This window comes from Bacillus sp. ATD (assembly GCF_050585765.1).
Lineage (GTDB): Bacteria > Bacillota > Bacilli > Bacillales > Bacillaceae > Bacillus > Bacillus stercoris.
Window position 1 is genome coordinate 1 of the sequence record NZ_JBOBQH010000013.1, and the last position, 57671, is coordinate 57671.

Below are 57671 nucleotides of genomic sequence, written 5' to 3' on the forward strand. Positions count from 1 at the left end.
AGTTGTAGAATATGTTGTTGCCATAATTGACCTCCATTTTTTTATTAGTCCTCATGAGGAAGAGTACATAAATTATCTTAAATCTTAGATGAGGTTTAGGAGTATTCATTATGTAAGCTAAAAATCCTGAAAAAATAAGCAAAAAAAAACAAAATGTATTTACATATAGGTCTTAGAGACAGGTTGAATAAAGCAGGATGCCTACTTATTAATGTGTTGTAATTGATTTTTCCTCCTTCTTATTCGTTTACTAATACAAATCTAATGGACTTACTCTCTATAGTAGTTTTGTCAAAAATGATGTACATTCATCCTACGAGCAAATTATAATAATCGGGAGAAACCAGTCTTTAAATTCTTAGCTTGTGATGTACTTCATTCCAAAGAAATAAAAAAACTCCCCTATTTAGGAGAGCTAAAGGTCCTATTATTTTTTTTTTGACTTTTAGTTAAATTCTTTTCCTCCAATAATTGTTTTTGTGAGTGCCCTTTTTTTGTAACATAATTATTTTTATACCACGCTATCACTGCAGCAATAGTGGTAAATATCATAGATACGAATTGTTCCGACTGTTCATTATCTAAAGGAAGAGGTGACTTATTATATATAGTAAGAAGTTGATTTATAAGTGCTATAATTAAGACAGACGTCCTGACAAATGTCCCTTTATCCATCATCAAATCTCCTTTACTGTAAATCTGTTGCTATTGGTTATCGAGCTTTCTTTTTAAAAGAAAAATAAGATTAATTTAAAGAAAAAGGTAGAAGTATTTTGTATATTTAGTTATACTTCTATCTTCAACTTCAAAGACTATATGTACAAAACTGGATTTTCAATCTATCAAGTTACATGTAAACAACACTTCCTAGGCTAATCAATAATTTATCCATTACCTGATTACGTATTACAAACAGAGCTTTATCACTGTAACCAATCTCTAGTGCACTTTTTTCTATAGTCCAATTCTTGAAATAACGGTATTGAACAAATTTATACTCTAGTTCAGTTAATTCTGATAATGATATATCGATTGAATCTTTAACAAGTTTGATATGCTGCAACTCGCTGGTGAGTTTATCTACAGATTCTTGAAACTCACAGTCATCATCGATGCTTTCTTTAAAGATTTCCCTGTTATCATTTGAAGCTATGAATTCAAGCTGTTTACTTAGATTAAGGATGGCAACTTTGTAATTATTGTAGTTCTTTAAATGCTTCTCAATATTTTTCACTAGTTTTTTTCTTTTAGGTTTACTAATTTCTTGAAGTGTATACATATGCAATCACCTTTCTTTTCCTAGAAAAAATCGAACTCGCGCTCCATATTTTAATTAATTGTCCCCAAAAACATTCGGTATAAAAAAACAAGGAATTTTTGTTAAAAGAAACCTTCATCCTTTCATTTGTTTTTAGATTTATCCCTATATACCTATTTTAATTGTAAAAAATTCTTTCATCTCTAATATTTGTAACCACATTCTGGCTGAAAACTCTAAAAATAATCCAAAAGTTTATTTTTTTATAAAAAAAAACCTTAAAGGCTTGTTTGAGTTAATCTATTCCATTAAGACTTTTTATAGATATCACATCTCAATGCCTACGTCACTCTCTTTAAAAACTGAAAACTCGGTTATTACCCGGGCATTCGACAAACCTTTGAAGAAAAAAAACAGTAATCAAACATACCGAACGTTTCAAGTTCCTTTTTTTTATGGGCTAGAAATCATGAATATATGCTCTTTCTAAAAGTCAATTCTGTCCGAATTGATTAAAATTTTTGATACAAGTGATCTCGTGGACTTTAATGACGGAAGGGCGAAAAGCTCACATAATGAGGAAACAACGGTGCATGTCTTTAGCTACTTGCAAAAACTGAGAAAAATTAGTTCTCATTCAGAATCGATATTTGACAAGGTAACAAAAGTCATCCTGTCAGCACAGGTAGGGCTAGGTATTAGAACCACAGGCGCTTAATGACATTTTGTTCTACGACGCGGAAGTGATTTTATAGAAAAGGGGCAAGAGCACCAATTGACCTGCTGACTTTCTAAAGAATTTAATCGGATTGCCTATAATTGGTGTTAGCGGTAAATGTGATGAACAACTAATATCTTAGCCTCCGTGGCAGCGTTCACAACAAATTTGAACATTCATCATAAAAACTTCCTCGGAAATTTGTTTCGATATACTTCTTTATCAGATGTTTAATTTTAAAATATGAGTTATAGCGACAGGTGAAATCAATGTACATAAGAGAATATTTTATGACCTCCTGTTTTCTTCTAACCACTGACAGAATTCGTTTAAAAAAATTCAGCTTAGATTTCAAAGCCCTGTTGAGTTGGAAAAATCCAGATGCCCGCCTAGCGTAATATAGCTACGTTGACATTAGTTGAGATGGGCACCACAAATTCTATTCATGGCTGATGGAAAAAGAAGCAGCCAATAAAGGTTAGCTTTTTTAAACAGCAACATCATACAAGAAATCCCCCAAAACCATGCTACACTTAATCCAAGACCACCATACCGACAGGAGGCATCCCATGCAAAACGAAACCCGCACACTGCAGCTTGACCCACATCTTCATATAGAAGCCTACCGCTTCAAGGGGATTATGCAAAAGTTCCCGAACCACTTTCACGATTATTATGTGATTGGATTTATTGAAAAAGGGCAACGGTATCTGGCCTGTCAGGATCAAGAATATATCATCAATCCAGGTGATCTTCTCCTCTTTAACCCCCGTGACACGCATAGCTGTGAACAGATTGACGGCCGGACGCTTGATTATCGGTGTATCAATGTCATGCCGGATGTCATGGAGAAGGCAGTGAAGGAAATTACCGGCGCCGGGCATCTCCCTTACTTCTCCCAGCATGTGTTATTCCGTCATGAGCTGACAGCCAGCCTGCAGGAATTGCATATTTTGATATCAGACGAAAAACAAGCTTTGCGTAAGGAGGAGCTGTTTCTTCATCTGCTGGAAGAGCTGATTCGCCACTATTCGGATGTTACGTTCCTTAATAGCGTTCCCGAACCATCCGACGAAGTCAAATTGGTTTGCGAATTTTTAGAAGAGCATTATGCCGAAAACGTCACGCTCAATGATTTGAGTGAATTAACAGGATGGAGCAAGTATCATTTATTGCGTTCGTTTACAAAACAAAAAGGAATTACGCCTAATAGCTATATGGAAACAATCCGGATTAATCAAGCGAAAAAACTTCTTGAACAAGGGGTAAGACCAATTGATGCCGCATTTCAGACAGGGTTCAGTGATCAGAGCCATATGACGAAGTTTTTTAAACGGCAGGTGGGGCTGACACCGAAGCAATACATGAAGATTTTTGAAAAGGAGCTTCACAGATGAACATACAAAGAGAAACTTCCGGGCATATCGCAGCCATTGTGACCATTCTGATTTGGGGGACGACCTTTATTTCGACAAAAGTTCTGCTGGCTGACTTCTCTCCAATGGAAATATTATTTTATCGGTTTTTGATGGGCTTTATCGCTCTGATCCTCGTTCGTCCCAACATGATTCCGTTCAGAAATTGGCGGCATGAGCTGTTGTTTGCCGGGGCTGGTTTATTTGGCGTAACCTTATACTTTCTATTAGAAAATATAGCTCTCACCTATACATACGCATCCAATGTCGGCATGATCGTGTCCATTATACCGATGATCACTGCGGTTTTGGCCCATTTTCTGCTCGAAGGCGAAAAACTGCGTCTGACTTTTTTCATTGGATTTGTCTCGGCACTGATCGGGCTTTTATTGATTACGTTTAACGGCAATGTGGTACTGCGTCTGAATCCGCTCGGAGACATCATGGCAGCCGGGGCCGCTCTCGTGTTTGGAGGCTACTCGATATTCATGAAAAAATTAAGTGCTTACGAATACCACATCATCGAGTTGACACAGAGAGTATTTTTGTATGGCTTATTGTTTATGGTTCCCGCCTTATTTTTGTTCGACTTCCATTTTGGCCTGAGCCGATTTTCATCTGCTTCGAATGCGCTTAACATGCTTTTCCTAGGCATTGGCGCTTCTGCCCTGTGCTTCGCCACTTGGAATTATTCAGTTGGCGTGCTCGGAGCCGTCAAATCCAGTGCGTATATTTACATGGTCCCGGTTATCACGATCGCCGCTTCTGTCCTGATTCTGCACGAAAACATGACATGGATCGCTCTTCTAGGAGGCGCGCTTACACTTTTAGGCCTCTACATTTCAGAGCTGAAACCGAAAGCGAAGCTGATGGAGAACGGATCTAGAATGGATGCTTAACGGCATCTATACACGGGGTGTATGGGCAGACACAAAAGGCGCTCACTGGGTTCCAAATCCACTTTATCAAAATCTATCTAACAGTCTTAGCTTACCGACTGAACTTTATGTCATTCAATAACTCAAACATTGAATACTTAATTTGTACCTTTTTGACGTTGCAATATGTAACAGCGCTACTTCTGGACTTAAGAATTGGATTACATTTAAAATAGGCCCTGAAGCAGGAGCAGTTGCAGGACTCTTCCGTACATTATTAATAGTCTTGATCTCCATGGATCCTTTTAGAGGATTCATGGAGATCTTCTTAAAAAAGGGGGAATACTGTATGAAAAGTAATATACATACATATCAGGAGATCACAAAAAAAATAGAAACCGATTTGTACCCTATCAGTCAAAGCGATAACGATTTACTTTCTTACCTAATGAAACAAGACTCTTTCACACTCAACCAAATGAAAGTGTGTTTAATTGAACCACAGCTCACATTCAAACACACTGTCAAAATCGTATTTACAGTGACACTAATAACCTTATATATTTATTTTTTCAGTTCTCATTACAATGATTTAATAGAAATGGGTGTACAAATGTTTTTTGTGTTAATTGGCCTAATATGGGTATTTGGTGTTTCCCCATTTTCAAGAAAAGTTCAAATCTCTGAGCGCTTCAAACAAAAATCCGAAAACGCCCGCACTGTCGGTATGATCGACTTCGTGTTAGAACAAAAATACAAAAAAAGCATCTCTGAATAATTCCGAAATCAGAGATGCTTCCCCTCTGCCCTTATCACTTCTCTATCACAGCCGCACTGTCACGCGTGACCGCCGCAGGCTCCCTCAGCATCACATTCATCACGCTCGCCAGCACTAGCATTCCAATCGACAAATAAAAAGCCAGTGTATACTCACCTGTTATCGTATAGATGACGCCAGGCACGTACGCGCCAAGTGCCGATCCGATCTGGTGGGCGAGTGAGAGCCAGCCAATCATGAGGCCGATCGAGTAGTTTTGAAAGTACTGGGTGGCGAGCATTTGAGTCGGTGCTACCGTTGCAAAGTCCACTAATCCAAACAGAATCGCAAAGGCTAAAAGCAAGTAGGGCTCGTGGCTGTATATGAGAATCACGATCGACATCGCGCGCACCGCATATAAAAAGCACAGGATTTTCCGGCTGCTCCACCGGTCCGCTATAATTCCCGACAGTAAGATGCCGGCAATATTAAAGCCTGCGAGCAGACTGACAGCGGCACTCGTGACCGTCGTGGAAAAGCCGTGATCGTGAGAAAAGGGAATCAAATGGGTATCCATCAGCCCCACGGTCGTAAATCCGCAGATCAAAAACGGCAAAATCAAAAACCAGAATTGCCTCATTCGAAACATCCCGGTCACTGAAAGAGCAGTTGTTTTAGGTGCTGTGTTTTTTTCTGAAGCAGCCAGTCCGCCTATCGGCTCTGTCTTCTTTTCTGAAGGATTGTTCCTCAGCATCAGCAGCGCAGCCGGAAAAACAATCACGATTAACAGCAGCCCCAACACCACAACCGTCAGCTTCCAGCTAAACCAATGGATCAGCATGAGTGAGCCAGGGACGAGAAGCATTTGCCCCGCGCCAAATCCTGCTTCCATGATCCCAAAGGCTAGCCCCCGCTTTTTGCTGAACCAATTGACGACCAATACACTTGCTGCCACATTCGATGCTCCGCCAACCCCAAGCGAGACACCCAGCCCATAAAGCAAAAACAGCTGCCAAGGCGAAGTCACAAGGTATGTTAAGAAAATGCTGACGCCTGTCAGTAACGCACTCCATGCCAAAACAGCCCGAGCACCCCACTTGTCCACAAGCCGGCCGATCACAGGCTGTGATATGCCGTAAACAATAAAGCTCATCGTCGAAATCAACGAGATGGTGCTTCTATCCATTGAAAATTGCCGTTCCCACGGCTCCACAAATGCACCAAACGACAGCCGCACCCCCTGAACCGCCAATAAGATCAAAAAGGTGACGGAGACGATGATCCAAGCATAGTGCAGTCTTTTCATGACAGCTCCAAATCCCACCGTTCTTCTGTCAGCTGCTGTCCCCATAATGGCGCTTCTTGTTTCACTTCACTTATCCTGAATCCAAATTTTTCGTAGAGCGGACGAGCCTCAGCCATGGTGCTCACCGTCCAAAGGAAAATGCGGTCAAACTTCATGTCTTGGCAGTATGCAACCAGATGCTCCAGCAATTGAGTGCCGAGCCCCCTGCCCCGAAAAGCCGCATCAACCAGAAACCATCTGAGCTGGACTGTCTTATCATCATGCTTGACCAGCCCGACAGAGCCGGCAAATTTCCCGCCGCTTTCCGCAATCCATATGTTTTCGATGTCAGCGTCAAATGTCCCCTGAAGGTAAGCTAAAAACGTGTCATCCCAGCCGTGAGCCTCCGCGTAAAATTGTCTTTGTTTCTCAATAAGGAGTTGAAGATCATCCGACAGAAAATAATCTCTAATCGATATCTCTGATGTTCTGGCAGAAAGCGACTGTGAAAGGATCGCTTCAATCTCTGCCATCGCCTCGGCAAGCTTGTGCTGCTCCTTTTGGTTGATTTCCTTCAGCATCAGTTCCACTTGTTCGTTGGCTTTCTCCTCCAGCTTTTTATAAATCGTTTTTCCTGTTTCTGTGACAAAAATATAATGGTGGCGGGCGTCATCTTTGCTCCTCTGTTTATAGATCAAACCTTCTTTTTCAAACTGCTTCACAATCCTGCTGACATATCCCCGGTCAAGCCCCAGCTTATCCTGAAGGGCTTTTGCCGTACAATTGGGCGTATTATAAACTTCAAATAATATCCGTGTTTCCGTTAAGGAAAACGGGCTGTCGTAAATGTGCTCATTAAGGAAACCAAGGACGTTTGTATAAAATCGATTGAACTTTCTGAATTTTAATCCGACAGATGATTCTCTTGTTTTCAAATCAAATCCCCACTTTCTAATATCGTTGACTAAGCCAATTATAATCACATATAGTTGCCTTAGTCAACAATCTGTTAGAAAGTGAGGATTTTTATTTTCCTGATTCTTTCTTTTTCCTTATCACAATCAATGTGATATAGGATAAAGCCAGGGAAATCAAGCTATAGACTACAACCCATCCCAAAAATGATTCATTAAAAATGGTAAAGGTGAGCACTAGAGAAATCACCAAACTAAGCATTGGCATCAGATACGCGTTTTTACAAATACAAGTCCCGACAATCGACAACAGCATAATTCCTAACGGTAAAATACCGAATGCGATATCTAATTCATCCACCTGCAACAGCCTCCCTCCAGATTTTTATGCTGCCAGTAAAAAAACATAACTCCATTTAGTAAAAGGATTATATTTACTTTCTCAATACCTAATTTGAAATTACCCGTTTACATTCACTCTAGACTATGATAACTTAAGAAAGCGCTATCATAATAAGTTAATAGCTTGGATGGAGATGAGGAGAGCCAGGAATCCACCCCCTTTTGACAAGGGGTGTTTTCTGGCTCTTTTTGTTTTTCAGAAAGGAGGCACGCATACATCCAGCACAAACAACAAAGGGGGATAATTTTTGATGCTTCATATATTTAAACCGGCTCCTCATATTGAGAGACTGGATGATTCAAAGATGGATGCGGCTTATAAACGGCTCAGGCTGCAAGTATTCATTGGTATTTTCATTGGCTACGCAGGCTACTACCTGCTGCGTAAAAACTTTGCCTTTGCCATTCCTTATCTGCAGGAACAGGGATTTTCCAAAACAGAACTAGGTTTGGTGCTGGCCGCTGTGTCCATTGCATACGGCTTCAGCAAATTCATCATGGGAATGGTGTCTGACCGCTGTAATCCGAGATATTTTCTGGCGACAGGCCTATTTTTATCAGCAATCGTCAATATTCTATTCGTTTCAATGCCGTGGGTGACTTCGAGCGTCACCATCATGTTTATTTTTATGTTTATCAACGGATGGTTTCAAGGAATGGGCTGGCCGCCATGCGGCAGGACAATGGCCCATTGGTTTTCTATAAGTGAACGCGGCACAAAAATGTCGATCTGGAATGTCGCACATAACATAGGCGGCGGTATTCTTGCTCCGCTTGTCACTCTTGGCATCGCGATGTTCGTCACTTGGAAAAGCGTGTTTTTCTTCCCTGCCATCATCGCCATTATCATTTCATTTTTAATTGTTTTATTGGTTCGTGATACGCCTCAATCCTGCGGGCTCCCGCCAATTGAAGAGTATCGGAATGACTATCCAAAACACGCTTTTAAAAATCAAGAAAAGGAATTAACAACAAAAGAAATCCTTTTTCAATATGTGCTGAATAACAAATTTCTTTGGTATATCGCGTTTGCCAATGTATTTGTTTATTTCGTGCGATACGGCGTGGTGGACTGGGCGCCTACTTACTTAACAGAAGCCAAAGGCTTTTCTCCTGAAGACTCGCGCTGGTCCTATTTTCTTTACGAATATGCCGGCATACCGGGAACCATTTTGTGCGGCTGGATCAGTGACCGATTCTTCAAAAGCCGCCGGGCACCGGCAGGCGTTTTGTTTATGGCGGGCGTTTTCATTGCCGTAATGGTGTACTGGCTGAATCCGGCCGGCAATCCGCTCGTAGACAATATCGCCTTGATCAGCATTGGCTTCTTAATCTACGGACCTGTTATGCTGATCGGCCTGCAAGCGATTGACCTAGCACCGAAAAAAGCAGCCGGAACTGCAGCCGGTTTGACCGGATTTTTCGGATACATCGGCGGATCTGCTTTCGCAAACGCCATTATGGGCTTTGTCGTTGACCGGTTTGATTGGAACGGCGGCTTTATCATGCTGATCTCTTCCTGCATTCTTGCTATCGTCTTCTTAGCTTTGACATGGAATACAGGCAAACGGGCAGAGCACGTTTAAAAAAGCCACATAAAAGATTAATCATTTTCCAACACGCCGTTTACATCCGTTTTTTAATATGAAAGACAGGTAGTCTTTATCAATAAGGAGGAGAAATCATGAGAAAAAATAGAATACTTGCCTTGGTTGTTCTGTCGCTAGGCTTACTCTCATTTATGGTAACACCAGTGTCGGCAGCGTCAAAAGGAAACCTGCTGTCGCCTGACCGTATCCTGACTGTTGCGCATAGAGGGGCTTCTGGATATGTGCCTGAGCACACGATTCTGTCTTACGAAACCGCTCAAAAAATGAAAGCAGATTATATTGAATTGGATCTGCAAATGACAAAAGACGGGAAATTAATTGTCATGCACGACGAAAAACTGGACCGTACCACAAACGGAACGGGCTGGGTGAAAGACCATACGCTCGCAGACATTAAGAAGCTGGACGCCGGTTCTTGGTTTAATGAAGCTTATCCGGAAAAAGCGAAGCCGCAGTACGCCGGCCTTAAAGTTCCTACATTAGAAGAAGTATTAGACCGTTTCGGAAAGCACGCGAACTACTACATTGAAACAAAATCGCCTGACACCTACCCTGGTATGGAAGAAAAACTGATCGCTTCCTTACAGAAACATAAATTACTAGGCAAACATTCTAAGCCCGGCCAGGTGATCATTCAATCGTTCAGCAAAGAAAGCCTGTTAAAAGTCCATCAATTACAGCCAAAACTGCCGACCGTTCAATTGCTGGAAGCCAAACAAATGGCGGCAATGACAGATGCTGAACTGGAAGAAATCAAAACATACGCTGTTGGTGCAGGCCCGGATTATAAAGCTTTGAATCAAGAAAACGTCCGTATGATCCGCAGCCACGGCCTCCTGCTGCACCCTTACACAGTCAATACAGAAGCAGATATGCGCCGCCTGCTTGATTGGGGCGTGACAGGAGTGTTCACAAATTACGCTGATGTCTTCCAGAAAGTGAAAAAAGACTACAAAAAAGCATAGAATCCTAGGATTCTATGCTTTTTCCTCATCGATTTTCACCAATAACAGCTTCAGCAATATTGACCGCATGATCGCCGATACGCTCCAGGTTGCTGATCATATCAACAAAGACGATGCCCGCTTGTCCAGTACACAGCCCTTCATTCAAACGGATAATATGCTTTTTGCGAAGCTTCCGTTCCATTTTGTCAATGTCATCTTCTTTTTCAATGACTTGTTCAGCTATCTTTGCATCATTGTGGTGCAAAGCTTCAATGGACGCCTTCACAGTAGAAATCGTCAAATCCATCATTTCAGTTAAATCCGTCATAGCAGATTCAGTTATAACCACACGATGCGCCTGCTGGTATTCTATCAATTCAATCACATTTTCGAAGTGATCTCCGATTCTTTCAATGTCTCTGACCGTATCCATCAACATATGATGCTCCTCAGACTCGTGCTCTGAGAGAGAACTTGAAGAAAGTTCGATCAAATAATCGGTAATTTTCCGGTCGAGATTGTTAACCGCATCCTCTATCTGATAAGCATTGGCCGCATATTTTGGCTGCTTTGTCACCAAAAACTGCTTTGTGACTTCCAGCCCCTGCACCGCAAAATTCCCCATTTGGATCACTTCTTCTTTTGCCTGTCCGAGAGCAATAGATGGTGATTGTTCAATAAAAATCGGATCAAGATGCGACTTGTATTCGACCATAGAATCCTTGCCCGGAATCAGTTTTGTAACGATCAAAGCCAATATCCCGACAAAAGGAAGCTGTATAATCGTATTGGTCGTATTAAAGATTCCATGTGCGAATGCAATTGTCATTTTCGGATCAAGCCCCATCGAAGCCTGAAGTGACAAAATCAATGCTGTAAACGGCTTAAGAAAAACCAGGAAAATTGCTGTCCCGATTAGGTTAAACAGCACATGAGTAGCAGCAGCACGCCTCGCCGCAACAGATGCACCTAAAGATGCAAGAACCGCGGTGATCGTCGTCCCGATATTATCACCGAATAACACTGGCAGCGCACCGTTAATATCAATCAGCCCATCTGAGAATAAACCTTGCAAGATGCCGATCGTGGCGCTGGAGCTTTGCACAAGAACCGTAAACAAAGTCCCAATGACAGCACCCAGTAACGGATTAGAGCTCATACTGACAGTTAAATCATGAAATGCCTCAAGTGAACGGAGCGGTTTCATGCCGCCGCTCATTAACTCCAGCCCATAAAACAGAGCCCCAAACCCAAACACAATCTGACCGGCATTTTGCACATGTTTATGCTTAAAGAAAAACAGTAAAAATCCGCCGACAGCAATAATCGGCAATGCATAAGCCCCTATGTCAATCCCGATAATAAACGCGGTAACCGTTGTTCCAATATTGGCTCCCATAATAACGCCAATGGCTTGACGAAGCGTCATAAAGCCCGCACTGACAAGCCCGACGGTAATTACCGTCGTTCCTGAGCTGCTTTGAATCAAAACCGTCACAATGATGCCCGCCAATACGCCCATCAGCGGATTGCTTGTAAAACGGTCTAATATATTTCTCAATCTATCCCCAGCCGATTTCTGAAGTCCCTCTCCCATGAACTTAATTCCAATTAGGAAAATACCGAGACCCCCAAAGAATTCGAACAGTAATGTTTGGATATCAATCGTCAACGCTTTCACCTCTGTCTCGACATATATCAGCAAAACTCCCTATGATTATGTTTCAAGTTCATATGAATGTAAATGAATCTTCTAACAAATTTACACTAACTTAACAATGGGCCTTTAAAACCCAAATTGAATTTACAATGGTGTAACATTTCGATATGAAGCAAATCAACAAAAAAACCTTGCGCCCTCCGCGCAAGGTTTTTCATTTATTCTTTTCCTGCAGCAGCTTCTGACTGTCCATTAAGCAGCTGAGAATTTATCTCTTTCGCATCCTTTAAGTATTCTGTCTGGTAGCCGCTCTTCAGCGCCCACACATAGAATACAAGTGATACCATCGCAATCAGAACCATATCCCAGCCATAATGAATGACATTCAGGCCACCGAATTTATCACTGCCCAAATAAGAAATGACCATCATGGCCAGCAGATAAAACACCATCCAGACGCCGGCTTTAAAGTTTCGGCCAAACCCTTTCCATTTCGCCTTCGCCTGATAATAGAAGTAAATCGGCAGACCGATCAGGATAATAAACAGCACCTGTCCTGTTAACGGCCAGCGGGCCCAATACAGCACCAGCGACGCAAAGATAAATCCAAGCGGCGCAATCACGTTTAAGCCTTTTAAACGAAGAGGCCTGTACAGGTCTTTCCCCGTCCGTCTCAATGTCATCACTGTAACCGGGCCGGTGATATAAGAAATTAACGTAGCAACAGAAATAATTTCCGCTAACACACCCCACCCTCTGAACAGGAACAAAAAGATGAACGAAACAATCAAGTTAAAGAACATGGCTTGTCTCGGCACACCGTAAATCGGGTGAAGCTTCCCGAATATACTCGGCATATATTTGTTTTTTTCCATTCCGTAAATCATTCGGGACGTTGTCGCCGTATACGTAATCCCAGTTCCAGAAGGTGATACAAATGCATCCGCATATAACACGATCACAAGCCAGTTAATATTTAGCGCGATCGCCAAATCAGCAAAAGGAGAATTAAAGTTCAGGTGGCTCCAGCCGTGAGCAATATCAGAAGGATTCACCGCTCCGATGAAGGCGATCTGCAGCAGGACATAAATGACTGTTGCTACGAAAAGAGAACCGACAACTGCAATCGGAATTGATTTTCCCGGATTTTTTGCTTCACCCGCCATATTAATCGGGCTTTGGAAACCATTAAACGCAAAAACGATACCAGAAGTGGCCACCGCTGTCAGCACACTCGCCCAGCCATTCGGCGCAACGCTTTGACCGTCAGTAAAGTTTTCTCCGTGGAATCCGACAAACAGCAAAGCTCCAATCGTCAGACCCGGAATAATAATTTTAAAAATTGTAATGAATGAATTCGCTTTAGAAAATAGATTGACTGTCCAGTAGTTCAGCAGGAAATAAATGAGAAGCAATACAGAGGCAAATGCCAGTCCCTCCCCAGTCAGTGTTCCATTCTTCACCAAATCGCTTGTCCATTTTGCCCATTCCCAAGGCCAAGAGCTCATATATTGGACAGAGGCAACGGCTTCAACCGGAATAACGGACACAATCGCAATCCAGTTGGCCCAGCCTGCGATAAAACCGATAAACGAACCGTGTGAATATTGCGTATATTTTACCATTCCCCCGGCTTCAGGGAACATAGATCCTAATTCACTATAAGAAAGAGCAATAAATAAAATGACGACCATTCCAATAATCCATGAAATAATAGCAGCTGGTCCTGCTATCTGGGCCGCACGCCACGCCCCGAACAGCCAGCCTGAGCCAATCATCGACCCGAGCCCGACCATCATGAGGGAAAACGTTCCCATTCTTCGATGCAATTGATTCATATCGTAAACACCTTTCATGTATGATGGCATTCTCTTGCTAGTTATATTATTATTCTGATTACTTGACCTTGTCAATATTTATCGAATTTTGACTAAAATAATAATAAATCAATGTATATTACCTTCCAATACAGGAATGAAGTTACTAGTTTTTCAAAAATGGAATTTACTGAAAATGCGAATGATAAAAACTTAATAGGTTTAGCTATAACCAAAACGGGAATGATACAGGAAACACTACTCTTAAAATAGAAAGGAGTATCACCATGAAACAAAAACTGTTACTTTCAGGTCTCGCTGTTTCAACTGTCGGCATCACTTCTTATCTATTAAAAGACCCGTCAAATCGCCAAAAAGCAAGAGAATTCATTCACAGCATGAAGATGAAAATAACAAAACAGCCAGACATGGAAACGTTCCCAGTCGATAAAGCCGGCCACCCGGACCCGCAAGATATCGAGGACAACAAAATGGTATCAGAAGGCTCCATGTATCCAGTCCAATACTACGATGAAAAAAAGAAGTAATCAAAAAAGCTCTCTTCGATAAGGAAGAGAGCTTTTGATTTACCTTTTCTGCCTGATTCCGCTCATGATAAAGCCGCTTTCAGGCAATGACGGCATTCTGGCGAGACTGTAGTGCAGTGATTGTTCCGGAACGTCGTATTCAATCTGATTGACGAGAAAATCCAAACTCGCTTTCATGACTTCAATTGTAATGCCTTCCCCTGGACAGCGATGGCCTTTCTCGGCGTGCCCCCCGCCTTGAGGAATCAAATCAAACGGATTTTCCTCCCGCTCCGCAAAACGTTCCGGCCGGAATTCATCGGGATGATCCCATAGACGAGGATCGTGATTCGTTCCATATACATCAAGTAATACCGATGTTCCCTTCTTAAACTCACAGTTATTCCATACAAAGTCCTTTTTGACAAGCGCCCCTAAAAACGGGCCGAACGGATAATATCTGCGGACCTCCTGCACAAACATTTCTCTTTCCCGGCTGCTTCCAGACCGCAGCCATTCCTTATACTTCGGATGCTCATGAAGCGCCAAAGCTGAAAACACAAGAAAGTAAGAAATGGCAACAATAGGCCGCAGTACATTAATCAGCTCAATGGCTGCTATCCGGGAATCCAACTCGCTTCCATCTTCTTGTTTGTGAAACGCCATTTCATGCAGCGCTGTTCCGGCAGGTGTTTTGAGCAAGCCGGCACGCACATCTTCAATCATGACTTCAACCCACTCTTCCGCACGCGGCCTTGCTCTTCTTCCCTTCCAATGCCGCGGTCCCACAGCACCGAACGCATCGACCATGTCAATGAAGTCATCCGCTCTCTCTTTGACTTCCGTTTCCTTCAACGGAACACCTGCCCAATAGCACGCTACCCGGCACAGGATTTCTTTTGCTTCTTCAAATAACACAACCTGATCTGCCTTCTCCCATCTTGTGACTGCTGCTTTCCACTCCTCTGTCATCAACTCAGCCAAACGTTTTTGATGCGGCGGTGTCATCAATGACAGAAAAAGCATCTTCCGATGGATATGCGCGCTGCCATCCATTCCCTGAATCGCATTAACACCAAACAGCGATTTCTGCACCCGCTTAGGCAAAGCGTTCTGCCGCTGGAATCGATTCGTATCATAAAACACCTTCGCCGCCTCAGCGCCAGTCATGCAAATAAAGTTTTTTCCCAACAAACGGGCCTGAAACAAATCTGAATTGTAGCGCTCTGTTCTGTTTTTAATAAATAAATACCCTTCCTTCAGCAGTGTCAGGCTGTTATCGAGACTTTTGTCATGTGGAATCTGCTCATTCATCCGCTTACCCTGCCTTCCTTTTTACCCTCTATTTTCACGTTATCTTCCTAATATAAACCCAGTAACAGTATTTGTTTGCAAATCCAAATTTAAGCGCTTTTTGATTATTTTTTAAAGGAAGAACAAACGAAAGAGAGAAAAGGTAGTTAATCAAAACAAAGGGGAGAACAAAATGAAGAAATGGATATATGTTGTGCTTGTGCTGAGTATTGCAGGGATCGGTGGCTTTTCCGTGCACGCAGCATCATCTGCTCATGAAAAACACTTGAATGTCAGCAGAATGAATGTCGATGATGAATTCAAGGATACGGATGGAACCTTCATTCTCCACGATTTGCAAAAGGATCAGACATTTGTCTACAACAGAGAACGGGCAAATCAACGACAAACTCCGCAGTCCACCTTTAAGGTCGTAAATGCCTTAATCGGTTTGCAGGTCAAAGCTGTACGCGATGAATACGATGTTAAACGATGGGACAGGGTCAAGCGTGAATTCGAATCATGGAACCGCGACCATACGCTTGGCTCGGCCATACGCGAATCCGCAATCTGGTATTATCAAGCATTAGCGCGGGATATCGGCGAGGAAAGAATGAAAACATGGCTTCATACACTATCTTACGGCAACGAGGATATCAGCGGGGGAATCGATCAGTTTTGGCTGCAAAGCTCGCTTACAATATCTCCGCTGGAACAAGAAACTTTTTTGGAGAAACTGGCTAAAGAGGAGCTTCCATTTGACAAGCCGGTAATGAAAACCGTCAAGCGCATGATGATTCAAGAGGAAGGCGATCATTACACGCTTTACGGGAAAACCGGAACCCGCCTGACCGATATGGGATTAGGCTGGTTTGTCGGATTCATCAAAACAGAGCACGGCTCTTATGTCTTTGTCACCAATGTCGATGATTCCGGCACAAAAGCCAAAAACATCACCGTGAATATCCTGAAAAAGTATGGCTTGATCACATCATAAATGAAAGAGCCCTGCATGGCAGGGCTCTAAATCTCATGCTCAAAACAATAATGGTTCACAAGCTCTTCAATCAAATCATGATCAGGATATTCCCCGTTAAATTCAAATTCGATTTCTTCCACAAATTCTCCTTGATGGTACACATGGATGGCTCCGTTTTGACGGACAACGCTAAACTCCGGCTGAAAAGTATATCCGCTTCGTTCAATTGCTCCCATTCCTTTTTCCCGCCTTTCTCAAAGCAGTAATTCATACACCTCATTTAATTCCTTAGCCCGTTTTTGATCCTGTTCATTCTGCGCATACTTAATTTCCTTTTCTAATACATGGTTCAAAAAAGACATTTCATTATCATCTAAGTCTTTTACAAATTCCTCTTCATTCGCATACCGCTTCGCCAGCATTTTCTTGCAAATCCGCTGGCAAACTTCATTTTCTAGATGATTCGAAAGTGATTCACGCAAATAACCGAGTGTAACATCCATTTTATGAACACCTTTCCTTCTGCTATCTTTACCCTATAGCTTGCTAAAACAGGGAAAATCCATACGCGAAAAATAAAAAAAGAGACATCCGTAAATGTCTCTTTTTTATCGTTATTCAGCTGCTTGTTGGCTTTTGGTCAAATTGGCTTGTGTGCGTTTGCCTATCCCAAACACATAATAACTAATGACCACAAGCGCTAAGAAAATCACGCCTACAATCAGAGAGATACGAGTATCATCGTTAAACCACATGCCGACCAGAACCATCAGCAAGAAAGCAATCGTCAAATAGTTTGTAAAAGGGGCAAATGGCATCTTGAATGGATGTTTATCTAATGCGGCGCCCTTCGCTTTTCTGAATCCGATATGGCTGATCAAAATGATAAACCAAGGAATCATCCCAGGAAGCACGCTTGCGCTGTATACATAGACAAAGATCTTCGGCGGCGCGATATAGTTCAGTACAACACCGACAGCCAAACCGATCAGCACCGCAATTGTGCCATACAGCGGCACACCGTTGCGTGAAATCTTCGTAAAGAACTTCGGTGCTTGTCCATTTACACCCAGTGTATACAGCATGCGGCCCGCACTGAAAATGCCGCTGTTACAGCCCGACATTGCCGCTGTAATCACGACAAAGTTAATAATGCCGGCCGCTGCCGTGATTCCGATTTTCGAGAACGTTGACACGAACGGACTTCCGAGTGAATTGAGCTCATCCCAAGGATACACCGTCACAATCACAAAAATAGCGCCAATGTAGAAAATCAAAATACGCCAGATAATACTTTGAATCGCATTTCTTAGCGTATTTTGCGGGTCCTTCGCTTCGCCCGCTGTAATCCCGATCAGCTCAACTCCTTGATAAGCCGCAATGACAAGCGACAGTGCAAAGAAGAAACCTGAGAAACCTCCTGCAAAGAAGCCCCCGTGAGACCACAGGTTCGACAATCCGATCGCATCTCCGCCGTTGCCAAAACCGAAGAAAATAATTCCGATCCCCGCAATAATCATCAAGATAATCGTCACGATTTTAATCATCGCAAACCAAAATTCAAATTCACCAAACGACTTAACAGAAATTAAATTCGCCGCGCCAAGAATCACCATTGCCACGATACCAGGTATCCAAGCAGGCAAGTCCGGGAACCAATACTTCATATAAGTACCGACAGCGATGATTTCTGACATGCCGACGATAATCCACTGGAACCAGTTGCTCCACGCTGTTATATAACCTGCCATCGGATGAATATATTGATGGCCGAATGTCGCAAAAGAACCTGTGCTCGGCTCGACATACAGCATTTCACCCATCGCACGCATAATAAAAAAGATAAAAATTCCGCATATTGCATAAGCCAGAAGGACAGATGGGCCAGTCCATGAAATTGTGCTGGCAGACCCCATAAACAAGCCAACACCGATCGTGCCGCCCAAGGCGATCATCTGAATATGACGCGCGCCCAGGCCCCTCTTTAATTCTTTATTTGCCACTCCTCTTCCTCCTCCTCACAAAAATACTCACAAATGAGAAAACAGCAGACCTGCTTGCCCTCACATCACTCAGTGATAACAATCAGAAAATTCAAACTCAAAATTGTTATATAATCTCCTAAATTACTTATTTCATCATAATAAATTTCTCTGGAAAATACAATTGTTTTTTTCAGGTAAACACCTTTGTGCTAAGTTTTGAATCATTTGCTTCATTTAAAATCTTCTATATAAAAATAATAAAATTATTTGAATATTAAAACTATAATTTTTAGATTTTCATAAAAAATAAGCTGTTCTACATGAACAGCTTACCTAATAATTTACGCCCGTTTGACGCTTTAATGCTTCAAGCCACCCGGTATCTCCGGTTCCATAGCTCTTGCTTTGTCCCACATCTCTCAGAGATCCATTGCTGTAATCAATTGATAGGATGAAATCCGGAATGGCATCATACCCAACTTCCGCAATTTCACTAAGCTCTGAACGATAGTGAGATATAGCATAAGAGGCCGTCTCTTTTTGCACAGGATTTTTTTCAAGCTCTTCTTTATAGACGTCTAACAAGTCACGTCCATCAGGCGTTACATACCGCCCGTCAATCACTTCTAAATCCTTCAAATGGTAGCCTGTGACTTCGTACATCTCACGAGCTGCCTGATACTTTTTATAGGCCGCTTCGGAAAATTGTGTTGAATCACTGCTTTGGCTTTTCATGATGTGTAAAAATAGTTCTTTGCTGTTGTCTCCAGATTGCAGCACGTGCTCAATTCGCTTGATCAGATCCTGATCGTCTGTCCCGCTCACACGCACCTGATAGTCAATCGGCGTAATCGTAAACGTCAGCTCCGTCCCCTCTGGAATGTGAATATGGTTCCGATTCAAAAGCACTTGCAGCTGCTGGTTCACCTGGCTCCGCTGATACACCTTTTCATTCTCAGCTTCCACTTCCCCATTAAATGTAACATTGCGAAACGCAGCATCCTGGAGGTTATAGTTTTGGGCCTTGCCTTTGAATAGCCATTCTGTTTCATTATCGTAAGCAGCCTGTCTTTCTGCAGCAGACAGATCACTTCTGAAATAAGGAGACTTTGAATTTTGATACTTATCCTTAATATAGCCTAAGGGATCAGACTTTGCTTTGTTTATGGCATTCATCCTGCTGTATTTTTCATCTAGTATTTTGATTCTGATATCACTCTCAGAGTCATAGGGGTTATTGGATTCGATCACTGTTTCTTTCCCTGTATCTGTCACTGTTCGGTCATTCGCTGATTGATACACTTTGCTGAACGTCCCACTGTTTCCCGACACGCTGGTTTTAGAATAGTTGAACTGATCGATTCCCACAGTTGAAGATCGCGGCTCAAGCCTGCTGTATGCCTTTTCCAGAACTGCCGCTGTACTTTCAGTCAAATTCTCTCGTTTGGCAGGCGCATTCTTGCTTAATATATTCTGTGCCATCAGCTGAGTGCGGATAAATTGCCGATTCAGACGCATTGAATTCCCTCCCGAGTATTCTCTCTTACTCTTTTTTATCGGCAATGACAATGTATATATTAACCTCTAAAAACATTTATTTACACTCGTACTGTCATTATGTATGATGGAAATAAAAGGAGGTTGTTTGCATGGCGAAAAAATGGCTTATTCCATTTGCTATTATGCTGTCTGTCTTCTTCACCTTTACGTATTCGGCATCAGCTGCCGGGGTCACTGCGATCACAGGAAACAATTCATTTGATACCGCAATGCCTATCGGTTATTGGAAATATAAAAATATCGATACAACGATACTGGAAGCTGGTCAAGATGAAGCCTATTTCACTTTTACGGCTAATAAGGGAGAAAAGGTATACGTGAGGAGTACATACCAGAGCGCGTATACAGGGATGAAAATTGAAATTTACGATAAGAACAGAATACCTGTTTCTCAAGGCACAGAAGTCATTAATTCCAATACGTTCTCCTCTTTTATTTATGCAAATGCAGACGCCCAAAACACGACGGATACCTTCTATGTGAAGGTGTCACGAGGCACCTATACCGGAAACATGTACTTTACGCTTTCAATTGAAGACCGAATCAAATCAGGCAGCGGAACATTCCAATTCAGCGGCATTGCTGAAAATAAAGGAAATACAAGCCTTAGCCCCTCAGGTTCTGACTCCAGCGTGATCAAGGTTGATTTAACAAACCAATCTGGGATACCGCGTGATGCCATTGTAACCAGAGTTCAGACAACCGCCACTCAAACACCAAGCCAGGGAAATACACGCCACCTGATCATGACGAGCGAAAACAACGAATGGCGCCGTGCTCTTGTAAACAGCTCGACTTCAGGGTCTTATGATATCTCTTTGTCAGATCAACTTAGTGTGGCAAAGGTATGGAGTTTTAAATATAATACATTAGCGACAGCCAGATCGACGATGAGCAACGTAAAAGCAAAAATAGATTATGAATACGACGTGACAAAGCAGTTTTAACTTATACCGAGCCGGTTATCCGGCTCTTTTTTATTCTCAGTCTAGAAGGTAAACTATAGTCAGTACAACCAAGGGAAGTGCAGATATGGCATTAAAACAGCTAAAAAAGCTCCTTTTTGACCGCCCTCTAAAGAACGGCGTTATATTAAATCATCAATACAAAATCGAAGAATGCCTCGGCATGGGCGGCTACGGTTTGGTTTATTTGTGCACCGATATCCTAACTCAAACACCTTATGTCTTAAAACAGCTTCGGCCGACAAAAGCGAAAAAGGAAAAAGAGAAAGTCCGGTTCCAACAGGAAATAAAACTGCTCAAAAGCATTCACCACCCGCAAATTCCGGGCTTCATAGATGAGTTCATCATAGACGGACAGGCTTATTATGTCATGCAGCTCGTTGAGGGAGAGAATATAGAAGAATTATTATTTTTTCGAAAGCAGCCGTTCACAGAGCTTATGGCATTACAGATGATTTCGCAGCTGCTTGAGATTATAGAATACCTGCATGATCGCCTTATCTTCCACAGCGATATCAGAACGCCTAATATCATCGTCAATAACGGCAGGCTCTGTCTCATTGATTTCGGCCTTGCCAAACAATTGACTTCTGAAGAAACGGAGGAAATAAAGGTGCGAAAACAGGATGACTTCTTCGATCTCGGAGAAACGCTGTTATTTCTGCTGTACTCTCAATATAAAGGAAAAAAGAAGAAAAACGGCACTTGGCTGGAGGAATTAACGCTGACAAAAGAAGTAACCCTGCTGCTGAAAAAATTATTGGGCATTGATGAAGAGTATCAGCACACCGCTTCCATTCGCGAGGATCTAAACCGGGCCATTCAATCGGTCACATAAAAAAACCTTGTCCCAAAAGCGGAACAAGAACTTTTTTCGGATTAACTGCTGCTGTAGCTCCGGCGTTTGTAACGATGACTCCCGCCATAACGGTCGTAGTGTCTTCTTTTGCCCGAGCTGCTGCTATAGCTGCGATAATGTCTGCGCCGGCTGCTGCTGTAATGCCGGTGTCTGCGATATCGGTCACTAGAACTGCTTGAGAGGTTTTTGATCGTTTTGATGAATTTTTTAAACATATACTGATCACCTCATTTCTTTCTTCCTATTATATATAGTTTATGGGAGAAAGAAAAACATCAGCGGGGTCACTCTTTTGAAAACAAAAACCGCGTTCCATACTCATTTGTCTCCAACTCATAAGTCATCGCGAGCAGTCTGCATATATCCTCAATAATCTTCAACCCAAGCCCCTCACTGTTCTCATTCCGATCAAATCCAATACCATCATCGCGGATAGAAACAGTGCCATTTTCGATCCTGACTTCCATCTTTTCAGCTTTTGAATGCTTTAACGTATTTTGAAAAATATTATCAAACAGCCTTTGCATCCATAACACGTTGCTCACCCATATCACATCTTGATCTGCCGGCTTAAAGTGCAATTCAATCCCATTCATACTATATAAATAATCCCACTTTTTCACCGCTGTTTCTAACAGCTCATTTAGACGCACTTCTTCATTTACGATATAAGAACTTTCTAGCGTTTCGGCGGAATATAGATTGAATTCATTGGTTAATTCCGAGATATAATCGATTTGCTGATACAACGAATCGAATATGGCCTGATCATGACATTGGCCTTCCAAATAAAACAGCTGCAGCCTGAGAGCTGTTAAAGGTGTGTTAATGTCATGACGCAGTTTTTGCAAAAGCTCCTTTTTGATTTCCTCCTGCTGTTTCAATTCCAGTTCACGATATGTCGTCCGTTCAATTAACAAATTGACCGACTTGATCAGCTCCCCGATTTCATCAGCGCGTTTCACTTCTATTTTATCCGGCACCTTTTGATCACTCGCCAGATGCCGAATGGTATGATGTAATAGATTGATTTTATGCAGCAGAGAATGAATCGACTTCGAAAATAAAAAAGCTAACAATAAGAGTGATAACAAAAATACAATGAGCATTGCCGGATACGCAAACGACCTGTGAAAAGGCGTACCGTGATTCATTGATTTAAACATGTTTTCATAAATGACAGACATCAAAATACTAACCGCCAGCAATAGCACCGGGACACTAATGACAGCCGTACATAATAACAACATATATTTTGTCTTTAACTTCATTTCTTCACAACGGTATTCAGCCGATACCCTTCTCCATATATATTTTCAATAATCTCACCCGCTTGATCGTTGATTTTGGTTCTTATTTTTTTAATGTGCACATTGACGATATTCGGGTTTCTGTCTTCGAGCTGCCACAGATATTCAAAGAAGTGATCCTTTGTCAGGGTGCTGTTCCTATTTTCATATAAATAAAAGAAAATTTTCCGCTCAATCGCAGTAAACAACACCTCATCATGCAGGCTTTCATTGAACACTTTTTTGGTTTTAGCATCAATATACAAGTGCTTGATTTGCGTAAAGGTCCCATAATGATGCTCAAGCATATTCTGCATTCTTAACAGCAGCTCTCTCGGATCAAAGGGCTTCACCATATAATCCTCGCCGATTTTCAACCCTTGGAGCTTACTGTCCATGTCATTGCGGGCCGAAAGAAAAATGACCGGAATGCGCAGCCCCAGCTTTTTGATTTTTGCAGACATTTGATACCCGTCCTCACCCGGCAGCATCACATCCATAATGACCAAATCCACCTTCTGTATGACCGAAAGCACATCCGCTCCATCTGTTTTCCATATCACACGATATCCCTCACGCTGCAAAATCTTTTGCAGCAAATCACCAATCATCACATCGTCTTCCACGATTAAAATATGATAACCCTTCATCCTAGCGAACCTTTCTCATAAACTCCATGGAAAGTTTATATATTTGATCAGGCTGATATAAATAAATACTGTGTGTTCCCCTCAGTTCCTTTATATCGGCAGTATTGAATTGAGCCGCAAACGCTTCATAGTCTTTTCGGTTTTGTATGGCATACTTTGAATGTCTATTTTGGTCAGAAACCGCATCTAAAATTAAGACAGGGGTTTCTTTTGGCGCCGGCAAATTCACAGATTTCCTGCCGTTTTGGTAAGACTGTAACAGCTCATGTTCCATATCAGCATTAAAAAATTGCTTAAAGTTAATGGCTTTATAGATTTCTTTTTCTTTATCGGTTAAAAACGACTGACGAATCACCTCAGGGTTATATACAGCGGAAGGCATAAACCGATGAAAACCAATCGACGTTAACAGATGGAATCCTCTCACTTTCATTCTGTCGATCCTGCTCAATTTATACGTGACGTACTGCTGGGGCAATCCAATATCCATCGCAATAATCGCCTTGATTTCCTTAGGATATTTCTGTGCCCAATACATCGCTTCAATCCCGGATATCGAATGAGGCATTAAAATATAAGGAGGCTTATTTCCACTTTTCATAAGCGCTTTCCTTGTCTGTTCCAGTATCGTATCAATATCTCTGTCATCGTGAGACACATCACTGTATCCATAACCTGCCCGATCAACAACAGCAATCTTGTTTTCCTTTGAAAACTTACTGTACAAACCTTTCATCTCATAAACAGGCGCAGCAATCCCCGAGCCGGACATAAACACAAACGTATCCTTCCCGCTTCCCTCTTGATACACATTCATCTTTTTACCGTCAACATCGACCAATGTGCCTTTTTCTTTAAGAAGTGCTGCTTCCTTATTTAGTTGGTAATGGTGATAAATAAATACCGAGACGGATACAAGCAAAACCAAAGCAGCTAAGCTGCCAAAAAAGATTTTTACGACTTTCCATAATGTTTTCATAAGATGCTCCTTTCACGTGATACTGAAAGGATACGATATGAAAATAAATTTCTGATTAACTTTGGAGAGATTTTATTTCCACATTTGACTTTGTCCTTACGGAAAGGTGTACATTTGGAGCAAGGAGGTGATCGCTTGCTATCGATCGGTGAATTTTCAAAGATATGCAAAGTATCAACAAAAACACTGCGATACTATGATGAAATCGAACTCATTCACCCGAAGATATTAATCCTGAAATGGGTATCGGAGGGTCTATCCGCAAAGTCCGAGAATTTCTTATACGCAGCCTTCTCCAAGGAGAACGACATTGAGAAGGCTACCGCTTATATCAATCTTTCACAAAACATAATTCAGGGGTATTTAATCTATTTATTCCTATTTATTCACACAACAAAGTCACAACAAAGCCTTTTTCTCTTCTTCCTGCTCGATAAACAGATGATTTTCAGGACGGCCCAAAACAGAAAAAAGCGCCAAAAGCAACTTCCATCCTCGAAGCGGACTTCCGCATCTAAACTTCAACACTTCCCCTTCCGTTAAAGTAAACCTCAAAGTTGGGCTTGTACACCAAGCAATCTTCACTTGAATAACATGCTCACCAGGCGGCACATCAATTCGCAGCCTCCCTCCATCTTTGATATTTCCCATCTCAGCCCCATCAATTAACACTGAAAACTCTCTCAATTTGTTGATGTACTGCGATGTCCTGCTCATTTCAATGTACGTCTTTTGATTCACGATGACACATCCTCAAAGTAGTGATTACAGGCGAGAAGCATTAGAATCCTTCCGCCATATCGTTATTTCCATTCCTAGTATATTATAAATTGCTGTACCTCAGATCTCCGTCGGCAAAAATCTCTTTCAGCTTCAGTGTGCCTTCTACTTGGGCTTATAAAAAAACACCCGCTTGTATAACGAGCGGATGTTAGATCTTTCGAAATTATTGATTAATATCTTTTAGCGCTTGTTTCGGTTGTGAATTGAAAATCATCAATGATGCAATAATGGCAATCATAACCCCCAATGCACCAATCCAGGTAATCGAGGCCAATGATACATTTTCCACAAAAACCCCTCCTATCCCTGCGCCAACTGCCATGGCGAGTTGCATCATGGACTGATTCATGCTGAGCAAAACACCTGACATTTCCGGTTCTATTGTAGCCAAGTGAAATTGCTGTGTCGGACCGGTAGACCATGCGGCAAACGACCATAATATGAGAATCACCAACACGCCGATATAGGAATGAGTAACAAGTGACAGCAGAATCAGTGTGACGATATGCAATGTCATCCCGCCAACAAGTGTAAAGGGCACTCCCCATTTGTCGGTGCTATATCCCCCAAACTTCGACCCAACCAAACTGGCAATTCCAAATATAAGCAAAACACCGCTAAGCAACTTGCCGTTTATACCTGAGATGTTCAAGAGATACGGTGACAAATAAGTGTAAGCAACAGAATATCCCCCGAGCCAAAAGAAAGTGATTGATAATCCCATAGCCACTTTCCGTTTTTTGAAAAGAGCAAGCTGTTGACGTAAAGGCACAGGCTTATCCCCTTTAGTATGCGGAAGAGTAAAGAAAATAACGGCCATTGCGATCAATCCCAACAAAGCAATGGCACCAAATACGGACTTCCAGCCTAATGCTACTGCTATCATTCTTCCAAGCGGAACACCTATGATTAAAGAAGCGGTAAATCCCATAACCACCGTAGCGATGGCACTGCCCTGCTTTCCTTCCGATGCAATCTTAGCGGCAATGGTTAAAGCGGTAACAACAACCACACCTGCTCCCATCGCCATAATGATCCGCGCTGCAATAAACCATCCATAACCAGGCAGTACAAAAGCCAGGACATTACCGAACACAAACAAACCGAGGGCATACATCATCAATTTGCGTCTATCCATACTTGCTGTCAACGCCATAAGTACGGGTGTAGAAAGAGCATACACAAGTGAGAAAATGGTAATAAGCTGGCCCGCGGCAGCTATAGTGATCCCGAGAGTATGAGCAATTTGATCCAAAATTCCCGAAATGATGTATTCTGAGGTTCCAACTAAAAAGCTGACAATGGCTAAAATATAAATTTTCCAAGTATTAGACATAAAGCATTCACTCCTTAATTGTTAATAAACATATCACGATATATCGATATGTTATTATAAAAAATAAACACATCGTAATATGTCGATATGTATAGTGTAAAAATAAACATCTTTTGATGTTTATTTTTATATCTCTGTTTTAAGAAAGTCAGCAAGTTTCCCAATGGCTTCTTCATCTCTTTTGTAATATGTGTACTTTCCAATACGCTCCGCCTTAATCAAGCCGGCTCTTAAAAGGATGGTAAGATATTGAGAAGCTGTCGATTGCGTCATTTTCAATTTGTCTGTTATTTGACTGACACATACCCCGATTGTGTTCATATCAATCCCTTCATGGGGTGCAAAATGACGATCGGGCTCCTTCAGCCATTGTAAAATTTGCAGCCTTGATTCATTTGATAAAGCTTTGAATACTTCAATTGGCTCCATACCAATTATTATATCGTTATATTTCGATATGTCAATTCGTTTTTTGGTACTCATTTCGAGGAATGAAACTGAAGACAGCATATCAAAAACCCTACACTTTCGAATGGGTCTCATTATCATGTTATTCTTGGGGGAACTCGGCGGTGACTTTGTTAACCGAAGCAAAGCTTCTAATTTAAATCAATAAAACATTTTGATTTTGGCTAAGGGAGTAAACAACACTATTCGCTAGAGGCTTACGTTTCACAGATGTTTGGGTTCGGGTATTTTGGATGTTTTTAATGAATTTGGCATTGACTAATCACCAGCATCAAATTCATGCATTTTAATTAGATGTGAAAAAACATCCGCTCGTAACAAAAGCGGATGTAAGATCTTTCGGCAGGAATAACAAGTCCGCTCGTGGGTTATGAATAAAAAATAGTAATGATGACATAACTGTAAAGCAAAAGAAGCGGCAGGTAATATTTTGAATGCCCTCTCCCTGGCTTGAATAGCAGGGATCATCAAACATTTATATTAAAGATTTTTCTCTAGATCATTACATAATTTAAATACCATTACTCGTTCACCTGTCCGGGAGCTTAAATCAGTATGAAAACTTATCACTTTTTCTCCGGTGATTTTTAGGATAATATCCTTAAGACCTTCTATACCTGATTCGACTAACTCCGAGCGTGTTTGTTTAATAGATAACATACCCTCTTTTGATCCACACACTACATATTCAGCTGGTGTTAAAATCCCTTTTAAATTGACGATGACCATATCCCGGAGTATATCAGTTTTAACAGATACAGACCCGCGCCCAAGATAATCTTTCTCCCATTGAGTAATGGATTTACTGATCTCTGATTCAATAGAACCTTTCGATTTTTTCATATATCATACATCTCCTGAGCAAAAAAATTGGCATATTCTATTTGTGATTTCGTCTCATTAATATTCTCTTACAACATGTCCTTCATATACACCTTCAATATCCAAATCAGTATTACCGTTTCTTGTGACCACTATCATTTTGGATAACATATTTTCCTCCATCATAGAGTGTATATGCAAAAATCGAATGCTTCCTAAATGGGTTTCCTCAACTTCTTCATAAGATTGTAGATGATAAAAATCAATTGCTTTTCTTATTACCTTTTTCATACATTCCATATTTTCACGATCAAACGAGTTCATGTCCTCTATTGTTTTCGTGACAAAATCAGTTAAATTAGAATCCATACCTTCTCCTTAGAGCTGTTTTTTTTACATATAGGTGCATAGAAGTTCTTCCATTTCATCATGACAAGCAATGATCAGGTTGACCTGTTTTCATAGCAGGAACCTCCACAATTGATGATGTTCCATCCTCTTGATTAATGATTAAACCTCGAACTTTAACATATGACGGCACTAATGGATGATGACGAATGATATCAACACTTTTTTCAATGGTGTCACTGCTATTTTCATGTAGCCATTCATCGACCGTACCACCTAAAAATTCAGGTTTGCAATTCTGAAAGAGATAATCCAATGTTTGTATTTTATCTTTCATTGCTTCAAGTTGAGTAAGTCTATGACCTGTGGAAGTTTTCTTATCTTTTGTTCCTACTACAAAAATCTCCTCAACATCTTCCTGGAAAATCGCAAAAATAACAGACCTCATGATTTCTCCATAAGGATGTGAAATACTGGCACCATAGCTTTGTATAGTCAACATACTTTCTGCAGGAGTGTTAGTCACTTCTTGTAAAATAGGCTCCAAGCCGTTTTCAATGTCCGTCAAAAATAATACTTTTTTATTTTGATTTCCATTCATATAGCACACCTCTTCCTTATGTTTAGTATTGAGTAACAAATCCATTTAATAAATGTTTAGATTCATAATTACCAGCTTTCCCAACATCCTTCTGGATCAATACTAGCCAGTCGGACCCATCCATTTTGAACTTTTTGCATAAATGCTGAGTCATTGTTTAATAACCGTTCTACATATTCTTTAGGTGCTTGAATGAGTATCAACAAACGAAGCGGAGAATGATAGGCTTCGTGATCTGATTTCATGACGGATTGCCAAGGCAGTCCGGCTAACAAGTCACTTGCATTCCCCTGCATAACGCCGAGACCTGCTGTAACGGTTTGAGTTGCTTTATTTCCGCTGCCATAATAATGAGGTGCTACCGTTGATGCGTAATATTGTAAATTAATCCATTGGGCCACAGTTCCAGGTCCTGCAATAATATTTGCTAGGATTTCGCCGCTTTCATCCTGTTTCCAATCATAATTATGGAGAAAGGCTCTTCCTTCCAAATCACAATCCTGGGTTAATTCACGTTGGCCGATAATAAAAGCAGCATTACGAGCCAGCCCCCATTCCGGGCGTATCTCACTCCAATCCTCCGCAAATCGGTGTGCCTCAGCCTTCGGATTTTTAAATTCCGAATGGAAATTCGGTAATTGGGCCAGACGTTCTGCATTTACATGATGTCTCACTTTCGGCATAACAGCTTCAATTTGCTCAAATGCTTCTTGTGCAGCTTCAGAAAGCTCCGGTACATAAAGCCAATGTAATTCATCCACCGTTGTATTATGTTCAGCTGCTGCAAACACCGTATCCTCAGGGATTTTAATTCCTTCAGTTAAAAGTGCTTCTCTCACCTCTGAAAGATTACATAAAGCAGCTAAAACTCTTGCATTGAATCCACCGGCCGCTCCACCGCAGGCACCACAGTCAAGGGCTGCGGAATAAGGATTATTGGTACTTTGACTGCCGTGCCCGCATATCACGACCAATGGTGCGATGTTTTCTGTTAACCCCATCATTTTTAATGCTTGGCGAGCATAGTTCACTTTTTCTTCATCAGTAAAACCCACAGGTATTTCTGCCTCTGTAGCATCATGATGAAGCGAGAGTTTTGTATCAGGTTTGCGCAACCAAGCCTCACGGAGATTTCGAATGAAACGACCCGCCTTTCTTGGCACAAAGCTACGTGCTGCCATTTGCAGAGTAAGCCAAGGTCCGCTTAGCTCAGGCAGTAGTAAGCTTGAAAGCACATTCTGTTTCATCGTTTTAAATGTATAGCTTAACGAATGAACTGCTTGCTTCCGTTGATTGTATTTGTTGAATGCATCCTCATCCGCGAACTCTTTTATTTTATTTTGCGGTTTTTGTATGATCGGCAAGGAGGCATGACTGTGTTTACTGCCAAGTTCACAAGTTGCAATCGGCACCCCGAAGAAACCTGCGATGCCAATCGTTTCAAACGGACCTTGTTTTTCTAGATGACGGCGAAAAGGTTCTGATCGTACATCAATGCAGAATGCTAATTGAGCTAATGCAGATTTTTTACCGGTTTCACGTTGTTTCGAGATGATCTTCTGGCTCAATCGATCAGTGTAAGTTTGTTCCCAAGCTTCTAACCAAAGTTTCCTGCGCAGTTTCTCATCAAAGCTGTAGGCAAATGATAAATATTCATTTTGTTCACTGGCCGACATCTGTGACCATTCCTCTAATGTAAGCCCACCCCAATGAATCCAAGCTGCTATAAGGGGAGCAATCGAAATTTTTTTCTCAGCTCGTTCATTAGTCAAAGGCAAATATGGCTTTATCAGAGCCCACTCCATGGATAATCGAACCGCTAAATATTCTGTTAAGAGTGCATGTTCATGGCTCGATTGTTGGGAGCGCCAAAGCATCATCCCTGCCCATCCAGGTAAGGAAAGTAAGTGAGCTTCAAGATAAGCCTGGATTTCTGATTCAGGGATTCCTAGTGCGAATAAGGCTTCTTGTAAAGCCAAATGCGCCTCTTGCGGCAAACCTTTTAACCTTTCACGCTGCTTTTTGCTAAGTGCTGGATCATATTGTATGAGCTGCTGCCAGGCACGATAGAAGCCTTCCTCACGATTGGGCATTGTCCAACCGGCTTGAGAGTCATCAAGATATAATTTACTCCACTTAATGACATGATGATCTAGTATAGTGACTAACCTTTCACCATCTTGATTCTCTATATACGAACTTAGTGGTTCCATAAAAACATTATCGATAGGATCCAATCCTCTACATCCACTTACTAATTTCTCCAGCTCGTGTGATGATAAAAGGTCGGAAGGTAATGGATCTAATTGTAATCCCGCATGACAAAACCGTTCTGCCACGTCCCGTGGGATGTGAAAGGAATGTGAATCAAGCCAACGCTGCAGCCCCATTTCCACAAAAACTTCATCAATCTCGCCCTTATTCTTTGCTGAACGGATCATAGACACACTTGGGTATATATCAACATCACGCGTATTTTTCAACCAGCTTGCAACCTGATCAAAAGTCTGGTTTTCGAGTCCCATCCACGGATTGCGTGCAGCAAATGTAGAAATAGGCCAAAGTGGCGCAATCACTCGGCTGGCAGATGTAATGAAAACGTTAAGATCCCTTTCTTGAACATCAATATCTGTATCTATCTTTTTTACATTTTCTTTCGTTAATACGGATGTAATGCCCATCTCAGATTAGCTCCTTATGATAAATATTGTTTAAGGTAGTCTGGGTGACTCTCCACTGACTTTGGTTTTGCTTCACCTAACCGAACCAGCCAAAGATAGAGTATCGTGAAGAAAACGGAAGAACGATGACGAGCAACCCACGAACCTAAAGCACTGCCAAATAGGAAAAGACATACGACAATGATGACAGCTGGCATTGGAGGCTGAACAGTTTGAGAAACGGCTGCATGCAGCCAATCATAGAAAAGGTTATGAATGATAAAATATATAAAGGCTGCTCCTCCTAAAACGATTAAGCCGGCAATTCGGCCAATTCGCCCCTCTCCAAAAGCTACAAGCTGAGTCCAGGAAACGGACAATGACCACCCTAAGATCAGCGCACTCATTAATTGATATCCGTCTCCAGGAGCAGTGAGCCAAAAAGCAACACCTATAACTAAGGCTAACGTACGACCAGCCACGAGCCATAAATAGGATGATCTCTCTTTAACACGAGTCGATACTTCATGGCGCTGTACGGCTGAACCAGCCTGTAAAAACAACGTAGCTTTAAATAAACCATGTAAAATAAGATGAATAATGGCTGCTATATAGGCCCCTAGTGCACACTGAATGAGCATAAATCCCATTTGTCCAATCGTGGAGCCTACTAATTGGCGTTTATAATCAACCTGGACTAAACTAATACCAGTTCCAATCAATACAGAAATGCCAGCAAGCAGAAGTAAGATAATCGAAGCGATACCACCATGAAATAGAGGTGAAAATCGAGTTAGTATTATTCCTCCTGCATTTACTAAACCTGCATGCATAATTGCAGAAACAGGGGTTGGAGCAACAATAGACTCAACTAACCATCTTTGGAATGGCCATTGACCTGCAGGAATAATTACCGCTAGTACAATCAATAGCTGAATCCCTGTTCTCTCCCATTCTCCCAGCCCAGCTAAACTTTCATTTGTTACAACCAATGATAACTGCCATTGACCTGTGGCATGAAAAAGCCACATCATCGCAAAAAACAAAGAAAACCAACTTAACAAAAATAACCGGCCAGAAATTTTGGCTGCTTCACTAGCCACTTGCCAAGCACTGTTTAACCTTATCAGTAAAGTTAAACCAACAAGAGTTGCTCCCCAAAATAAAACCATCAAACGGAGATCGCCACTTAACCACGTCATTGAAGCAGCACCTGTTGTAAAAGTAAAAAGCGCAAAGTATTTGCGATAAGATCGATCCCCCATTAAGTAACGTACAGAAAAACGCTGAATAACGAATCCAATTGCAAGAACAAAGAAGGTCATTAAACAAGCTAAGGTATCTAAATGCCAAGGGCCAACGTTTCCACTCACGCTGCTATTGGCAAGGATCAGTAAGGCAACCAAAAGTGGTAAAGCCAAAATCCCAATATGAATGCGAACAAAACTCAAGGGCACTCGCGGATGTAAAAACAAAAGTCCACTTATCCCAGAAGCAATCAGCATAATAAAAAATAATGTTAATAATGATGACAAACTCAGCGAAACTAACATTTCAAATTCTCCCTTTTTAAATGTCGTTATTGCTCATACGACCTTTAAATCAGATCATATTTTTCTATAATGGATACAAATTTTATGTATCTCTATTTTTTTCCAACAAAAAAACCGACAACCTCAAAATTCCAATGATGATTGCAGATCATTGAATCTTGAAAATTGTCGGCTTCACTTCAACTAACTTCAGCGAAGTTTTTTGAAGAGCTACCTTATTATTTATCATTTTACTTTATACAATATTTTAAGTTCATTCTAAAGGAATGAAGTCACCGCTACACTTTAATATAGTGCTTGATTATAGATAAATCGACTTATGTTTCTCTTTCATTTAAATTAGGATACTTTTTCATCCTGTCAAGATTAGTTGAAAGAATGCTAAAGTCCTAATATTTCACAAACGAAAATAAACATCTGGTTGCGATTTTTAAGTTAAGTATAAGATATGCTAAATCTTAAACATTGTCAAGATGTTGGAATACGGAGAATGAAGTATCAAATCCTTCTTTCCCTTTAAATATACATCCTAAATCTTTATCCGAGGCTTATGATATCTATCACTTTAATTTTTTGTAGAAATACAAGATGAATTTTATAATCATTTTTCTATTTTCTTGTTTAGTAAATAACTGAGTTCAATTAGGAACTATAAATGAATACTGGTTCCTACTTTATTTTCAACAGCCTTAACGACCAAGAAATTGAACTAGCTGTTATGGATATTGTTATAGCTAGAATTCTCCAATTTCTCCGTAGATGTCACTTTCCTTAAAAATACCTTCTTTAATATTTATGGATTCTAAAGCTTTGAATAGGAATCTTTATAAAAAAGTTTATCATTTTAGGTTACGATATTTTGAACATTAGCACCCGATTGTTGAATAAATCTAAAGATTTTTTGACTTGTTTTCCTTTCTTTTGAAGGGATAAAGAAGTATGTTTTCACATTTTTCATAAATTTTCATGGTAGTTTGAGTAATATTTAGTTTAGGTAATGTTAAATATATAAAAGTTGAAACTGCTAGGCTTATTAATACTCCTGCTAAAACATCAAAAGGATAATGAACCCCAACCCATATACGTGAGACTCCCACAAGAACAGCTAACAATACCCATAAAATTGACCAGCCTCTCTTAAAGAGCCAGAATGAAATACAATATGAGAAGAATAAAATTGTATGGTCACTTGGAAAAGAATTGTCTTTTTCTTTATGTATCAGTTTATTAACCTCTCCCAATTCAACAAAAGGTTGATAATTCGAGTGAAATACCCCTGAAACCTTCCCTATCGTAAAGGCACAAATGAAAGCGATAGATGCACAAAGAATCATAATTCTATTATCCGTATCTCTTGTAAACCAAATAAAAAGAACACTTAGTGCAAGTAAAAAAACCATATATTCAGCAATAAAACTAAATACAGGATTCAAAAAGGGATATTCTTTTCCTAAGTCATTAACTAGTCTAAACAGTGATATATTAACTTCTGAAATGTCCAAACCCAACACCATCCAATCTCTTTTTAGAACATAATAAAAGAAAATTAGATGACCTGCCATCGAATCAAATTACATTATTTGAGATTACAGTTACATTTTTGTAAGATTGGTGTCACATCATTTATGTAAAAAGGGGACCCAAAATCAATTGGAATCCCCTTATAATTTTTAGTTACCTGCCTCTTTAGTTAAAATAGAAAAATACCCTTAGACAAAAATTGTCTAAGGGAAAAAGCATCGCAACATTTTTATAAACGTCGTAACTTTATTTTAAAGCTACAAAAACAACCAAAGGGGTAAAACACTTTATTCTACAGTAACACTTTTCGCAAGGTTACGCGGTTTATCAACATCACAGCCGCGATGAAGCGCAGCATAGTAAGCGATCAGCTGCAATGGAACAACAGATACCAACGGAGCAAGCGCTGGGTTTACTTCCGGCAGTACGAATCTGTCATCCGCATCGTCTAGGCCTTTCAGTGAGATGATGCATGTGTTGGCTCCGCGAGCAGCAACTTCTTTGACGTTTCCACGGATGCTTAGGTTTACGTGCTCTTGTGTTGCCAGTGCGAATACCGGTGTGCCTTGTTCGATCAGCGCAATCGTTCCGTGCTTCAGCTCTCCGCCGGCAAAGCCTTCTGCCTGGATGTAAGAAATCTCTTTCAGCTTCAGTGCGCCTTCGACACATACGAAGTAGTCAAGGCCGCGTCCGATGAAGAAAGCGTTTCTGGATACAGTCAGATATTCACGGGCGATCATTTCCATTTCGTCTTTCTGGTCGCATAAAGCTTCCATTGCGTTTGCCGCGATACCGAGTTCTTTGACGAGGTCAAATCCGATATCGATGCCGTTTTTGTCAGCAGCCACAGAAGCAAGAACCGCAAGAACTGCGATTTGTGCAGTGTATGCCTTCGTTGACGCAACAGCGATTTCAGGGCCTGCATGAAGCAGCAATGTATAGTCAGCTTCACGAGAAAGCGTTGATCCAGGTACGTTTGTGATTGTCAGGGCTTTGTGTCCGAGCGCTTTGACTTGAACGAGAACCGCGCGGCTGTCTGCTGTTTCTCCGCTTTGAGAAAGGAAAATGAAGAGCGGTTTCTTAGACAGAAGCGGCATGTTGTAGGAGAATTCACTCGCTACATGCACTTCAACCGGCACGTTTGCCCACATTTCAATATATTGTTTACCGACAAGTCCTGCATGGTAGCTTGTTCCGCAGCCAATGATATAGATGCGGTCCGCTTCCGCTACAGCGGAAGCGATATCGCCAGGCACAGACAGCTTACCGTTTTCATCTTGATACGTTTGGATGATTTTGCGCATAACAACTGGCTGCTCATCCGTTTCTTTCAACATGTAGTGAGGGTACGTGCCTTTTTCGATATCACTGGCATCAAGCTCAGCAATATAAGACGCACGTGTAATCACGTCACCATCAAGGTTTTTGATGACAACTTGGTCATCAGTGACGATAACCATTTCTTTATCCATCAGCTCAACATATTCGTTGGTTACTTGAAGCATCGCCATCGCATCAGATGCTACGACGTTGAATGTGTCTCCAAGGCCTACTAATAGAGGGCTTTTGTTTTTCGCTACAAAAATCGTTTCTCTGTTGTCGTTATCGAATAAAGCAATTGCATAAGAGCCTTTTAACAGTGTAAGTGTTTTGCGGAACGCTTCTTCCGTCTCAAGTCCTCCATTGACAAATTGCTCGATTACTTGAACGACCACTTCTGTATCGGTGTCACTTTTAAGCTCTACATCTTGCAAATACTCTTGCTTCAGCTGAACATAGTTCTCGATCACGCCGTTATGAACAAGTGTAAAGCGGCCCAGTGCGCTTTGATGCGGGTGAGCGTTCAGATAGCTTGGTTCGCCGTGTGTTGCCCAGCGAGTATGCCCAATTCCGGCTTTCGCTTCTACATTGGCATCCACAACTTCACGAAGATCTGCAATGCGTCCTTTTTCTTTGAACACATGGATTCCCTGTTCATTGGCAACAGCAATACCAGCAGAGTCATATCCGCGATACTCAAGCTTTTCTAACCCTTTTAATAAAATTTCCTTCGCATCAAGCTGACCGATATAACCTACGATTCCACACATATTTTTCTTCCTCCTAAGATGGTAAAAGGAGACGAAGAAAGTCAAATTTCAAGGGGACTTTCAATCGTCCCCTCCTACATGTTTTTTGGAAGATCATGTGATTTCTCTTTGTTCAAGGAGTCACCCCCTTGGTTTGAAGAAATCCTTACGGCTGTGATCTGTATACTCAGCCGGGAGGCATCCGCCGAAAATTCGATAACCTCCATCCTCGTCAACTAAGCCTTTTTCCGGGCGCTTAGTTCGGGCGCTATAATTATAGGTAAATCCATAATCCCGTCTACTTTTTCCTATTAAGAAAGCAAGAACAAGACAAGCTTGATTTTACAGCATGTGGCATAAACGGTCAATTGTTTTTTAAACAACTTTGCCGTATGTCTCACAATTATCATATGTAAACGCCGCTTGTCTTGTTCGCTCTCTGATTAGAGACTTCGTTACTCTAATCCCATTTCTGACCGGACGACTTCAACAATGCGATTGACATACTCATCGCACAGCTCTTTCGTCTTCGCTTCAGCCATGACACGGACGAGCGGTTCAGTTCCTGAAGGGCGAACCAAAATCCGTCCGTCGCCGTTCATTTCTTTTTCAACTTCAGAAATAACTGCTTTTACTTTTTCATTTTCTTCAACTTTATATTTATCAGTCACTCTCACATTGACTAACAGCTGCGGGAACTTCTGCATTTCAGCTGCAAGCTCTGACAGCGGCTTGCCTGTTGCTTTCAAAGTGTTCATCAGCATGATAGCAGACAATAATCCGTCCCCTGTCGTGTTGTAATCAAGGAAAATAAGATGTCCTGACTGCTCTCCGCCGACATTATAGCCATCTTTTTTCATTGCTTCTACTACGTAGCGGTCACCGACAGCTGTCTGCACGCTTTTGATGCCTTCTTTCTCGAGCGCCTTATAGAAGCCGAGGTTGCTCATCACGGTTGAAACCACTGTATCATCCTTTAAACGGCCCTCTGATTTCAGGTGTTTTGAGCATATGTACATGATTTGGTCGCCATCAACGATATTTCCTTTTTCATCAACAGCAATCAGGCGGTCGCCATCACCATCGAACGCAAGGCCGAGATCAGCGTTTTTCTCTTTGACAAACGCGCTGAGCGCTTCAGGGTGAGTCGATCCGACGCCGTCATTAATGTTTAATCCGTTCGGGGAAGTCCCCATTGTTGAAACATCAGCATCTAAATCAGCAAACAGGTGTGTCGCCAAGGATGATGTTGCGCCATGAGCACAGTCAAGTGCCACATGAATGCCTGTGAAATCTTCATCGGCTGTCTGTTTTAAGAATTGCAGATATTTTTGTCCGCCTTCAAAATAATCGTTAACAAGCCCAAGATCGGCTCCGACCGGTCTTGGCAGCTTATCCTCAGGTTCGTCCATCAGGCGCTCAATTTCAGCCTCCTGTTCATCAGAAAGCTTGAATCCGTCTCCCCCAAAGAACTTGATGCCGTTATCCTGCACTGGGTTATGAGAAGCGGAAATCATGACGCCCGCCTCTGCATCCATCGCTTTTGTCAAATAGGATACACCCGGTGTAGAAATGACACCCAGACGCATGACTTCTGCGCCAATGGATAAAAGTCCGGCGACAAGGGCTCCCTCCAGCATATGGCCGGAGATACGTGTATCGCGGCCTATCAGCACTTTTGGACGTTGTTTGTCTTTTGTCAGCACATAACCGCCGAAACGTCCGACTTTAAAGGCCAGCTCAGGTGTAAGCTCACTATTGGCGACACCTCTTACACCGTCTGTTCCAAAATACTTGCCCATTTTGTAATCGCTCCTTTTTTATTCCGATGAGGATTGTGAATCCGCAGTGGATTCATCCTCATCCTGATCTTGGTTTTCGTCTTGGTTTTGATCGTTGCTGTTTTTATCAGTGTTCTTTGTATCTTCTTGCTGATTGTTCTTTTGATCATTCGTTTGTTTATCTGTGTCATCCTGATTCCCTGATGTATTGCTGCTGTTATCATTCGTTGATGTATTGCTTTTTTTGGATGTCAGCTTGATTTTGGCGTTTTTCCGCCCCAAGGACCAGGTTACATTCTGAGGTCCGTTTACTTCAAGCTTCACGCTATGCTCCCCGTCCTCTAAATCTGAAACATTCACATACAATTCAATATCCGATTTTTTCAGTTTTTTTATATTCGCGGGAGAGCCTTTAGCCGTTACGTCTATCGCTTGTGATTCAGGATCAAGAAATTCAATGTTTTGTGAACTGCTCAGCCCTACAGTCTTGATAGAGACATTCTCAAACTTCTGATCCGCTTCACTATCGACTTCTATATGCAAAGTCACCTTTGACGGCGAGATTTTTTTGACGCCGTCAGGAAGCGGAATATCTGCCTCGATATCGGAATCCTTGTTAATTTTGCTTAAGTCTAGGCTGACGCCATCAATAAATTCAAGAGAATCCAACACATCCTGTGAGCCGTAAACCGTTACCTCACTGGGGCTGGATTCAATATTCGCTATGCTGACACCGTCAGGAAGGCTTCCTGTCCGTTCAATTTTAAAGGGCACTTTTTTACTTGGGCTTGTCACCGGAACGGTAATCTTGATGACCGAGGGCTCAACGTCGACAGGAAGCGCGTTTCCGTCTTTATCATAGACAGTCACTTTCGCTTCCTTTTCAATCGTTTCATCTGCATTCTCCAAATTCACTGAAGCTTTGACAAGAGAAATATTATCGATCACATTTTTAGATCCGGTAATCTGCACATTTTTCGGACTGACAATCGGCTGCTCCGGAGAATAGCCTTTTTTCATCTTGCTTTTGTTGTAGTACTCCACTTCTACAGGAAAGCTTTTGGTCGTCCGTTCCTGTATGGTCACTGTCGTAACAGACGGATTAATTGAGATTGTCAGCCCATCCGACACATTTTTGGCCTTAAGCTCAACCTTATGTGTGCCGGTTTTCAAATGTTCCATATCGGCGTATATTTCAAAGTTCTTGGTCTGCCTAGCCTTTTTCACGGCACTTGTCGAGCCTTTTATCGTGACATTAACCGTTTGCGGAACACCTGTCACGACGTAATTTTCATCATCATAATACGCTTTAACCGGAATATCGGTCAGAGTTGCTTCATCAGTTGTTGATGTCGGAAAGAAAGATTCCCCCGGTTTTTTCGGAGTCGGTGCTTGGTTGCTGTTAACCGCCACATAAAGCAAGAGCGCGAAAAGCAGAGCAATGATTTTCACAGCCCAGCGGTTGTTTAAGAATTTATCCATTTTTCTTGCCCCTCCAATACCAGCGGATAGAAGAAGTGTCTCTGGTGTTTTTCTTAAACTCGGCTTCAAGCATTTCTTTCAGCGCTTCTTCTGTCAGCTCTCTGTGAAGGTCGCCGTTCTTTGCCACACTGACGCCGCCGGTCTCTTCAGACACAATAATCGTCAAACTGTCTGTTACCTCACTGATGCCGACAGCCGCTCTGTGCCGCGTGCCCAATTCTTTTGAAATAAACGGGCTTTCAGAAAGCGGCAAATAACAGGCGGCCGCGGCAATTTCATTATTCTTCATAATCACCGCACCGTCATGAAGCGGGGTGTTTGGGATAAAAATATTAATCAGCAGCTCAGAGCTGACTTTGGCATTCAGTGGTATGCCGGTCTCAATATAATCCCCCATTCCAGTATCCCGCTCAATGGTCAGCAGGGCGCCTATACGACGTTTCGCCATATAATTGATCGCTTTTGTGATGGCCTCAATCGTTTTCTGCTGCGCTTCTTCTACAGGCGTGCCGCTCCTTGAAAAAAAGCGGCCGCGGCCTAGCTGTTCAAGCGCTCTTCTCAGCTCAGGCTGAAAGATAATAATAATTGCTAAAAATCCCCATGTTATCGCTTGGTCCATCAGCCACTGAAGTGTGCTGAGGCCCAAATATTGGCTGGCCATACGAACAAGCACGATGACTACAATTCCTTTTAACAGCTGAACCGCTTTCGTGCCGCGTATCACCATAATCAATTTATATATCACATACCAAACAAGGAGAATATCAACGGCATTGCCGAGGTACTGCAAAAAAGGGATATCCTCAAAAGCCATTTCCTCGTCCTCCAAGATTTCAGTCATTTCGTATTTTGTGTTTTACGTGTTACGCATATGTACTTTACATAGCGAGCCCATTATACCACATATCGATTTAGCAAGTGAAATGTGTCAGCCGCTCAGCCCGCAAAAAAAGAGCAAAGCAGCTAACGCGCTTTACTCTTCTCCGTTCGGATTGAATGCATTGAGTACACTTTTCCCCGCAGACTTCATCTTGTACCATGTCCAGTCGAATAATTGATTGATTTCTTCAATTTGACCGGTGACTTGTCCAGCAGAGGCCATATACTTTTCGCCGTTCACGACGGTTACATCCCCGTCTATTTTGCCTTTAATAATCAGCTTGCCGTTTTTGACAGTGACATCACCTTTAACCGTCTCACCTTCCGGCACGGTCACAGTATGGTTATGAACCACAAGATTTGGCTGCTTGGACACGCTGAAATTGTGGTCATTATGCCAGCTGTTAAAAAAACCTCCGCCCATCAAAATGATGAATACCGCAGCAGCTGCGATAACGGGATGGCTTCTGAACCATCTTTTCACAGAAGCTCTTTTCTTCTCCTTAGGCAATTTTGCCATGACATTAGCGGTAAAATCCGCGGGGGCTTCGACATGCGATGTGCTCCGTACGAGCGCTATAGATTTCTCCATCTCGTAAAAATGCTTTCTGCATGTCTCGCATGTCTCCAGATGTTCATTTAATACGTGTTCATCTTTTGGAAGGATATCTCCATCAAGATGCATATGCATAAGCTGCACAATTTGTTCAGGACAGCTCATTTCATCACCCCACTTAAAGATCCCTTAATTGTTTTCTAAGAGCCTCTCTGCCTCTGTGAATCCGCGTTTTCACAGTCCCCACAGGAATGTTTAGAATCTCCCCGATTTCAATTAATGAGAGTTCGTCAATATACTTTAATACGATGACTGTTCTGTATTTGTCAGGAAGCTTTAAAATTTTCTGCTGAATCGTGTTTGAGAGCTCCAGCGACACAACTGCATCTTCAGGCAAAACACCATCTGCGGCGATTTGGGAATACATGGTCAAGCCTTCTGTACCAGCCACCTCTGCATCGAGGTAATAATCCGGCTTCTTTTTGCGAATGCGGTCAATGGTCAAATTGGTCGCGATTCGATAAAGCCAAGTTGAAAATTTCCGGTTAATATCAAAACTGTCGATATTAACGTACGCTCTGATGAAAGCCTCCTGTGCAATATCCTCCGCCTCATGCACATTGCCAAGCATACGGTAGCAAAGCTGATAAATTTTATCTTTGTAAATATCTACGATGTCCGCAAATGCATCCTGGTCGCCTTTTTTGACTTGTTTAATTCTTTTTTTAATCATCATTTCCATATTTATCTAACCTCTGCCTTCACCGGTCTGTATGTATACGAGCTTCTTTTCAAAAGGTTTCAATTTTTTTATAAAATAAGTTTATCAAATTTTTGGCAGGGTGTAGATGGTAATTCGTGAATAAACTACCTTAACATATTTTTAAAATTATTATACAGACTGAACAGTTAGAAGTTGGAATGAATTTTAAAAAAGAAAAAAGACACCTTTTGGTCAAAGGTGTCTGTGACTGGGCTAGCTGGATTCGAACCAACGCATGACGGAGTCAAAGTCCGTTGCCTTACCGCTTGGCTATAGCCCAATAATGGTGGAGGGGGGCAGATTCGAACTGCCGAACCCTGAGGGAGCGGATTTACAGTCCGCCGCGTTTAGCCACTTCGCTACCCCTCCACATTAAATTTTGAAAAAACAGTGCCGGCAAGAGGACTTGAACCCCCAACCTACTGATTACAAGTCAGTTGCTCTACCAATTGAGCTACACCGGCAAGATGGTGGAGGATGACGGGCTCGAACCGCCGACCCTCTGCTTGTAAGGCAGATGCTCTCCCAGCTGAGCTAATCCTCCAAATGGTGACCCGTACGGGATTCGAACCCGTGTTACCGCCGTGAAAGGGCGGTGTCTTAACCGCTTGACCAACGGGCCGTTGTGTTCTCGTCGAGCTGACAAAAGTTATTATATACAGGTCATCCCCTGTTTGTAAAGAGAAAAATTAAATTTTTTATTTTCAAACTTTTTAACTCCTTTTTTAACTGAAAAAGCCTCCCAACTAAAGTCATTTATTTTATGATAGAGACAAGCAAAGCAAGAGAGGAGAAACCAATATGATTCTAGTCAGTTCTTGCCTTGGAGGCATTGAGTGCAGATATAACGGCTCTCACGCAGCGTCTGAGAAAATCAGAAAACTCGTCGCTGAAAATAGAGCAGTCATGGCTTGCCCTGAACTTCTTGGCGGCTTTTCAACCCCCCGTGAACCCGCAGAAATCATAGGAGGCACCGGCGAGGATGTCCTCAATGGAACAGCGAAAATCGTGACAGCTTCAGGTGAAGATGTCACAGAGCTATATATGGAAGGTGCCGCGAAAACATTGGCTTACGCAAAAGAAATCAACGCCACTGCCGTCATATTAAAAGAAAACAGTCCATCTTGCGGAAGCGGCTTTATCTATAACGGCACATTCTCTGGCAAAAAAATCCCCGGCAGCGGAGTAACCGCCGCACTGCTAAAACAAGCGGGCTACCGCGTCATTTCAGAAAACCAGCTAGACGACATATTGTAAGGAGGCCACCCCATGACTCAAGACATTTCTTTATCCTTCTATAAGCCTGAACACTTGCCCGAGCTTCAATCATTCACGCTCACCAACGATGACAAACGCTTTACCTCCCTCCCGAAAGAGGTGCTATCTCAGGCTCTGGGCATACAGGACCGCTACCCGGTTGTCATCTTAAAAGACGACCTTCCAGTCGGTTTTTTCATTTTACATGCATCAAAAGAAACGCTAGCTTCCTATTCTAACAATCCATTTGCTTTACTACTCAGCTCCCTGTCTTTAAACGCTGTGCATCACGGAAAAGGGTACGCGAAAAAAGCCATGCTTTTGCTTCCCTCTTTTGTGAGCGGATACTTTCCATGGTGCGACGAAATCATCTTGGCCGTCAATCATCTGAACATACGTGCAAAACACCTTTATATGAAATGCGGGTTCCTTGATAAAGGACGGCGAAGAATCGGGCCGCTTGGAGAACAGTTGATCCTTCATCATTTCTTATAGTCTTGAGTGAAATAAAATTTCAAAAATGCAAAAACATAGTTGAAATATCATAACAGAAATGAATATACTGAATATTGAGATATATCATTTTAAAACAGGGGGCATCCTCATGTCAGAATCATTAAACCTTCATCATCTTACAACGGAATCACGCAATAGCCAAACGGTTGAAATCCACAAAGCAAACACTCTCGGCATCCTCAAAATGATCAACAACGAAGATATAAAAGTCGCTGCAGCCGTCCAAGAGGTTCTCCCCGACATCAAAACAGCTGTAGACTGCGCATATGATTCATTTCAAAGTGGAGGCCGGCTCATATATACAGGCGCAGGCACAAGCGGCAGACTCGGCGTCATGGATGCTGTTGAATGTCCTCCCACTTACAGCGTAAGTCCTGATCAGGTCATCGGAATCATGGCTGGAGGCCCCGAAGCCTTTTTACAGGCAGCAGAGGGCATTGAAGACAGTGAAAAAGCAGGGGCTGAGGATTTAAGAAACATACAGCTCACGTCAAATGACACCGTCATTGCCATCGCAGCAAGCGGCCGTACACCTTACGCCGCAGGCGCCCTAAGATACGCCCGCGAAGTCGGAGCGCACACCATCGCCCTTACTTGCAATGAAAATTCCGTCATCAGCAAGGATGCGGACCACAGCATTGAGGTTGTCGTCGGACCTGAGGCCATTACAGGATCAACACGTATGAAAGCTGCAACCGCTCATAAAATGATTCTAAACATGATATCTACCGCTGTAATGGTCAAAATCGGCAAGGTCTACGAAAACTTAATGGTAGACGTCAACGTCAGCAACAAAAAACTAAAAGAACGCGCCATCAGCATCATCCAAAGCCTTACAAACGCTTCATACGAAACAGCCAGGAAAACCCTGGAACAAGCCGATCATCACGTCAAAACAGCAATCGTTATGCTCAAAACCAGTACAGATCAGAAACAAGCAAAGACATTACTCGATGAAGCAAACGGTTTCATTGATAAAGCAATCGAAAATTACCATCCATGATAAGGAGAGAACTAGAATGGCAACAGGCGGTTTAGCGATCATCCAATCAATGAAGCATAAGCTCCCTCCATCCGAGCGTAAACTTGCAGATTATATCCTAACCCATCCCCACAAAGCAATCGAAAGCACTGTCAGCGAAATCAGCGCCTTAGCCAATTCAAGTGACGCTGCCGTCATCAGGCTCTGCAAATCACTCGGATTAAAGGGATTTCAAGATTTAAAAATGAGAGTAGCGGGCGATCTGGCAAAGCCTACGTTTCAGGGCTACCGTGATATTGTTCCCCACGAGCCGCTGCCCTCTATTTCCGAAAAAGCGGCCGGCAATGCCATTCAAGCCATTCAGGATACTTCAGACCTGATGGACTACAAAGAACTGGAACGAGCGGTTTCTCTGCTTCTCAAAGCTCACACTGTGCATTTTATCGGCGTCGGGGCTTCCGGCATTGTCGCCAAGGACGCTCAGCAAAAGTGGCTTCGCATTCATAAACAAGCAACCGCGTTTACAGACACTCATCTTGTGGCATCTTTAATCGCAAATGCAGATAAAGACGACATCGTATTCGCCATTTCGTTCTCAGGAGAGACGCAGGAAATCATTGAACTGCTTGCCATGGCTAAGGAAAAAGGCATCACAACGATCAGCCTCACACAATTCAGTCAGACATCCGTCTCCGCACTGGCTGATGTCCCATTGTATACAGCCCATTCCAATGAAGCCTTAATTCGAAGTGCAGCCACTTCCTCCCGCCTCGCCCAGCTTTTTATGATAGATGTATTGTTTTTAGGCATGGCGGCTGAGCAATATGAAGAAACAACCGGCTATATCGATAAAACAAGAGCAGCCATACAATCTATGAGAAAAAAATAAAGCATCTTGAAGGGGAGGGGTTTTTAATGAGCAAAGAAAATAACTACCATCAACTCGCAAAGAAAATCCTCGAGTTATGCGGGGGGAAATCCAATATATCCTCATTTACGCATTGCATGACAAGGCTGCGTATTACACCTTACGATGAAAACAAAGCAGATGCTCAGGCTTTAAGAGCGCTTGACGGGGTATTGGGGGTCGTCGAGGCTGAAACCTTACAAATCATCCTCGGCACAGGAGTCGTCAATCATGTTACAGCGGCTTTCTCCAAGCTCATGTCAGCGGAAGATGGTGTCGATGTGAATGAAGCAGCCGCCAAAAAGAAAGCCGATATCAATCGAAAGAACGCCACTCCTTTTAAACTTTTCTTACGTAAAATCGCCAGCATCTTTATCCCTCTTATTCCCGCCCTTGTCGCTTCCGGTTTAATTACCGGGATTACCAAAGCAAGTATTCAAGCCGGCTGGCTCTCTGCAGAATCACAAATTGCTGTTATCCTGACAATCATCGGATCAGGGCTGTTCACTTATCTCGGCATTCTCGTGGGTATCAACGCTTCAAAAGAATTTGGCGGGACACCCGCTCTTGGGGCTTTGGCCGGGATCTTGATTATCAATCCGGAGATCGCAAAGATCAGTTTATTTGGAGAAGAGCTTCTTCCGGGCAGGGGAGGCCTGATCGGCGTCCTTTTCGCTGCTATATTCATTGCTTACACCGAACAATTTATTCGCCGCTTTATTCCTCAATCACTCGATATCATTGTCACACCCACCGTTTCACTGTTAATCACCGGAATCGTAACGTATGTCGTATTCATGCCTTTAGGCGGATTCATTTCTGACGCCATTACATCCGGCCTTCTGTCCATCCTGGACATCGGCGGCATCGCTGCGGGCTTTATTCTGGGCGCAACCTTCCTTCCTCTCGTCGTAACCGGATTGCATCAAGGCTTGACGCCTGTGCACATGGAACTGATCAATTCAATTGGCAATGATCCTCTGCTCCCTATTTTGGCTATGGGAGGTGCAGGACAGGTAGGCGCGGCCTTTGCCGTCTTCGTGAAAACGAAAAAAACAACACTGAGAAAAGCAATCGCCGGCGGGCTTCCGTCAGGCCTGCTCGGCATTGGGGAACCGCTCATTTTCGGAGTCACGCTGCCGCTTGGCCGTCCGTTTTTAACGGCATGCTTAGGTGCTGGAATCGGCGGCGCCTTTCAAGCTTATTTTCAAGTAGCCACCTTTGCGATTGGTGTCTCCGGACTGCCGCTTTCCTTTCTAGTCCTGCCTTCGCAAATCATCCTGTATATCGTTGGGCTCTTTATTTCCTACGCGGCCGGCTTTTTATTGACCTATGCATTCGGATATAAAGATGAAATGGCTTCTCAGTTCGATTAAATTGTTTCTGTTTTAGGGATAGTAAACGGGATAGAAGCACAGAAAGGGGATAGCCTGTGAAAACAAAGACACTGTTGTTATTCAGTGCCATTTTAACCCTATCGATATTGGCGCCAAATGAAACCTTCGCGCAAACAGCAGACAGCTTGGTTGAGCCGAAAACCATAAATGCAGCAACTGCACAATTCTCGACGAAGAAGCTAAGGAAGGTAGATCAGATGATAGAACGGGATATTGCAGCAGGATTTCCAGGCGCCGTTCTTGTCGTCGTGAAGGATGGACGCATCATAAAAAAAGAAGCATACGGCTACAGTAAAAAGTACGAAGGATCAGAGCTGCTGCGCCGTCCGGCAAAAATGAAAACCCGCACGATGTTTGACTTAGCCTCAAATACAAAAATGTACGCCACAAATTTTGCATTGCAGCGCTTAGTCAGCCAAGGAAAACTTGACGTCTATGAAAAAGTTTCTGCATATTTGCCTGGTTTCAAGGATCAGCCTGGAGACCCCATAAAAGGAAAAAACAAGATGCGTGTCATTGATGTTCTTAAGCACCAATCAGGGCTTCCATCAAGCTTTTACTTTTACACGCCGGAAAAAGCCGGCAAATACTATTCCCAGGAACGTGACAAAACGATTGAATATTTGACGAAAATTCCGCTCGATTATCAAACCGGGACAAAACACGTATATAGTGACATTGGGTATATGCTCCTCGGCTGTATTGTCGAAAAACTCACCGGAAAACAGCTTGATGGCTACGCGGAGCAAGAGCTCTACAAGCCGTTGAAGCTGAAGCACACCTTGTACAATCCGCTGCAAAAAGGCTTTAAACCAAAGCAGTTCGCAGCTACTGAACGCATGGGCAATACACGTGACGGCGTTATTCAATTCCCTAACATACGCACAAACACGCTGCAAGGAGAAGTGCATGATGAAAAAGCGTTTTACTCAATGGATGGCGTGTCTGGCCATGCCGGGTTGTTCTCAAATGCAGATGATATGGCCATTCTGCTGCATGTCATGTTAAACAAAGGATCATACCGAAACATTTCTTTATTTGATCAGAAAACAGCTGACTTGTTTACAGCACCTTCAGCAACAGATCCGACATTCGCTCTTGGCTGGCGGCGGAACGGAAGCAAAAGCATGGAATGGATGTTTGGCCCTTACGCCAGCGCAAATGCTTACGGGCATACAGGCTGGACGGGGACCGTTACAATCATTGATCCGGCATTCAATTTAGGCATCGCATTGTTAACAAATAAAAAGCATACCCCAGTTGTTGATCCAGAAGAAAATCCCAACGTCTTTGAGGGTGATCAATTTCCAACAGGCAGTTATGGAAGCGTTATAACCGCGATTTATGAAGCAATGGAATGAATGATTAGACGATAGGAGGAAGTTTCTATGAAACCTGTCTTTCCGCTTATCCTTTCAGCCGTTCTTTTTCTTTCATGTTTTCTCGTGGCTAACCAGAAAGAAGCCACTGCATCTAAAAGTTCAATCGATGCCAATCAGATTGTCAATCGTATGTCATTAGATGAAAAACTCGGTCAGATGCTGATGCCTGATTTTAGAAATTGGCAAAAGAAAGGCGAGTCCTCACCGCAAGCCCTTACGGAAATGAATGAGGAAGTCGCCAGCCTCGTCAAGAAATATCAATTCGGAGGCGTCATTCTTTTTGCAGAAAATGTAAAAACAACAAAGCAAACGGTCCAGCTGACAGACGCTTACCAAAAGGCAAGTCCCAAAATCCCGCTCATGCTTAGTATTGATCAGGAAGGCGGCATTGTAACGAGGCTAGGGGAGGGCACTAATTTCCCAGGGAATATGGCGCTGGGCGCAGCCAGAAGCAGAATCAATGCGTATCAGACCGGCAGCATCATTGGAAAAGAGCTCTCGGCCTTAGGCATCAATACAGATTTCAGCCCTGTCGTAGACATTAACAATAATCCTGATAATCCTGTAATCGGCGTACGGTCATTCAGCTCCAATCGAGAACTGACATCACGACTCGGTTTATACACGATGAAAGGGTTGCAGCGGCAGGATATCGCCTCTGCCCTCAAACATTTCCCGGGACATGGAGACACGGACGTTGACAGCCATTATGGACTGCCGCTCGTTTCCCATGATCAAGAACGGCTTCGAGAGGTCGAGCTCTATCCTTTTCAAAAAGCAATTGATGCCGGTGCTGATATGGTGATGACAGCCCATGTTCAATTCCCTGCCTTTGACGACACCACATACAAAAGCAAACTCGATGGATCCGACATTTTGGTTCCAGCTACACTTTCGAAAAAAGTGATGACAGGCCTTCTTCGTCAGGAAATGGGCTTTAATGGGGTCATCGTTACCGATGCGCTCAATATGAAGGCAATCGCAGATCATTTCGGACAGGAAGAGGCTGTGGTCATGGCCGTAAAAGCTGGTGTCGATATTGCATTAATGCCAGCCTCAGTTACTTCATTGAAAGAAGAACAGAAATTCTCACGTGTTATTCAAGCTTTAAAAGAAGCCGTGAAAAACGGAGACATTCCTGAACATCAAATCAACAAATCAGTTGAAAGAATCATTTCCCTGAAAATAAAACGCGGCATGTATCCAGCACGGAACGACGACAGTACAAAAGAAAAAATAGCCAAAGCCCAAAAAATCGTAGGAAGCAAGCAGCACCTGAAAGCAGAGAAAAAAATAGCTGAAAAAGCAGTAACTGTATTAAAAAATGAACAGCACACTTTGCCGTTCAAGCCCAAAAAAGGCAGCCGAATCTTAATTGTGGCACCTTACGAAGAACAAACTGCTTCAATCGAACAAACCATTCGCGATCTCGTCAATCGTAAGAAAATCAAACCCGTATCTGTCGACAAAATGAATTTTGCCAACCAAGTATTTAAGGCCGAGCATGAAAAACAAGTAAAAGAGGCTGATTATATCATTACCGGTTCCTATGTCGTCAAAAATGACCCTGTCGTCAACGACGGTGTCATCGGCGACACCATATCTGATTCAAGCAAATGGGCTACCGTGTTTCCGAGAGCTGTCATGAAAGCCGCACTGCAGCACAATAAACCTTTTGTCTTAATGAGTCTGCGCAATCCCTATGATGCCGCCAATTTTGAAGAAGCAAAGGCACTGATTGCTGTCTATGGCTTTAAAGGATACACAAATGGCCGTTATCTTCAACCTAATATTCCAGCCGGAGTGATGGCGATATTCGGCCAGGCAAAACCTAAAGGCACACTTCCAGTTGACATTCCGTCAGTCACGAAACCAGGGAACACCCTTTACCCATTTGGCTACGGATTAAATATCAAAACTGGAAGACCGCTTTAATAAGGAGGGACACATGAGAAAAACAATATTCGCTTTTCTGACAGGGCTCATGATGTTCGGAACGATAACCGCTGCCTCTGCTTCACCCGATTCAAAGAATCAAACGGCTAAAAAACCTAAAGTCCAGACTGGGATAGACACGCTCTTGCCAGACTATAAAAAACAGCTCAAGGGAAAACGCATCGGACTGATCACCAATCCAACCGGAGTAAACGCATCTCTGAAAAGCAGTGTCGATATTCTTTACGAGAACCCAGATATCAAACTGACAGCTTTATTCGGCCCTGAACACGGCGTCCGCGGTGACGCCCAGGCTGGAGACGAAGTAGGCTCTTACATTGACGAAAAAACCGGGGTTCCCGTATACAGCCTCTACGGAAAAACGAAAAAACCGACTCCAGAAATGCTGAAAAATGTCGATATTCTAATGTTTGACATTCAGGATGTCGGGACCCGTTTCTACACGTACATTTATACAATGGCATACGCAATGGAAGCCGCTAAAGAAAACGGCATTCCATTTATGGTGCTGGACCGTCCGAATCCTCAAGGCGGGAATCATATTGAAGGACCAATCTTAGAACCTGAATACGCCTCATTTGTCGGATTGTATCCCATTCCATTGAAGCATGGGATGACGATAGGCGAATTGGCTTTACTGTTCAACAAAGAATTTAGTATTGATGCCGATCTTACAGTGGTAAAAATGAAACACTGGAAGCGAAAAATGGATTTTGACGATACCCGATTGCCTTTCGTCCTCCCTTCGCCTAACATGCCGACGGTGGAAAGCACATTTGTTTATCCTGCAACCGGGCTGATTGAAGGAACAAATATATCCGAAGGGCGAGGGACAACAAAGCCATTCGAATTGATCGGAGCTCCCTTTATCAAAAGCACAGAACTTGAAGAAACATTAAACAGCCTCCATTTGCCGGGCGTTACATTTAGGGCAGCATCCTTCACACCGACGTTTTCTAAACATCAAGGAACGCTTTGCCACGGTGTGCAGCTCTATGTGACAGACAGAGATAAGTTTGAAGCCGTTAAAACGGGTCTTTCAGTCATTAAAACCATACACGATCTCTATCCTGAGGATTTTGAGTTCCTGTCAACAGGTTCATTCGATAAACTGGCAGGCAACGGCTGGATCAGGACAAAAATCGAAAATGGAACTTCTATTGAAGACATCATAGACAGCTATGAAAAAACACTCCAACAATTCAGCAAAACAAGAAAAAAATATCTCATTTATTAAGGCGTAAGCATCGTATGTTACACGTGTAACATATTCTTACTGAACGAAAGACCCTTACTTTCACACATGAGTAAGGGTTTTTTTTCGTGCTAAAAACCCACCCGCTTTATATAGGAAAACTTTCATTTATTTGGTACAATTTTTATTGAAAATGATTATCAATTGAAAGCTTCTGAAAAGGTGGTCTACTCTTGCCAAACGCAGTGATTTATCAACCCATACAAATTGAATATCTAAAAAAAACAAGTGATCTCTTCTCAGAACAGCAATTAGCCGATTCATTCGTGCTGATCTTTCATTTAAAAGGAAACGGCCATATTTCGATCGGAACAAACACCAATCCTCTGCAAAAAAAGACACTTTATGTTTGCCCGCCTAACGAGACCTTTGGCTTTACACCAGCAGCCAATGGACATATAGATGCCTGTCTGATCAGGCTTCAAAGCTATATCAAGGAAAACGGCCAAGATATGTTCACACCATGCGCAGAATCAGAATTAGCCAAACTGAAGCTTGTGAATGTTTCGCATATCGAAAACCTTGCAGTCCGGCTTCAAGAGCTTGCAACACTATGGAATGAATCGTCTCAGCTTTCTCAGCTTAAATGCGTGATTGAAGTACAAAGCCTGATTTATGACCTCTTTACTGCCAGTTTATCTGAGCAAACGGATACACATTCAGCAATCGAAAAAACAAAACACTATATCGAAACCCATGCCCATTCAAAAATCACCCTTGCCAAGCTGTCACAAATCGCAGGAATCAGCGCCAAACACTACAGCGAAAGCTTTAAAAAATGGACTGGACAGAGCGTAACAGAATTTATTACGAACACAAGAATCACCAAAGCGAAACAGCTCATGGCAAAATCAAACTGCAAATTGAAAGAAATCGCTCACCAATCCGGTTATCAAGATGAATTTTATTTCAGCAGAATCTTTAAAAAATATACAGGGTGTTCACCTACAAGCTATATGAAAAAACGACGAAAAAAGATCGCCGCTTATGGAAGGGGGACAATGGGCCATCTCATTCCTCTTCATCACATACCCTTTGCCGCTGCTCTGCATCCGAAATGGACGTCTTACTACTATCAGCATTATTCGACAGATATACCCGTCCAGCTCAGTGCATACCGCTTTAATGAAAAGTGGGAAGAAAACCTGTACACATTATCGCAGGCAGAACCAGATGTGATTGTCAGCATGGATTCTATTTCTCCGGAAGAACAATATCACCTGAATCGCATCGCAGAAGTTATGTACCTTCCTTCAGAAGAAAGCTGGAGAACCCACTTTCTGCAAACGGCCTCATTTTTAAAGGAAGAATCCGAAGCAGAAAAGTGGCTCGCGGCTTATGACCGGCAGACAACAGCCGCCAAAAAAACACTTCAGCACGTTCAAGGGCTGCGTTTTCTCTTTTTGAGGCTGCATAAGCAAAACTTCTATCTGGCACATAACCGAAGTGTACGCGAAGTTTTCTTTGGAGATTTAGGATTCAGCTCGGCAACAACGGCTGACACACCTTCAGAACAAGCGATTTCGTTAGAAAATATCGCAAATTACCAAGCTGACTGCATGATGCTTTTTCTTTTTAAAGAGCCGGAGACCATAGCTTACTACCAGCAATTACAGCTGACAGAAGCATGGCAGAACCTAAGCGCCGTAAAGAATAACCGTGTTTATCTTCTATCCCTTGACCCATGGAATGAATACTCAGCTTGCGGGCACGAACGCATCGTTCAGCAAACTATTTCTTTACTATCCGGAGATTGTCCATGATAAATCAGAAATTTGTCCATGGTGTTATATCTATTCATTCTCTATAATTCTAATTGATAATAGTTATCAATTGACAGGAGGCCCTATAGATGAAAAAAATATCTCTAACCTTATTAATCTTGCTTCTCGCGCTGACGGCAGCAGCCTGCGGCAGCAAAAACGAATCGACTGCCAGCAAGGCAAGCGGCACAGCATCTGAAAAGAAGAAAATTGAATACCTGGATAAAACATATGAAGTAACTGTACCGACAGACAAAATTGCCATTACAGGAAGCGTTGAATCAATGGAAGATGCCAAACTGCTGGATGTTCACCCGCAAGGCGCGATATCATTCTCAGGCAAATTCCCTGATATGTTCAAAGACATTACTGATAAAGCCCAATCAACCGGAGAAAAAATGGAGCCAAACATCGAAAAGATTCTAGAAATGAAGCCAGACGTCATCCTTGCTTCAACAAAATTCCCAGAAAAAACACTGCAAAAAATAAGCACAGCCGGCACAACGATCCCAGTTTCTCATATCTCTTCAAACTGGAAAGAAAACATGATGCTGCTTGCCCAGCTGACTGGAAAAGAGAAAAAAGCGAAAAAAATCATTGCAGATTATGAACAGGATCTAAAAGAAACAAAAACTAAAATCAACAATAAAGCGAAAGATTCAAAAGCGCTTGTCATCAGAATCAGACAAGGCAACATTTACATTTACCCTGAACAGGTGTATTTCAACTCCACGCTATACGGTGATTTAGGCCTTAAGGCGCCGAGCGAAGTAAAAGCTGCAAAAGCGCAAGAGCTGATTTCATTAGAAAAATTAAGTGAAATGAACCCAGATCATATCTTCGTCCAATTTTCTGATGATGAAAATGCAGACAAACCTGATGCCTTAAAAGATCTGGAGAAAAATCCAATCTGGAAAAGCCTGAAAGCAGTCAAAGAAGATCATGTGTATGTCAACTCAGTGGACCCTCTCGCACAAGGCGGCACAGCTTGGAGCAAAGTCCGTTTCCTGAAAGCGGCTGCTGAAAAATTGACACAAAACTAATTCAGAGTAGGTTTTTGTATGTATTCAAAACAGTGGACACGTATCATATTGATTACTTCTCCATTTGCTATAGCACTGTCGCTTTTGCTTTCAATCCTTTATGGGGCAAAGCATCTTAGCACAGATATTGTTTTTACATCTCTTATTCATTTCGATCCTGGAAACACAGACCATCAAATTATATGGCATTCTCGGATTCCAAGGGCTGCCGGAGCTCTGCTCATAGGGGCAGCCCTTGCTGTTTCTGGAGCGCTTATGCAAGGCATTACGCGCAATTATTTAGCTTCGCCCTCCATTATGGGCGTTTCAGATGGTTCCGCGTTTATCATCACGCTCTGTATGGTTCTGCTCCCGCAATCATCGTCGATTGAAATGATCATTTATTCTTTTATCGGCTCAGCGTTAGGGGCTGTGTTAGTATTCGGCCTTGCCGCCATGATGCCGAACGGATTTACCCCCGTGCAGCTCGCCATCATCGGCACAGTCACAAGCATGCTGCTCAGCAGTTTATCAGCGGCCATGTCGATTTATTTTCAAATTTCTCAGGATCTCAGTTTCTGGTACAGTGCCAGACTTCATCAAATGAGTCCGGATTTCCTGAAGCTTGCCGCTCCGTTTTTCCTGATTGGCATCATAATGGCCATGTCTCTCAGCAAAAAGGTGACTGCCGTATCCTTAGGCGATGACATTTCTAAAAGTCTGGGCCAAAAGAAAAAAACCATAAAAATCATGGCGATGCTTTCCGTCATTATTTTAACCGGCAGTGCCGTAGCGCTGGCCGGAAAAATTGCGTTTGTTGGTTTGGTTGTTCCGCATATCACGAGATTTCTCGTCGGCTCTGATTACAGCAGGCTGATTCCGTGTTCCTGTATTTTGGGCGGAATCTTTTTAACCCTGTGTGATCTCGCAAGCCGATTTATCAACTATCCGTTTGAAACACCGATTGAGGTCGTAACATCCATTATCGGCGTACCTTTCTTCCTTTATTTGATTAAACGAAAAGGAGGGGAGCAAAATGCCTAAAAAATATGCATTGTTCATCGTTTTGATTCTCGTTGTCAGCTATTTCAGCTTAACGAGCGGATCATTTTCTGTTCGTCCGGCTGAGCTGCTCTCCACTCTTTTTCAAATCGATCCGAATCCGCAGTATGAAATTTTGCTGTTCGATCTAAGACTTCCGAGGGTTGTCATGGCTGCTATTATCGGACTCGGTCTTGGCATTGCAGGCGCTGTCATCCAGGCCATCACAAGAAACGGGCTTGCTGACCCGGGAATTCTCGGAATCAACGCAGGGGCAGGAGCCGGTATTGTGGCGTTTATGCTCTTGTTCCAAGGCCAGAAGGAAGTGACATCCATAGCTGCAGCGATGGGGATGCCGCTCTTTGGATTGATAGGCGGGCTCATCGCGGCGCTCCTGATTTACATATTTGCATGGCACAGAGGCAATTTAGATTCAGGAAGAATTATTCTGGTAGGAATCGCGATCAATTCAGGATTCAGCGCCCTTTCTTTGTTTTTATCATTAAAAATGGACCCGCAAGACTATCAAATGGCCATGGTGTGGAAAAACGGAAGCATCTGGTCTGCCAACTGGACGTATATCACAGCCGTTCTTCCGTGGATGCTGCTGTTTATACCGATTCTTATTGCCAAATCCCGCTTGCTCGACACCATTCGTTTTGATGAAGACACAGTCAGAAGCCTCGGCATATCATCAAATAAAGAAAAAACCATCCTGCTCGTCGCCTGTGTAGCAATCATCAGTGCCTGTGTCTCCGTAGCGGGCAGCATGGCGTTTGTCGGCTTAATTGCTCCCCATATTTCACGGAGGCTGTCCGGTGTCGAACATCGCTATATCCTGCCACTGAGCGGTTTAATCGGGATGCTGCTTGTGATAAGCGCAGACTTTGCAGGAAAACTGTTTTTTCAGCCCGCGGAAGTGCCCGCAGGCATCATTTTGGCGATCCTCGGTGTTCCTTATTTCTTATATTTGCTTTTTAAGCAAAAAAAGGGGGAGAATGCTTGAAAGGATCTCTTTCAGAACACAAAACCGGCAACAGGAGGTTCACGCTGTACCTCCCTCCTTCCTACAGCGCAGACAGCGGGGAATTCCCTGCTGTTTATGTGCAAGATGGCCATTCTTTGTTTCACGGCCAAATTGAATTATTAGAAAGCATGTTTCAACAGCATAGGCTCCCTCAACTTGTACTAATTGGTATCGAACCTGAAAATCGGCTTGACGAATACACGCCATGGCCGGCTGCATCACTCAGTGATCGATTCCCGGACTTCGGAGGCATGGGGTATGACTATCTGTCTGACATGACAAACCGGTTCATTCCGTTTATCGAAGAAAACTGGAACATCGCCAGGAAACTGCAATCAAGAGGAATGATCGGCGCCTCATTAGGCGGCCTCATCTCAATGTTCGCCTTATTAAAGTATCCGTCAGTGTTTGGGAAAATAGGTTCTATCTCAGGTTCATACTGGTACGAGAACGCAGCGGAAACCATTCATATTTCTTCTTTAACACCCGGCACTGCGCGTATTTTTATGTCTGTCGGCAGTGAAGAAGGCCGTGGAAAGCAATCCATTCAGCGGCATATGCTGAATAAAACAAAGCAAGTTCACCAAAGTCTAAAAGAAAAAGGCTTCACTGAAGACCAGCTTTGTCTTTCAATTGAAAAAGGGGCGGTGCACCACCGCAAGTATTTCTGCAAACAGTTCATCACCGCTCTCGAATGGCTATACGGAAAAAACCGCTCAATCCAATGAGCGGTTTTTTCATGCTTTCTGCAAAACAGGTTTTAATTCAAAACGATTCAGCATATAGCCAAACAAAGC

54 protein-coding genes, 5 tRNA genes and 1 pseudogene (1 of these 60 running past the window's edge) are annotated in these 57671 nt (G+C 42.5%); 23 read left to right on the top strand and 37 right to left on the bottom strand.

Going from position 1 to position 57671, the window contains the following annotated elements:
- Positions 1–402: 402 nt before the first annotated feature.
- Together ACQXR1_RS20520 and ACQXR1_RS20525 are read right to left on the bottom strand one after the other, a co-directional pair.
- A complete protein-coding gene (locus ACQXR1_RS20520; protein ID WP_168780708.1) occupies positions 403–675 on the bottom strand; it encodes a phage holin in 273 nt (90 codons plus the stop codon).
- Positions 676–847: 172 nt separating this feature from the next.
- On the bottom strand, positions 848–1279 hold the full coding sequence (locus ACQXR1_RS20525; RefSeq protein ID WP_168780709.1) for a transcriptional regulator: 432 nt from the start codon (positions 1277–1279) through the stop codon (positions 848–850).
- 1266 nt (positions 1280–2545) lie between these two features.
- On the opposite strand from ACQXR1_RS20525, the gene ACQXR1_RS20530 reads away from it, so the two are divergent.
- From ACQXR1_RS20530 to ACQXR1_RS20540, 3 genes are all read left to right on the top strand, one after another.
- Positions 2546–3373, top strand: a complete 828-nt coding sequence (locus ACQXR1_RS20530; protein WP_014662606.1) for an AraC family ligand binding domain-containing protein — start codon at positions 2546–2548, stop codon at positions 3371–3373.
- Positions 3370–4290 (top strand): DMT family transporter, encoded by a 921-nt coding sequence (locus tag ACQXR1_RS20535; RefSeq protein ID WP_306289223.1) that lies wholly within the window; start codon positions 3370–3372, stop codon positions 4288–4290. The genes ACQXR1_RS20530 and ACQXR1_RS20535 overlap by 4 nt, the downstream gene beginning before the upstream one ends.
- A gap of 328 nt (positions 4291–4618) precedes the next feature.
- Complete coding sequence (locus tag ACQXR1_RS20540; protein WP_418657444.1) at positions 4619–5047, top strand: hypothetical protein; 429 nt, start codon at positions 4619–4621, stop codon at positions 5045–5047.
- 34 nt (positions 5048–5081) lie between these two features.
- Here the strand turns inward: ACQXR1_RS20540 and ACQXR1_RS20545 are convergent, their stop codons facing one another.
- The 3 genes from ACQXR1_RS20545 to ACQXR1_RS20555 all read right to left on the bottom strand — a co-directional run bounded on the left by ACQXR1_RS20545 (position 5082) and on the right by ACQXR1_RS20555 (position 7586).
- Positions 5082–6332 carry an MFS transporter gene (locus tag ACQXR1_RS20545; RefSeq protein ID WP_430772800.1) on the bottom strand — a complete coding sequence of 417 codons (1251 nt, stop codon included), beginning with the start codon at positions 6330–6332 and terminating at the stop codon, positions 5082–5084.
- The gene (locus ACQXR1_RS20550; protein ID WP_430772785.1) at positions 6329–7246 is read right to left on the bottom strand and encodes a bifunctional helix-turn-helix transcriptional regulator/GNAT family N-acetyltransferase; all 918 of its coding nucleotides are present in this window, start codon (positions 7244–7246) and stop codon (positions 6329–6331) included. The genes ACQXR1_RS20545 and ACQXR1_RS20550 overlap by 4 nt, the downstream gene beginning before the upstream one ends.
- Before the next feature lie 91 nt (positions 7247–7337).
- A complete protein-coding gene (locus tag ACQXR1_RS20555; protein ID WP_014662601.1) occupies positions 7338–7586 on the bottom strand; it encodes a YbeF family protein in 249 nt (82 codons plus the stop codon).
- 292 nt (positions 7587–7878) lie between these two features.
- On the opposite strand from ACQXR1_RS20555, the gene glpT reads away from it, so the two are divergent.
- Both glpT and ACQXR1_RS20565 read left to right on the top strand, forming a co-directional pair.
- Positions 7879–9213, top strand: a complete 1335-nt coding sequence (glpT, locus tag ACQXR1_RS20560; protein WP_014662600.1) for a glycerol-3-phosphate transporter — start codon at positions 7879–7881, stop codon at positions 9211–9213.
- Between the two features lie 98 nt (positions 9214–9311).
- Positions 9312–10202: a glycerophosphodiester phosphodiesterase gene (locus ACQXR1_RS20565; protein WP_418657442.1), complete on the top strand. Its 891-nt coding sequence runs from the start codon at positions 9312–9314 to the stop codon at positions 10200–10202.
- A 25-nt stretch (positions 10203–10227) separates the two neighbouring features.
- Here the strand turns inward: ACQXR1_RS20565 and ACQXR1_RS20570 are convergent, their stop codons facing one another.
- Entirely contained in the window at positions 10228–11856 is a 1629-nt protein-coding gene (locus tag ACQXR1_RS20570; protein WP_430772786.1) for a Na/Pi cotransporter family protein, read from the bottom strand.
- 206 nt (positions 11857–12062) lie between these two features.
- The gene (locus ACQXR1_RS20575) at positions 12063–13682 is read right to left on the bottom strand and encodes an APC family permease (RefSeq protein ID WP_103031476.1); all 1620 of its coding nucleotides are present in this window, start codon (positions 13680–13682) and stop codon (positions 12063–12065) included.
- 266 nt (positions 13683–13948) lie between these two features.
- On the opposite strand from ACQXR1_RS20575, the gene ACQXR1_RS20580 reads away from it, so the two are divergent.
- Positions 13949–14209, top strand: coding sequence for a hypothetical protein (locus tag ACQXR1_RS20580; protein ID WP_003234883.1), 261 nt, complete (start codon positions 13949–13951; stop codon positions 14207–14209).
- 39 nt (positions 14210–14248) lie between these two features.
- On the opposite strand, the gene cypC is transcribed toward ACQXR1_RS20580, so the two are convergent.
- Positions 14249–15502: a fatty-acid peroxygenase gene (gene cypC / locus ACQXR1_RS20585; RefSeq protein ID WP_326246427.1), complete on the bottom strand. Its 1254-nt coding sequence runs from the start codon at positions 15500–15502 to the stop codon at positions 14249–14251.
- 172 nt (positions 15503–15674) lie between these two features.
- Between cypC and blaOXA the strand changes: the two genes are divergently transcribed.
- Positions 15675–16478: a class D beta-lactamase gene (gene blaOXA / locus ACQXR1_RS20590; protein ID WP_430772787.1), complete on the top strand. Its 804-nt coding sequence runs from the start codon at positions 15675–15677 to the stop codon at positions 16476–16478.
- Between the two features lie 26 nt (positions 16479–16504).
- Here blaOXA and ACQXR1_RS20595 read toward each other — a convergent pair whose 3' ends face one another.
- From ACQXR1_RS20595 to ACQXR1_RS20610, 4 genes are all read right to left on the bottom strand, one after another.
- The gene (locus ACQXR1_RS20595; protein ID WP_003234886.1) at positions 16505–16696 is read right to left on the bottom strand and encodes a DUF5370 family protein; all 192 of its coding nucleotides are present in this window, start codon (positions 16694–16696) and stop codon (positions 16505–16507) included.
- An 18-nt stretch (positions 16697–16714) separates the two neighbouring features.
- Positions 16715–16963, bottom strand: a complete 249-nt coding sequence (gene csgA, locus ACQXR1_RS20600) for a sigma-G-dependent sporulation-specific acid-soluble spore protein CsgA (protein ID WP_003234887.1) — start codon at positions 16961–16963, stop codon at positions 16715–16717.
- 111 nt (positions 16964–17074) lie between these two features.
- Complete coding sequence (locus ACQXR1_RS20605) at positions 17075–18463, bottom strand: amino acid permease (protein WP_014662593.1); 1389 nt, start codon at positions 18461–18463, stop codon at positions 17075–17077.
- Positions 18464–18778: 315 nt separating this feature from the next.
- A complete protein-coding gene (locus ACQXR1_RS20610) occupies positions 18779–19963 on the bottom strand; it encodes a DUF4885 domain-containing protein (RefSeq protein WP_151256655.1) in 1185 nt (394 codons plus the stop codon).
- 131 nt (positions 19964–20094) lie between these two features.
- On the opposite strand from ACQXR1_RS20610, the gene ACQXR1_RS20615 reads away from it, so the two are divergent.
- The gene (locus ACQXR1_RS20615; RefSeq protein WP_069839742.1) at positions 20095–20952 is read left to right on the top strand and encodes a hypothetical protein; all 858 of its coding nucleotides are present in this window, start codon (positions 20095–20097) and stop codon (positions 20950–20952) included.
- Between the two features lie 85 nt (positions 20953–21037).
- Positions 21038–21808, top strand: a complete 771-nt coding sequence (locus ACQXR1_RS20620) for a serine/threonine-protein kinase (RefSeq protein WP_134975994.1) — start codon at positions 21038–21040, stop codon at positions 21806–21808.
- Here ACQXR1_RS20620 and ACQXR1_RS20625 read toward each other — a convergent pair.
- From ACQXR1_RS20625 to ACQXR1_RS20640, 4 genes are read right to left on the bottom strand one after another with little or no spacing between them, the layout of a single operon-like run.
- Positions 21801–22055 (bottom strand): hypothetical protein, encoded by a 255-nt coding sequence (locus tag ACQXR1_RS20625; protein ID WP_326350467.1) that lies wholly within the window; start codon positions 22053–22055, stop codon positions 21801–21803. The two genes, ACQXR1_RS20620 and ACQXR1_RS20625, sit on opposite strands and share 8 nt — an antisense overlap.
- A gap of 58 nt (positions 22056–22113) precedes the next feature.
- Positions 22114–23100, bottom strand: a complete 987-nt coding sequence (locus ACQXR1_RS20630) for a sensor histidine kinase (protein WP_430772788.1) — start codon at positions 23098–23100, stop codon at positions 22114–22116.
- Complete coding sequence (ybdJ, locus tag ACQXR1_RS20635; RefSeq protein WP_069839740.1) at positions 23097–23768, bottom strand: two-component system response regulator YbdJ; 672 nt, start codon at positions 23766–23768, stop codon at positions 23097–23099. Before ybdJ ends, ACQXR1_RS20630 begins: the two co-directional genes overlap by 4 nt.
- A 1-nt stretch (position 23769) precedes the next feature.
- Positions 23770–24747, bottom strand: a complete 978-nt coding sequence (locus ACQXR1_RS20640; protein ID WP_430772789.1) for an alpha/beta fold hydrolase — start codon at positions 24745–24747, stop codon at positions 23770–23772.
- A 135-nt stretch (positions 24748–24882) separates the two neighbouring features.
- Here ACQXR1_RS20640 and ACQXR1_RS20645 point away from each other — a divergent pair.
- Positions 24883–24993, top strand: a pseudogene (locus ACQXR1_RS20645) (MerR family DNA-binding transcriptional regulator); the annotation flags it as partial.
- 153 nt (positions 24994–25146) lie between these two features.
- Here ACQXR1_RS20645 and ACQXR1_RS20650 read toward each other — a convergent pair.
- The 20 genes from ACQXR1_RS20650 to ACQXR1_RS20745 form a co-directional block, all read right to left on the bottom strand.
- On the bottom strand, positions 25147–25488 hold the full coding sequence (locus tag ACQXR1_RS20650; protein ID WP_326274534.1) for a hypothetical protein: 342 nt from the start codon (positions 25486–25488) through the stop codon (positions 25147–25149).
- 205 nt (positions 25489–25693) lie between these two features.
- The gene (locus ACQXR1_RS20655) at positions 25694–26866 is read right to left on the bottom strand and encodes an MFS transporter (RefSeq protein WP_134975990.1); all 1173 of its coding nucleotides are present in this window, start codon (positions 26864–26866) and stop codon (positions 25694–25696) included.
- 126 nt (positions 26867–26992) lie between these two features.
- Positions 26993–27295, bottom strand: a complete 303-nt coding sequence (locus ACQXR1_RS20660; protein ID WP_003234907.1) for an ArsR/SmtB family transcription factor — start codon at positions 27293–27295, stop codon at positions 26993–26995.
- 519 nt (positions 27296–27814) lie between these two features.
- Positions 27815–28177 carry a DUF2294 domain-containing protein gene (locus tag ACQXR1_RS20665; protein WP_040084346.1) on the bottom strand — a complete coding sequence of 121 codons (363 nt, stop codon included), beginning with the start codon at positions 28175–28177 and terminating at the stop codon, positions 27815–27817.
- A 57-nt stretch (positions 28178–28234) separates the two neighbouring features.
- Positions 28235–28525, bottom strand: a complete 291-nt coding sequence (locus ACQXR1_RS20670) for a DUF6407 family protein (RefSeq protein ID WP_014662580.1) — start codon at positions 28523–28525, stop codon at positions 28235–28237.
- A 58-nt stretch (positions 28526–28583) separates the two neighbouring features.
- Complete coding sequence (locus tag ACQXR1_RS20675; RefSeq protein WP_103749855.1) at positions 28584–29105, bottom strand: carbonic anhydrase; 522 nt, start codon at positions 29103–29105, stop codon at positions 28584–28586.
- Positions 29106–29173: 68 nt separating this feature from the next.
- Positions 29174–31786 carry a DUF2309 domain-containing protein gene (locus tag ACQXR1_RS20680; protein WP_430772790.1) on the bottom strand — a complete coding sequence of 871 codons (2613 nt, stop codon included), beginning with the start codon at positions 31784–31786 and terminating at the stop codon, positions 29174–29176.
- 14 nt (positions 31787–31800) lie between these two features.
- On the bottom strand, positions 31801–33318 hold the full coding sequence (locus ACQXR1_RS20685) for an NADH dehydrogenase subunit 5 (protein WP_430772791.1): 1518 nt from the start codon (positions 33316–33318) through the stop codon (positions 31801–31803).
- Positions 33319–34208: 890 nt separating this feature from the next.
- Positions 34209–34832, bottom strand: coding sequence for an undecaprenyl-diphosphatase (locus ACQXR1_RS20690; protein WP_289707681.1), 624 nt, complete (start codon positions 34830–34832; stop codon positions 34209–34211).
- A 294-nt stretch (positions 34833–35126) separates the two neighbouring features.
- Positions 35127–36929: a glutamine--fructose-6-phosphate transaminase (isomerizing) gene (glmS, locus tag ACQXR1_RS20695; protein WP_014662572.1), complete on the bottom strand. Its 1803-nt coding sequence runs from the start codon at positions 36927–36929 to the stop codon at positions 35127–35129.
- A 434-nt stretch (positions 36930–37363) separates the two neighbouring features.
- Complete coding sequence (gene glmM, locus ACQXR1_RS20700) at positions 37364–38710, bottom strand: phosphoglucosamine mutase (protein WP_014112449.1); 1347 nt, start codon at positions 38708–38710, stop codon at positions 37364–37366.
- 18 nt (positions 38711–38728) lie between these two features.
- On the bottom strand, positions 38729–40171 hold the full coding sequence (gene cdaR, locus ACQXR1_RS20705; protein WP_227099633.1) for a CdaA regulatory protein CdaR: 1443 nt from the start codon (positions 40169–40171) through the stop codon (positions 38729–38731).
- Positions 40164–40985, bottom strand: a complete 822-nt coding sequence (gene cdaA / locus ACQXR1_RS20710) for a diadenylate cyclase CdaA (protein ID WP_014662568.1) — start codon at positions 40983–40985, stop codon at positions 40164–40166. Before cdaA ends, cdaR begins: the two co-directional genes overlap by 8 nt.
- A gap of 159 nt (positions 40986–41144) precedes the next feature.
- Entirely contained in the window at positions 41145–41771 is a 627-nt protein-coding gene (gene rsiW, locus ACQXR1_RS20715; RefSeq protein ID WP_040084357.1) for an anti-sigma-W factor RsiW, read from the bottom strand.
- A 13-nt stretch (positions 41772–41784) separates the two neighbouring features.
- Positions 41785–42348, bottom strand: a complete 564-nt coding sequence (gene sigW / locus ACQXR1_RS20720) for an RNA polymerase sigma factor SigW (protein ID WP_003223646.1) — start codon at positions 42346–42348, stop codon at positions 41785–41787.
- A gap of 229 nt (positions 42349–42577) precedes the next feature.
- Positions 42578–42649 (bottom strand) — tRNA-Gln (locus ACQXR1_RS20725).
- Between the two features lie 4 nt (positions 42650–42653).
- A tRNA-Tyr gene (locus tag ACQXR1_RS20730) sits at positions 42654–42738 on the bottom strand.
- A 22-nt stretch (positions 42739–42760) separates the two neighbouring features.
- Positions 42761–42833, bottom strand: a tRNA-Thr gene (locus ACQXR1_RS20735).
- A gap of 4 nt (positions 42834–42837) precedes the next feature.
- Positions 42838–42913, bottom strand: a tRNA-Val gene (locus tag ACQXR1_RS20740).
- 3 nt (positions 42914–42916) lie between these two features.
- Positions 42917–42991, bottom strand: a tRNA-Glu gene (locus tag ACQXR1_RS20745).
- 179 nt (positions 42992–43170) lie between these two features.
- On the opposite strand from ACQXR1_RS20745, the gene ACQXR1_RS20750 reads away from it, so the two are divergent.
- The 13 genes from ACQXR1_RS20750 to ACQXR1_RS20810 all read left to right on the top strand — a co-directional run bounded on the left by ACQXR1_RS20750 (position 43171) and on the right by ACQXR1_RS20810 (position 57602).
- Positions 43171–43626: a DUF523 domain-containing protein gene (locus ACQXR1_RS20750; protein WP_014662566.1), complete on the top strand. Its 456-nt coding sequence runs from the start codon at positions 43171–43173 to the stop codon at positions 43624–43626.
- Between the two features lie 12 nt (positions 43627–43638).
- On the top strand, positions 43639–44121 hold the full coding sequence (locus tag ACQXR1_RS20755; RefSeq protein WP_014662565.1) for a GNAT family N-acetyltransferase: 483 nt from the start codon (positions 43639–43641) through the stop codon (positions 44119–44121).
- A 109-nt stretch (positions 44122–44230) separates the two neighbouring features.
- Complete coding sequence (gene murQ / locus ACQXR1_RS20760) at positions 44231–45145, top strand: N-acetylmuramic acid 6-phosphate etherase (RefSeq protein ID WP_430772792.1); 915 nt, start codon at positions 44231–44233, stop codon at positions 45143–45145.
- A gap of 16 nt (positions 45146–45161) precedes the next feature.
- Positions 45162–46013 carry a MurR/RpiR family transcriptional regulator gene (locus ACQXR1_RS20765; protein ID WP_430772793.1) on the top strand — a complete coding sequence of 284 codons (852 nt, stop codon included), beginning with the start codon at positions 45162–45164 and terminating at the stop codon, positions 46011–46013.
- Between the two features lie 26 nt (positions 46014–46039).
- Entirely contained in the window at positions 46040–47407 is a 1368-nt protein-coding gene (locus ACQXR1_RS20770; RefSeq protein WP_103031457.1) for a PTS transporter subunit EIIC, read from the top strand.
- Positions 47408–47463: 56 nt separating this feature from the next.
- Positions 47464–48789, top strand: a complete 1326-nt coding sequence (amiE, locus tag ACQXR1_RS20775; RefSeq protein WP_430772794.1) for an N-acetylmuramoyl-L-alanine amidase — start codon at positions 47464–47466, stop codon at positions 48787–48789.
- 27 nt (positions 48790–48816) lie between these two features.
- Positions 48817–50745 (top strand): beta-N-acetylhexosaminidase, encoded by a 1929-nt coding sequence (gene nagZ, locus ACQXR1_RS20780; protein ID WP_430772795.1) that lies wholly within the window; start codon positions 48817–48819, stop codon positions 50743–50745.
- A 13-nt stretch (positions 50746–50758) separates the two neighbouring features.
- Positions 50759–52003 carry an exo-beta-N-acetylmuramidase NamZ family protein gene (locus ACQXR1_RS20785; RefSeq protein ID WP_429766639.1) on the top strand — a complete coding sequence of 415 codons (1245 nt, stop codon included), beginning with the start codon at positions 50759–50761 and terminating at the stop codon, positions 52001–52003.
- A 191-nt stretch (positions 52004–52194) separates the two neighbouring features.
- The gene (gene btr, locus ACQXR1_RS20790) at positions 52195–53784 is read left to right on the top strand and encodes a bacillibactin transport transcriptional regulator Btr (RefSeq protein ID WP_306647033.1); all 1590 of its coding nucleotides are present in this window, start codon (positions 52195–52197) and stop codon (positions 53782–53784) included.
- A gap of 89 nt (positions 53785–53873) precedes the next feature.
- A complete protein-coding gene (gene feuA, locus ACQXR1_RS20795) occupies positions 53874–54827 on the top strand; it encodes an iron ABC transporter substrate-binding protein FeuA (protein ID WP_014662558.1) in 954 nt (317 codons plus the stop codon).
- Positions 54828–54845: 18 nt separating this feature from the next.
- Positions 54846–55850, top strand: coding sequence for a FecCD family ABC transporter permease (locus ACQXR1_RS20800; protein ID WP_430772796.1), 1005 nt, complete (start codon positions 54846–54848; stop codon positions 55848–55850).
- On the top strand, positions 55843–56853 hold the full coding sequence (gene feuC / locus ACQXR1_RS20805; RefSeq protein ID WP_430772797.1) for an iron ABC transporter permease FeuC: 1011 nt from the start codon (positions 55843–55845) through the stop codon (positions 56851–56853). Before ACQXR1_RS20800 ends, feuC begins: the two co-directional genes overlap by 8 nt.
- Positions 56850–57602: an alpha/beta hydrolase gene (locus ACQXR1_RS20810; protein ID WP_430772798.1), complete on the top strand. Its 753-nt coding sequence runs from the start codon at positions 56850–56852 to the stop codon at positions 57600–57602. Before feuC ends, ACQXR1_RS20810 begins: the two co-directional genes overlap by 4 nt.
- Before the next feature lie 9 nt (positions 57603–57611).
- Here ACQXR1_RS20810 and ACQXR1_RS20815 read toward each other — a convergent pair whose 3' ends face one another.
- Positions 57612–57671, bottom strand: partial view of a bile acid:sodium symporter family protein gene (locus tag ACQXR1_RS20815; protein WP_080478297.1) — the end only. 861 nt of this gene lie beyond the right edge of the window; only the last 60 of its 921 coding nucleotides appear in the window; the start codon falls outside the window, past its right edge — the gene reads right to left on this strand; it ends in the stop codon at positions 57612–57614.

Bases quoted from the DNA above. Each gene is read 5' to 3' on its own strand.
- glpT (WP_014662600.1), top strand. From the start codon at position 7,879: ATGCTTCATATATTTAAACCGGCTCCTCATATTGAGAGACTGGATGAT.
- ACQXR1_RS20750 (WP_014662566.1), top strand. From the start codon at position 43,171: ATGATTCTAGTCAGTTCTTGCCTTGGAGGCATTGAGTGCAGATATAAC.
- ACQXR1_RS20620 (WP_134975994.1), top strand. From the start codon at position 21,038: ATGGCATTAAAACAGCTAAAAAAGCTCCTTTTTGACCGCCCTCTAAAG.
- ACQXR1_RS20595 (WP_003234886.1), bottom strand. From the start codon at position 16,696: ATGGGAGCAATTGAACGAAGCGGATATACTTTTCAGCCGGAGTTTAGC.
- ACQXR1_RS20575 (WP_103031476.1), bottom strand. From the start codon at position 13,682: ATGAATCAATTGCATCGAAGAATGGGAACGTTTTCCCTCATGATGGTC.
- ACQXR1_RS20665 (WP_040084346.1), bottom strand. From the start codon at position 28,177: ATGAAAAAATCGAAAGGTTCTATTGAATCAGAGATCAGTAAATCCATT.
- glmS (WP_014662572.1), bottom strand. From the start codon at position 36,929: ATGTGTGGAATCGTAGGTTATATCGGTCAGCTTGATGCGAAGGAAATT.
- ACQXR1_RS20535 (WP_306289223.1), top strand. From the start codon at position 3,370: ATGAACATACAAAGAGAAACTTCCGGGCATATCGCAGCCATTGTGACC.
- ACQXR1_RS20640 (WP_430772789.1), bottom strand. From the start codon at position 24,747: ATGAAAACATTATGGAAAGTCGTAAAAATCTTTTTTGGCAGCTTAGCT.
- ACQXR1_RS20685 (WP_430772791.1), bottom strand. From the start codon at position 33,318: ATGTTAGTTTCGCTGAGTTTGTCATCATTATTAACATTATTTTTTATT.
- ACQXR1_RS20800 (WP_430772796.1), top strand. From the start codon at position 54,846: ATGTATTCAAAACAGTGGACACGTATCATATTGATTACTTCTCCATTT.
- ACQXR1_RS20655 (WP_134975990.1), bottom strand. From the start codon at position 26,866: ATGTCTAATACTTGGAAAATTTATATTTTAGCCATTGTCAGCTTTTTA.
- ybdJ (WP_069839740.1), bottom strand. From the start codon at position 23,768: ATGAAGGGTTATCATATTTTAATCGTGGAAGACGATGTGATGATTGGT.
- nagZ (WP_430772795.1), top strand. From the start codon at position 48,817: ATGAAACCTGTCTTTCCGCTTATCCTTTCAGCCGTTCTTTTTCTTTCA.
- ACQXR1_RS20615 (WP_069839742.1), top strand. From the start codon at position 20,095: ATGGCGAAAAAATGGCTTATTCCATTTGCTATTATGCTGTCTGTCTTC.
- cdaR (WP_227099633.1), bottom strand. From the start codon at position 40,171: ATGGATAAATTCTTAAACAACCGCTGGGCTGTGAAAATCATTGCTCTG.
- ACQXR1_RS20565 (WP_418657442.1), top strand. From the start codon at position 9,312: ATGAGAAAAAATAGAATACTTGCCTTGGTTGTTCTGTCGCTAGGCTTA.
- ACQXR1_RS20660 (WP_003234907.1), bottom strand. From the start codon at position 27,295: ATGGAGCCAATTGAAGTATTCAAAGCTTTATCAAATGAATCAAGGCTG.
- cdaA (WP_014662568.1), bottom strand. From the start codon at position 40,985: ATGGCTTTTGAGGATATCCCTTTTTTGCAGTACCTCGGCAATGCCGTT.
- glmM (WP_014112449.1), bottom strand. From the start codon at position 38,710: ATGGGCAAGTATTTTGGAACAGACGGTGTAAGAGGTGTCGCCAATAGT.
- ACQXR1_RS20765 (WP_430772793.1), top strand. From the start codon at position 45,162: ATGGCAACAGGCGGTTTAGCGATCATCCAATCAATGAAGCATAAGCTC.
- sigW (WP_003223646.1), bottom strand. From the start codon at position 42,348: ATGGAAATGATGATTAAAAAAAGAATTAAACAAGTCAAAAAAGGCGAC.
- ACQXR1_RS20670 (WP_014662580.1), bottom strand. From the start codon at position 28,525: ATGGATTCTAATTTAACTGATTTTGTCACGAAAACAATAGAGGACATG.
- ACQXR1_RS20785 (WP_429766639.1), top strand. From the start codon at position 50,759: ATGAGAAAAACAATATTCGCTTTTCTGACAGGGCTCATGATGTTCGGA.
- blaOXA (WP_430772787.1), top strand. From the start codon at position 15,675: ATGAAGAAATGGATATATGTTGTGCTTGTGCTGAGTATTGCAGGGATC.
- ACQXR1_RS20610 (WP_151256655.1), bottom strand. From the start codon at position 19,963: ATGCGTCTGAATCGGCAATTTATCCGCACTCAGCTGATGGCACAGAAT.
- ACQXR1_RS20690 (WP_289707681.1), bottom strand. From the start codon at position 34,832: ATGGTGTTGGGTTTGGACATTTCAGAAGTTAATATATCACTGTTTAGA.
- ACQXR1_RS20530 (WP_014662606.1), top strand. From the start codon at position 2,546: ATGCAAAACGAAACCCGCACACTGCAGCTTGACCCACATCTTCATATA.
- ACQXR1_RS20580 (WP_003234883.1), top strand. From the start codon at position 13,949: ATGAAACAAAAACTGTTACTTTCAGGTCTCGCTGTTTCAACTGTCGGC.
- feuC (WP_430772797.1), top strand. From the start codon at position 55,843: ATGCCTAAAAAATATGCATTGTTCATCGTTTTGATTCTCGTTGTCAGC.
- ACQXR1_RS20545 (WP_430772800.1), bottom strand. From the start codon at position 6,332: ATGAAAAGACTGCACTATGCTTGGATCATCGTCTCCGTCACCTTTTTG.
- ACQXR1_RS20520 (WP_168780708.1), bottom strand. From the start codon at position 675: ATGGATAAAGGGACATTTGTCAGGACGTCTGTCTTAATTATAGCACTT.
- ACQXR1_RS20770 (WP_103031457.1), top strand. From the start codon at position 46,040: ATGAGCAAAGAAAATAACTACCATCAACTCGCAAAGAAAATCCTCGAG.
- feuA (WP_014662558.1), top strand. From the start codon at position 53,874: ATGAAAAAAATATCTCTAACCTTATTAATCTTGCTTCTCGCGCTGACG.
- ACQXR1_RS20525 (WP_168780709.1), bottom strand. From the start codon at position 1,279: ATGTATACACTTCAAGAAATTAGTAAACCTAAAAGAAAAAAACTAGTG.
- ACQXR1_RS20755 (WP_014662565.1), top strand. From the start codon at position 43,639: ATGACTCAAGACATTTCTTTATCCTTCTATAAGCCTGAACACTTGCCC.
- ACQXR1_RS20540 (WP_418657444.1), top strand. From the start codon at position 4,619: ATGAAAAGTAATATACATACATATCAGGAGATCACAAAAAAAATAGAA.
- rsiW (WP_040084357.1), bottom strand. From the start codon at position 41,771: ATGAGCTGTCCTGAACAAATTGTGCAGCTTATGCATATGCATCTTGAT.
- murQ (WP_430772792.1), top strand. From the start codon at position 44,231: ATGTCAGAATCATTAAACCTTCATCATCTTACAACGGAATCACGCAAT.
- csgA (WP_003234887.1), bottom strand. From the start codon at position 16,963: ATGGATGTTACACTCGGTTATTTGCGTGAATCACTTTCGAATCATCTA.
- ACQXR1_RS20630 (WP_430772788.1), bottom strand. From the start codon at position 23,100: ATGAAGTTAAAGACAAAATATATGTTGTTATTATGTACGGCTGTCATT.
- cypC (WP_326246427.1), bottom strand. From the start codon at position 15,502: ATGAATGAGCAGATTCCACATGACAAAAGTCTCGATAACAGCCTGACA.
- ACQXR1_RS20680 (WP_430772790.1), bottom strand. From the start codon at position 31,786: ATGGGCATTACATCCGTATTAACGAAAGAAAATGTAAAAAAGATAGAT.
- ACQXR1_RS20675 (WP_103749855.1), bottom strand. From the start codon at position 29,105: ATGAATGGAAATCAAAATAAAAAAGTATTATTTTTGACGGACATTGAA.